This is a genomic window from Planctomycetota bacterium, from assembly GCA_021414025.1.
Taxonomy (GTDB): Bacteria; Planctomycetota; Phycisphaerae; order Phycisphaerales; family SM1A02; genus SYAC01.
The window spans coordinates 1-57,671 of the sequence record JAIOPG010000008.1; the positions used below are offsets into that span (position 1 = coordinate 1).

The 57,671-nt window shown below is 66.9% G+C and carries 47 protein-coding genes (1 of these 47 running past the window's edge); 18 read left to right on the top strand and 29 right to left on the bottom strand.

The window, feature by feature from the left end; genetic code table 11:
* Positions 1–149 precede the first annotated feature (149 nt).
* From icd to nusA, 8 genes are read right to left on the bottom strand one after another with little or no spacing between them, the layout of a single operon-like run.
* The gene (gene icd, locus K8R92_11080; GenBank protein ID MCE9620431.1) at positions 150–1,439 is read right to left on the bottom strand and encodes an NADP-dependent isocitrate dehydrogenase; all 1,290 of its coding nucleotides are present in this window, start codon (positions 1,437–1,439) and stop codon (positions 150–152) included.
* A gap of 55 nt (positions 1,440–1,494) precedes the next feature.
* A complete protein-coding gene (locus K8R92_11085; GenBank protein MCE9620432.1) occupies positions 1,495–2,886 on the bottom strand; it encodes a hypothetical protein in 1,392 nt (463 codons plus the stop codon).
* Positions 2,879–3,601 (bottom strand): YebC/PmpR family DNA-binding transcriptional regulator, encoded by a 723-nt coding sequence (locus tag K8R92_11090; GenBank protein ID MCE9620433.1) that lies wholly within the window; start codon positions 3,599–3,601, stop codon positions 2,879–2,881. Before K8R92_11090 ends, K8R92_11085 begins: the two co-directional genes overlap by 8 nt.
* Complete coding sequence (locus K8R92_11095; GenBank protein ID MCE9620434.1) at positions 3,601–7,104, bottom strand: hypothetical protein; 3,504 nt, start codon at positions 7,102–7,104, stop codon at positions 3,601–3,603. The genes K8R92_11090 and K8R92_11095 overlap by 1 nt, the downstream gene beginning before the upstream one ends.
* A gap of 8 nt (positions 7,105–7,112) precedes the next feature.
* Positions 7,113–7,793: a hypothetical protein gene (locus K8R92_11100; GenBank protein MCE9620435.1), complete on the bottom strand. Its 681-nt coding sequence runs from the start codon at positions 7,791–7,793 to the stop codon at positions 7,113–7,115.
* Positions 7,790–8,218 (bottom strand): ribosome-binding factor A, encoded by a 429-nt coding sequence (locus K8R92_11105; protein MCE9620436.1) that lies wholly within the window; start codon positions 8,216–8,218, stop codon positions 7,790–7,792. The genes K8R92_11100 and K8R92_11105 overlap by 4 nt, the downstream gene beginning before the upstream one ends.
* Positions 8,215–11,007: a translation initiation factor IF-2 gene (gene infB, locus K8R92_11110; protein MCE9620437.1), complete on the bottom strand. Its 2,793-nt coding sequence runs from the start codon at positions 11,005–11,007 to the stop codon at positions 8,215–8,217. The genes K8R92_11105 and infB overlap by 4 nt, the downstream gene beginning before the upstream one ends.
* A 56-nt stretch (positions 11,008–11,063) precedes the next feature.
* The gene (gene nusA / locus K8R92_11115) at positions 11,064–12,305 is read right to left on the bottom strand and encodes a transcription termination factor NusA (GenBank protein ID MCE9620438.1); all 1,242 of its coding nucleotides are present in this window, start codon (positions 12,303–12,305) and stop codon (positions 11,064–11,066) included.
* A 532-nt stretch (positions 12,306–12,837) separates the two neighbouring features.
* Here nusA and K8R92_11120 point away from each other — a divergent pair.
* Positions 12,838–14,787, top strand: a complete 1,950-nt coding sequence (locus K8R92_11120) for a thioredoxin family protein (GenBank protein ID MCE9620439.1) — start codon at positions 12,838–12,840, stop codon at positions 14,785–14,787.
* Here the strand turns inward: K8R92_11120 and K8R92_11125 are convergent.
* Both K8R92_11125 and K8R92_11130 read right to left on the bottom strand, forming a co-directional pair.
* Positions 14,768–16,930 (bottom strand): O-antigen ligase family protein, encoded by a 2,163-nt coding sequence (locus tag K8R92_11125; protein MCE9620440.1) that lies wholly within the window; start codon positions 16,928–16,930, stop codon positions 14,768–14,770. The two genes, K8R92_11120 and K8R92_11125, sit on opposite strands and share 20 nt — an antisense overlap.
* Entirely contained in the window at positions 16,927–18,057 is a 1,131-nt protein-coding gene (locus K8R92_11130) for an undecaprenyl/decaprenyl-phosphate alpha-N-acetylglucosaminyl 1-phosphate transferase (GenBank protein MCE9620441.1), read from the bottom strand. Before K8R92_11130 ends, K8R92_11125 begins: the two co-directional genes overlap by 4 nt.
* A 27-nt stretch (positions 18,058–18,084) precedes the next feature.
* Between K8R92_11130 and K8R92_11135 the strand changes: the two genes are divergently transcribed.
* The 7 genes from K8R92_11135 to K8R92_11165 all read left to right on the top strand — a co-directional run bounded on the left by K8R92_11135 (position 18,085) and on the right by K8R92_11165 (position 25,214).
* Positions 18,085–18,672, top strand: a complete 588-nt coding sequence (locus K8R92_11135) for a TIGR00730 family Rossman fold protein (protein ID MCE9620442.1) — start codon at positions 18,085–18,087, stop codon at positions 18,670–18,672.
* Positions 18,669–19,517, top strand: coding sequence for a UDP-2,3-diacylglucosamine diphosphatase LpxI (gene lpxI, locus K8R92_11140; GenBank protein MCE9620443.1), 849 nt, complete (start codon positions 18,669–18,671; stop codon positions 19,515–19,517). The genes K8R92_11135 and lpxI overlap by 4 nt, the downstream gene beginning before the upstream one ends.
* A gap of 13 nt (positions 19,518–19,530) precedes the next feature.
* Complete coding sequence (locus tag K8R92_11145) at positions 19,531–20,169, top strand: methyltransferase domain-containing protein (GenBank protein ID MCE9620444.1); 639 nt, start codon at positions 19,531–19,533, stop codon at positions 20,167–20,169.
* Positions 20,170–20,365: 196 nt separating this feature from the next.
* Positions 20,366–22,966 carry a DNA gyrase subunit A gene (gene gyrA / locus K8R92_11150; protein MCE9620445.1) on the top strand — a complete coding sequence of 867 codons (2,601 nt, stop codon included), beginning with the start codon at positions 20,366–20,368 and terminating at the stop codon, positions 22,964–22,966.
* A 41-nt stretch (positions 22,967–23,007) separates the two neighbouring features.
* Complete coding sequence (locus K8R92_11155) at positions 23,008–23,352, top strand: STAS domain-containing protein (protein ID MCE9620446.1); 345 nt, start codon at positions 23,008–23,010, stop codon at positions 23,350–23,352.
* Between the two features lie 3 nt (positions 23,353–23,355).
* Entirely contained in the window at positions 23,356–23,781 is a 426-nt protein-coding gene (locus tag K8R92_11160) for a biopolymer transporter ExbD (protein ID MCE9620447.1), read from the top strand.
* A complete protein-coding gene (locus K8R92_11165; protein ID MCE9620448.1) occupies positions 23,781–25,214 on the top strand; it encodes a hypothetical protein in 1,434 nt (477 codons plus the stop codon). Before K8R92_11160 ends, K8R92_11165 begins: the two co-directional genes overlap by 1 nt.
* A gap of 3 nt (positions 25,215–25,217) precedes the next feature.
* Here K8R92_11165 and surE read toward each other — a convergent pair whose 3' ends face one another.
* Both surE and K8R92_11175 read right to left on the bottom strand, forming a co-directional pair.
* Positions 25,218–26,015, bottom strand: coding sequence for a 5'/3'-nucleotidase SurE (surE, locus tag K8R92_11170; protein MCE9620449.1), 798 nt, complete (start codon positions 26,013–26,015; stop codon positions 25,218–25,220).
* The gene (locus K8R92_11175) at positions 26,012–27,235 is read right to left on the bottom strand and encodes a glycosyltransferase (GenBank protein MCE9620450.1); all 1,224 of its coding nucleotides are present in this window, start codon (positions 27,233–27,235) and stop codon (positions 26,012–26,014) included. The genes surE and K8R92_11175 overlap by 4 nt, the downstream gene beginning before the upstream one ends.
* A 59-nt stretch (positions 27,236–27,294) precedes the next feature.
* On the opposite strand from K8R92_11175, the gene K8R92_11180 reads away from it, so the two are divergent.
* The 3 genes from K8R92_11180 to K8R92_11190 are packed head-to-tail and all read left to right on the top strand — an operon-like array spanning position 27,295 to position 30,342.
* Complete coding sequence (locus K8R92_11180; GenBank protein ID MCE9620451.1) at positions 27,295–27,954, top strand: NAD(P)H-hydrate epimerase; 660 nt, start codon at positions 27,295–27,297, stop codon at positions 27,952–27,954.
* A 53-nt stretch (positions 27,955–28,007) separates the two neighbouring features.
* On the top strand, positions 28,008–29,654 hold the full coding sequence (locus K8R92_11185) for an FtsX-like permease family protein (protein ID MCE9620452.1): 1,647 nt from the start codon (positions 28,008–28,010) through the stop codon (positions 29,652–29,654).
* A complete protein-coding gene (locus tag K8R92_11190) occupies positions 29,647–30,342 on the top strand; it encodes an ABC transporter ATP-binding protein (GenBank protein MCE9620453.1) in 696 nt (231 codons plus the stop codon). Before K8R92_11185 ends, K8R92_11190 begins: the two co-directional genes overlap by 8 nt.
* A 10-nt stretch (positions 30,343–30,352) precedes the next feature.
* On the opposite strand, the gene K8R92_11195 is transcribed toward K8R92_11190, so the two are convergent.
* The gene (locus K8R92_11195; protein MCE9620454.1) at positions 30,353–31,645 is read right to left on the bottom strand and encodes a hypothetical protein; all 1,293 of its coding nucleotides are present in this window, start codon (positions 31,643–31,645) and stop codon (positions 30,353–30,355) included.
* A gap of 122 nt (positions 31,646–31,767) precedes the next feature.
* Here K8R92_11195 and K8R92_11200 point away from each other — a divergent pair, with 122 nt between their 5' ends.
* Positions 31,768–34,299 (top strand): ATP-dependent Clp protease ATP-binding subunit, encoded by a 2,532-nt coding sequence (locus K8R92_11200; protein MCE9620455.1) that lies wholly within the window; start codon positions 31,768–31,770, stop codon positions 34,297–34,299.
* Positions 34,300–34,373: 74 nt separating this feature from the next.
* Here the strand turns inward: K8R92_11200 and K8R92_11205 are convergent, their stop codons facing one another.
* The 3 genes from K8R92_11205 to K8R92_11215 are packed head-to-tail and all read right to left on the bottom strand — an operon-like array spanning position 34,374 to position 37,943.
* Positions 34,374–34,961 carry a hypothetical protein gene (locus K8R92_11205; GenBank protein MCE9620456.1) on the bottom strand — a complete coding sequence of 196 codons (588 nt, stop codon included), beginning with the start codon at positions 34,959–34,961 and terminating at the stop codon, positions 34,374–34,376.
* 52 nt (positions 34,962–35,013) lie between these two features.
* Positions 35,014–36,684: an L-aspartate oxidase gene (gene nadB, locus K8R92_11210; GenBank protein MCE9620457.1), complete on the bottom strand. Its 1,671-nt coding sequence runs from the start codon at positions 36,682–36,684 to the stop codon at positions 35,014–35,016.
* Complete coding sequence (locus K8R92_11215; GenBank protein ID MCE9620458.1) at positions 36,681–37,943, bottom strand: hypothetical protein; 1,263 nt, start codon at positions 37,941–37,943, stop codon at positions 36,681–36,683. The genes nadB and K8R92_11215 overlap by 4 nt, the downstream gene beginning before the upstream one ends.
* Positions 37,944–38,025: 82 nt before the next feature.
* Here K8R92_11215 and K8R92_11220 point away from each other — a divergent pair, with 82 nt between their 5' ends.
* Positions 38,026–38,697, top strand: coding sequence for an RluA family pseudouridine synthase (locus K8R92_11220; GenBank protein MCE9620459.1), 672 nt, complete (start codon positions 38,026–38,028; stop codon positions 38,695–38,697).
* 11 nt (positions 38,698–38,708) lie between these two features.
* Here the strand turns inward: K8R92_11220 and shc are convergent, their stop codons facing one another.
* Positions 38,709–40,760 (bottom strand): squalene--hopene cyclase, encoded by a 2,052-nt coding sequence (shc, locus tag K8R92_11225; protein ID MCE9620460.1) that lies wholly within the window; start codon positions 40,758–40,760, stop codon positions 38,709–38,711.
* A gap of 90 nt (positions 40,761–40,850) precedes the next feature.
* Between shc and K8R92_11230 the strand changes: the two genes are divergently transcribed.
* The gene (locus K8R92_11230) at positions 40,851–42,014 is read left to right on the top strand and encodes a hypothetical protein (GenBank protein MCE9620461.1); all 1,164 of its coding nucleotides are present in this window, start codon (positions 40,851–40,853) and stop codon (positions 42,012–42,014) included.
* A gap of 88 nt (positions 42,015–42,102) precedes the next feature.
* Here the strand turns inward: K8R92_11230 and K8R92_11235 are convergent, their stop codons facing one another.
* From K8R92_11235 to K8R92_11245, 3 genes are all read right to left on the bottom strand, one after another.
* On the bottom strand, positions 42,103–42,507 hold the full coding sequence (locus tag K8R92_11235) for a hypothetical protein (protein MCE9620462.1): 405 nt from the start codon (positions 42,505–42,507) through the stop codon (positions 42,103–42,105).
* Positions 42,508–42,517: 10 nt separating this feature from the next.
* Positions 42,518–43,114: an aminodeoxychorismate/anthranilate synthase component II gene (locus tag K8R92_11240; protein ID MCE9620463.1), complete on the bottom strand. Its 597-nt coding sequence runs from the start codon at positions 43,112–43,114 to the stop codon at positions 42,518–42,520.
* A gap of 79 nt (positions 43,115–43,193) precedes the next feature.
* Positions 43,194–43,991 (bottom strand): DUF1444 family protein, encoded by a 798-nt coding sequence (locus K8R92_11245; protein MCE9620464.1) that lies wholly within the window; start codon positions 43,989–43,991, stop codon positions 43,194–43,196.
* Between the two features lie 126 nt (positions 43,992–44,117).
* On the opposite strand from K8R92_11245, the gene kdsA reads away from it, so the two are divergent.
* The 3 genes from kdsA to K8R92_11260 all read left to right on the top strand — a co-directional run bounded on the left by kdsA (position 44,118) and on the right by K8R92_11260 (position 46,573).
* Complete coding sequence (gene kdsA, locus K8R92_11250) at positions 44,118–44,942, top strand: 3-deoxy-8-phosphooctulonate synthase (protein ID MCE9620465.1); 825 nt, start codon at positions 44,118–44,120, stop codon at positions 44,940–44,942.
* A gap of 66 nt (positions 44,943–45,008) precedes the next feature.
* Positions 45,009–45,527 carry a hypothetical protein gene (locus tag K8R92_11255; protein MCE9620466.1) on the top strand — a complete coding sequence of 173 codons (519 nt, stop codon included), beginning with the start codon at positions 45,009–45,011 and terminating at the stop codon, positions 45,525–45,527.
* Positions 45,524–46,573 carry a protein arginine kinase gene (locus tag K8R92_11260; GenBank protein MCE9620467.1) on the top strand — a complete coding sequence of 350 codons (1,050 nt, stop codon included), beginning with the start codon at positions 45,524–45,526 and terminating at the stop codon, positions 46,571–46,573. Before K8R92_11255 ends, K8R92_11260 begins: the two co-directional genes overlap by 4 nt.
* On the opposite strand, the gene K8R92_11265 is transcribed toward K8R92_11260, so the two are convergent.
* Positions 46,546–46,839, bottom strand: coding sequence for a 4a-hydroxytetrahydrobiopterin dehydratase (locus K8R92_11265; GenBank protein ID MCE9620468.1), 294 nt, complete (start codon positions 46,837–46,839; stop codon positions 46,546–46,548). The two genes, K8R92_11260 and K8R92_11265, sit on opposite strands and share 28 nt — an antisense overlap.
* Before the next feature lie 81 nt (positions 46,840–46,920).
* On the opposite strand from K8R92_11265, the gene K8R92_11270 reads away from it, so the two are divergent.
* Positions 46,921–48,162 carry a serine/threonine-protein phosphatase gene (locus K8R92_11270; protein MCE9620469.1) on the top strand — a complete coding sequence of 414 codons (1,242 nt, stop codon included), beginning with the start codon at positions 46,921–46,923 and terminating at the stop codon, positions 48,160–48,162.
* Here the strand turns inward: K8R92_11270 and K8R92_11275 are convergent.
* The 8 genes from K8R92_11275 to K8R92_11310 form a co-directional block, all read right to left on the bottom strand.
* Entirely contained in the window at positions 48,149–48,778 is a 630-nt protein-coding gene (locus tag K8R92_11275; protein ID MCE9620470.1) for a riboflavin synthase, read from the bottom strand. The two genes, K8R92_11270 and K8R92_11275, sit on opposite strands and share 14 nt — an antisense overlap.
* Positions 48,779–48,796: 18 nt before the next feature.
* Complete coding sequence (locus tag K8R92_11280; protein ID MCE9620471.1) at positions 48,797–50,299, bottom strand: SpoIID/LytB domain-containing protein; 1,503 nt, start codon at positions 50,297–50,299, stop codon at positions 48,797–48,799.
* Positions 50,300–50,336: 37 nt separating this feature from the next.
* Complete coding sequence (locus tag K8R92_11285; GenBank protein MCE9620472.1) at positions 50,337–51,260, bottom strand: hypothetical protein; 924 nt, start codon at positions 51,258–51,260, stop codon at positions 50,337–50,339.
* Between the two features lie 85 nt (positions 51,261–51,345).
* Positions 51,346–53,001, bottom strand: a complete 1,656-nt coding sequence (locus tag K8R92_11290) for a (2Fe-2S)-binding protein (GenBank protein MCE9620473.1) — start codon at positions 52,999–53,001, stop codon at positions 51,346–51,348.
* Positions 53,002–53,378: 377 nt separating this feature from the next.
* The gene (locus K8R92_11295) at positions 53,379–54,005 is read right to left on the bottom strand and encodes a hypothetical protein (GenBank protein ID MCE9620474.1); all 627 of its coding nucleotides are present in this window, start codon (positions 54,003–54,005) and stop codon (positions 53,379–53,381) included.
* Positions 54,006–54,039: 34 nt separating this feature from the next.
* The gene (locus K8R92_11300) at positions 54,040–55,365 is read right to left on the bottom strand and encodes a beta-ketoacyl-[acyl-carrier-protein] synthase family protein (protein ID MCE9620475.1); all 1,326 of its coding nucleotides are present in this window, start codon (positions 55,363–55,365) and stop codon (positions 54,040–54,042) included.
* On the bottom strand, positions 55,362–56,699 hold the full coding sequence (locus K8R92_11305) for a hypothetical protein (protein MCE9620476.1): 1,338 nt from the start codon (positions 56,697–56,699) through the stop codon (positions 55,362–55,364). The genes K8R92_11300 and K8R92_11305 overlap by 4 nt, the downstream gene beginning before the upstream one ends.
* A 67-nt stretch (positions 56,700–56,766) precedes the next feature.
* Positions 56,767–57,671, bottom strand: the 3' portion of a protein-coding gene (locus K8R92_11310) for a 3-deoxy-7-phosphoheptulonate synthase class II (GenBank protein ID MCE9620477.1). It continues 469 nt past the right edge of the window; the window shows 905 of its 1,374 coding nt (coding positions 470–1,374); the start codon falls outside the window, past its right edge; the stop codon is at positions 56,767–56,769.

The following is a 57,671-nucleotide window of genomic DNA, read 5'->3' on the forward strand; positions in this document are numbered from 1 at the left end:
GAGAACGGTCTGGAAAATCTCAAGGCACGTTATTCGGCGACGGAGACTCTTTTCAATCGCACATCGATTGCTGAGGGCGACAGAACCCTCACCCTACCCTCTCCCGGCGTACCGGGAGAGGGACAGAGGGACCATCGCGGCCGCGTTCGTTAGCCGAGATTCTTAATAATCTCATCCGCAAACTCGCTGCACTTGATCTTCTTGGCCCCTTCCATCTGCCGGGCGAAATCGTACGTCACGGTCTTGTTGGCGATGGATTTCTCCAGCCCCTTGATGATCGCGTCGGCCGCTTCCTGCCAGCCCATGTGCTCGAGCATCATTACGCCGGAGAGAATGACGCTGCCGGGGTTGACCACGTCCTGGTCGGCATACTTAGGCGCCGTGCCGTGGGTCGCTTCGAAGATGGCGTGGCCGGTGATGTAGTTGATGTTCGCGCCCGGGGCGATGCCGATCCCGCCGACCTGCGCGGCCAGCGCGTCGGAAAGGTAATCGCCGTTCAAATTGAGCGTCGCGATGACGTCAAAATCTTCCGGCCGAGTGAGCACCTGCTGCAGCGTGATGTCGGCGATGGCGTCCTTGATGACAATGCCCGCGCCCGGCTTGCCTTCCGGGATTTTGCACCACGGGCCGCCGTCGATTTCAACCGCGCCGAACTGGCTCTTGGCCAGGTCGTAGCCCCAGTCGCGGAAGCCACCTTCGGTGAACTTCATGATGTTGCCCTTGTGGACGAGCGTGACTGACTTGCGCTTGAACTTGATCGCGTATTCGATCGCCGATCGCACCAGTCGCTGCGTGCCGATCCTGCTCACCGGCTTAATGCCGAGGCCCACTTCGACCTTCGAAGCGTCGGCAAGTCCTGCGGACTTGGCGAACGCGCCGGTGGCATCGCTCGTGCCGAAGCGGATTTTCTTAAAATCCTTCGGGAATTCCTTGGCGATGAAGTCGAGCAGCTTCTGCGACTCCGGCGAGCCGGCCGCGTATTCAATGCCGGCGTAAATGTCTTCGGTGTTCTCGCGGAAGATCGTCATCGCGACTTTTTCCGGGTGCTTCACCGGGCTCGGCACGCCGGTGAAATATTGCACCGGCCGCAGGCAGACGTATAAATCCAGCATCTGCCGCAGCGCCACGTTGAGCGAGCGAATCCCGCCGCCGACCGGCGTGGTGAGCGGGCCTTTAATGCCGACAAGGTAATGTTTGAACGCCTCGACCGTTTCATCCGGCAGCCAGTTCTTGGTCTGATCGAACGCCTTCTGCCCGGCCAGCACTTCCTTCCACTTGATCTGCTTCTTCCCGCCGTAGACTTTTTTCACGGCCGCATCGAACACGCGGACACTGGCGCGCCAGATATCCCGGCCGGTGCCGTCGCCTTCGATGAAGGGGATCATGGGCTGGTCGGGAACTTGAAGTCCGCCTGCGGTCATTTGAATCTTGCTTGCCATGGGTTGCTCCTTTGAAAAAATGGTGCCCGTCGGGCTCCTCAAACTAACCGAAAATTCAGGGATCCGGCGGCGGCTCGAAGGGCGGCGGCGTGGAGGGATCCGGCGCGGGAGCGGGCACATCGATGGGCTCCGGATCGGAATTTGGCGTCGGATCCGGGGAAGGCATGGGCTCCGTTGGATGGGAGGGAGCCGGTGTGGGCATGGGCTCCGCGGCAGGCGCGGGGGCCGGCGTCGGCTCGGGAATGGGCGCGGGATTGGCAGCGGGCTCGGGAACCGGCGCCGGCGCAGGTTGCGGCGCGGGTTCGGGTGCGGGATTCGAAGCGGGTTCAGGTGACGGATTCGAAGCGGGTTCAGGTGACGGATTCGGCGCCGGTTCCGTTGTCGGCTGCGTCGCAGGCTCCGGTGCGGGTTCAGGTGCGGGAGTCGGCGCGGGTTCGGTGGCCGGCTGCGATTGTGGTTCCGTTGCGGGCGGCGTCGCGGGCTCGGCGGCGGGAGCGGGATCCGTTGCAGGCTGCACAGTGGTATCGGGTGCGGGTTCCGAGGCGGGCTCGGGTGAGGGCTCCTTTGTCGTTGCGGGCTCCATCGCCGGATCGGGCGTTGGTTGAGGCGCCGGCTCCGTGGCCGGCGGCGTCTCGGGCTTGGCTTTCGGAGCAGGCTCGCCGCTCCAGGGCAACACGGGCTTCGACGCCTGCGACGGCATCGGCACCTCTTCGGGTTGCGGCGATGCTTCCTCGCTTGGCGCCGCAGCCGGCTCCGCGATTTTTTCTGGCGCGGGCTCCGCGCTCTTGGCGATCGCAGGCTGCACCGTGGGTGCCGGCGGCGCCGCGACCGCAGGCTCGGCGATGTTCGAACTCTTGGCCGCCGTCGTCGGCTCCACATTGCGCGGCGCGGAAATTTCCGCCGGTGCCCGCCCGTCGATCTCCGACGTCGAAACCACAGGCAGCGGCTTGGATCGATCGGGCAGCGTGCTCGACTCCCCTCCGCCCGAGTAGGCCAGGATCTTGGCCTTGGTTTCCAGCGGCATCCCGGAAAGTCGCCGCTCCACTTCGTTGAGGAAGTGTTCCGCCTGCAGCCAGAAATGCGCCGGCACGGTGATCGTGCTCGTGGAGAACTCAACCGCCGGCGGATCGCCGTCGGTGACCTGCGCGGAGAATCGCCACTCGGTCTCCTCGCGGCGCACACCCGAGCCGGGAACCATCACGTCGCGGCGCAGGTCGCGCAGAATCTCGATGCGGCTTTCGGCGTCGTCGCGCCAGACCTGGTTCTCCACCACCACCCAGTCGGCGTAGCGCGGGTCCTCGGCGGACTGCACCATGGCCTTCCAGACTTGGTCGCGCGAGTGCCCGGGAAATTCGCGGTCCTTGGTGCCGCAGGCGCCCAGCAAGAGCGGCAGCAGCAGGAGCGGCAACGCTCTCCACCGCGCGGCGCTGCGGACGAAGTCAATCACGCGACAGGTTGGTGTGGACGCGCTGCACGTCGTCGTGATCCTCGAGAGCCTCGACCAATTTTTCAACTGTTTGAAGTGTTGGGGCATCGACGGAAACCGTATTCAGTGGAACATATTCGATTTGCGCGCTTTCCACAGCGATCCCCGCGGCCTCGACCGCCTCGCGCACGGCGCCGAAGCTGGCCGGCTCGGTCGTCACCTGCCAGCCCTCCTCCTCGCCGGCGACATCGTCGGCGCCCGCGGCCAGGGCGATCTCCAGCAGCGCGTCCTCGCCGGCGGCCTCCTTCGAAATCAGCAGGATTCCCTGCTGGACAAAGCCGAACATCACGCTGTTGGGCACGCCGATCTTGCCGCCGTTCTTGTCGAAGAGGGTCTTGATCTCGGGAGCGGTGCGGTTGGCGTTGGCCACCAGCGCCTCGACCACGATGGCGACGCCACCGGGGCCGAATCCCTCGTACCGGGTGGGCTCGAAGCGCTCGCTGTCCGCCCCCCCCGCGCCCTTCTTGACGGCCCGCTCGATGGTGTCGCGCGGCATGTTGCCGGCCTTCGCATCCAGGATGGCCAGGCGAAGCGCCGAATTGAACTTGGGGTCGGCTCCGCCCGCCCGCGCCGCCACCGTCACCGCCCGGCCGAGCTTGCTCCAGATCTTGCCGCGCTTGGCGTCCACGGCCGCCTTGCGATGCTTGATGTTTTTCCACGCGCTGTGGCCGGCCATCACTTGGCTCCTTCGGGCGCCGGTGCGGGGGGCACCGCGGGACGTGCCGCTGGCGCAGGGGCGAGATCCATCGGGGCCAGCTCGGGCATGCGATCCTCGGCGACGGCCTTCAATTTCCCTTTCGCGCGCTCGATGGCGGCGCCATCGTTGCGGTCGTAGAACTTCTCCGCGTCCAGCGCGCGGATGCCCCGCTCCTTCTGCTGGAGCAGCTGGAATGCGTTGACCACATTGGCACGCGAGGATTTGCCGGACGCCTGCTCGGCGATCAATCGCCACAATTTTTGCGCCTCCTCGGTTCTGCCCGAGCGGAAGAGCGCATCGGCGAAGTGGTCCATGGATTCGGGCGAGGCCCGCTCCCGGGCGAGCTCGAGCGAGCGGCGCAGCAGCGACACGCCGCCCGGCTCGCCGGACTCATCCTCAAGGCGCCCCTGCCGGTAGGCGAGCCATCCCGCGGTATCCAACGTGCTCGCGTCGGTCGGCGAAGCGGCGAGCGCCCGCTTCACCAGATCCAGCGTCGTGGAATCGATCAGACCTCGCTCCATGCGCAGCCACGCCAGGTTGTTCATCGCAGCCACCAGATCCGGCGACAATTCGAGGGCGGCTCGAAAGCATTCCTCCGCCGCGGCGGGCTGGCTCGCCAGAAGGAAGGCGTTGCCCAGCTCGGCGAGATCCTCGGCCTCGGTGGTGGAGGCCGGATCCTTGAATCGGAATTCGTGCTTTGTCCGCTCCTCCATCAGCCGGGCGCGGGCCCGACCTGCGTCCGCGGCAGCGAGCAGGGTCGCCAGCTCGGCGCGAAAGAGTTGCGAGCGATTTTTCCCCTGGCTCACGCGAACCGCCTCGCGGAGCAGGCATTCGGCCCGGTCCAGTTGCCGCTCGTCGACCAGCAGCTGAGCGGCCTCGATCACGCCGGCAACCTCCCACGCGCGGGCGGATTTTGCGGCCAGGGCGCAGGCCTCGGCGGAGCTTCCCTCCAGCATGACGCAGGCGAGAAAGAGCGGCGATCCCGAGGGATCTTCGAGCAGCGGCCGGGCGAGGGCGGCGATAAGTGCCGGCCGGTCGGCGACGTCGGGCGGCAGCTGTCGCGCCAGCGTCACGGCGGCCTGCCGCTGCACTTTTGAAAGCCGGCCGCCGCGGACCAACCCGCGGATTTCCTCGGCCGCCGAATCAGGCTCGCCCGAGAGCGCAAATTCGATCCGCTCCAGCTGCGACCGTCCGGCGGCCTTGCGCATGAACTCCGGGGCTCGTGACATCGCCCCCCACGCCTGCGATTTCTGCCCCGCGGCGGCGTGGCTGCGCACGCAGGCGCGGACGAAGGCGTCCGAGTCGGGATCGGCTGCGGACGCCTCGGTCAACAGGTCGATTGCCTCCAGCAGGCGCCCCTGCCGCGCCTTGGTCGAAAGGGCAGCCTCGCCCAGCTCTGCCGCCGCCGGATGCAGCACCTGCAGCGCGTCGAGGAATTTTTCCGTCTCGGGAAGGCGACCGGCATCCGCCGCTGCCGCCGTCAGCGCCTGCCCCACCGCGAGGTCCAGCGGATCCTCCATGAAGAGCAATCGCAAGGGCTCCAGGGCGGCCTCAGACTGACCCCGGCGCTGCTGCATGAGCGCCCTTTCGCGCCGGCTTTCGCGCTGCACCTGGGGAAATTTCGAGGTGGAAACGGTTTCCATGGCGTCGTCGTCGGGCGCCAGGCCGCGCTCGGGGGCCGCGATCTCCAGATATTTCCGCGCCGCCAGGCGATCGCCTGGCGCGGCGGTCATGGCCCGCTCGAGCGAGCCGCGGGCCTCGAGGGCGGACTCCTTGCGCTTCTCAAAGGTCCGCTCGGGGGATGGATCCAGCGTCAGCGCCGCGTCGATCGCCGCCCGCGCAACCCAAGCGTCGGCGCAGTTCTTGTCCAGCTCGATCGCGTGCTCCGCGTGACGGATGGCCGGGTCGATCTCCCCGCACTCAAGGAAGGCGTGGGAGAGCGCCGCGGACTCGGCGCAGGACGCGACGTCGCACTTCGAGGCGATCCGCTCGATCTTCTCGAGGTCCTGCTCGGTCGCGAGTGCCCGAAGCGCCGCGACGCGCGACGCGCTTCCCAGCGCGCCGGGCTCCGCGATGAAGGGCTCGATCGTGCGCAGCGCCAGCAGCGAGTCGAATCCCGCGAGGTCGACGTAGGCGGTCAGCAGCGCGCGGGTTCCCTCGCTCGCCGGGGCCTCGCGCAGCGCGCCGCGCAACTGGCGGGCGGAGATGGGCAGCGTGCGCAGCGCAAGCGCCCAGCGCCGTGCCGATTCCGGGTCCGTCTCCGCCGACGCGACCGCCCTGTGCACCACGGCTGCGACACCCTGTCGTGAGGCCAGAAATCCCGCGGCTTCCTGCAGCGCGATGGAGTCCTCGAGCACCCGGGGGGCTGACTCGAAGAGCATTTCCGCGGCATCCTCGTCTCCGGAGGCGAGCAGGCAGCGCGCCGCGATCTCGTCGTGCTTCGACGCCGCCGAACGCAGAAACTCTTGCAGGGGCTGGGCCCATCCATTCTGTGCCAGCCATGCGACTGCTGAGGGCGCCCCCGCCCGTCCCGGCCGGTCCGCTGGCTCCAGCGCGTCAAGGACTGCCTGCCGCGCCGCCGCGGTGCGCCCGGAGCAGGCCAGCGCCCAGACCAGCGGAGGCAGGCTCGTCGCGTCCGCGGCATCGGACTGCGCCAGCGCCGCGGAGAAGGAATTGGCAGCGGCTTCCCATCGCCCGGCGCTGGCCTCGAACTCCCCCGCGAAGCGGAGGAATTCCCGGCTCTGGCGACGCAGCGGCCGCTCCGTCGCGCCGATCTCCGCGATGGAGGCCTGCTCCAACGCGGCGGCCTCATGGAAGCACTCCGACGCCGCCAGCGGATAGCCGAGTTCGCCCAGCGCCAGCCCCAGCCCGGCCGAGGCGGCGATCCGCAATTTTTGATGGCCCGCCTTCGACGGCTCCGCGGCGAGCAGCCGGCGCCCCAGCAGCAGGCGCTCGGCGGCCGGAAGGAATTTTTTCGCCGCCAGAAAGTCCAGGCCGCTGGCCGCGGCCGCCTCGGCATCGTTCGGGGAAAGCGAAAGCAACTGATTCCAGGCGCTCAGCGCCGTGTCGCGCCGACCCGCTCCCTCAAAGAGCCGGGCCATTTCCCGCCAGGCGAGCGTATTTTGCGGATCGCTGCGGACTTGAGCCAGCAGCTGCTGCATCGCCTGGTCCAGTTCGCGCTGGCGGACATGGGTCCGGATCTTCGCCAGCCACTGCGGCTCCGCTTCTTCCTCAGCCGCCGGAGCGCCTTCGCCGGGGCGCGCGGGCGCCAGGATGCTTTCAGCCGCGGCCAGGGGCATCGTCGCCGTCGCGGGATCCTTCGCCGACTTGACCGACATGAACGTGGGAGGCGCCAGCGCTTGCGCCGGGCCGGCCTTCTCCTGCACTGCCTGCTGCCGGATTGCCTGGTCCGGAGTCGATCCCGCCGTCGCGCAGCCGGCGCCCAGCGCCAGAAAAATCACGGCCGCGATCGATCGCACCATGGGAGGCATCACTTCCGCGAAATGCGCTTCGTCCCGGCCGCCGCCGGCCGCCGCGCCGCGCGGCCCACCCGGGCGGGCCGTCCCGAGACCAGATAGCGGTCGACCGCCTTGCGGATGGCGACGTGGGTCGACACCGCGTCCTCGGCCCGCACGTGGCGCAGCATGAGTTGCGAGATGTCCGCCGCCGATCCCGCCGCGGTCAAAATGTCCGACTCCACCAGCAGGCGGATGGAGGTGCGGTCCATCGGCACCGCGTGGATGTTCAGCCCGAGCAGGCAAACCCGCGCCGCCACAAAGGGCGAGATGCCGTCAAGGCTCTCGATGTAGCTCTTGGCGTCGCGCTTGGGGATGGCGGTGAGGTGCTCCAGGCTCACCTTGTGCTGCCGCTTGAAGATGTCGTTGAGGGAGCGGCGCATCAGCACGCAGCGATCGTGGGCCTCGGGGTAGCGCACGCCGATGGTCTCGACCATCTCCTTTACCAGCGAGACGCGCAGGTCGTTGAAGTCGACCATGTCGTGCTGGATGCGCGACAGGGCGTGGGCGGTCTGGTCGCGCGAGGCGTCCATCAGCAGGAAGCTCTCGATCAGCAGTTCGATCAGGTCGGTCGAGGGGACCGGGTCCTTCTCCGCGTTGGTGCGGACAAACTGGGCGAACTTGGTGGTGTAGAGCTCTGGCTTCGCGGTCGTCATGGTTCCTCTGCTCGGTCATGGGGTGCGGAATCGTTCACTTCGGTTTGTCCGTTGGACGGCTTGGCGGCCTGCATGGCGGCGTCCAGGGCCGCCTGCCGCTTCAGCGAATCATCCAGCTCGAACTCCAGCCGCGGCATGCGGCGGATCTCGATCTTCTTGTACATGCCTTCCTTCAGGCGGCCGGCGGCATGCCGCAGCGCCGCGATCGCCAGCAGGCCGCGCTCCCCCGGCAGCACCGAGACCTTGAAGCGCACCGTCGAGCGGTCGGGGGCGACGGCGGCGTCGAGCACGCTGATCATGCAGCCCTCGACGCGCGGATCCGACAACCCATCCTCGGTGATGGCCGACTGCAGGGCGCGGCGGAGTGACGAGGCCAGCCGCCCCGCGCCGCGCTCATCCGAAGGCTCGTGGGCGTGGCGGTTCATCGCGTGGCGGGCATGGAGCGGGTCACGTTGGAGGTGCGGTAGCACTCGAGCACGTCGCCGGTCTTGATGTCGTTGTACCCGACGATCTTCATGCCGCATTCCATGCCGGCGCGGACTTCCTTGGCGTCATCCTTGAGCCGCTTGAGCTGCTCGAGCCGCCGGTCCTTCTCGACGACGATGCCGTCGCGGGTGACGCGGATCTGGGCATTGCGCTCCACCACGCCGTCGGTCACGTAGCAGCCGGCGATCATGCCGACCTTGGAGATCTTGAAGACCTCGCGGACCTCGGCGTGGCCCAGCACTTCCAGCTTGATCTCCGGCGTCAGCAGTCCGCTGGCGGCCTTGGTGACGTCGTCGACCAATTCATAGATGACTTCATAGAGCCGGATCTCGACGTTCTTGCGCTCCGCCAGGGCGCGGGCCTTGCCGCTGCTGGTGACGTTGAAGCCGAGAATGATCGAGCCGGTCGCCTCGGCCAGCGAGACGTCGCTCTCGTTGATGCCGCCGACCGCCGCGTGGCGGACGTTGACCGCGACTTCATCGGTCTTGATCTTGGAGAGCACCGCGCGGAGGGTCTCCATGCTGCCCTGCACGTCGGCCTTGACCAGCAAGCCGAGCTCCTTGACCTGCTCCTTGCCCATGTGCTCGAAGATGTTGTCGAGGGTGATCTTGGGCGCCGCCAACTCGCGCTCGCGCTCGATGCGCCGGCGGTCCTCGGCGGCCTCCTCGGCGTCCTTCAGGCTGGTCACGCAGAAGAACTTGTCCCCCGCGTCCGGCATCATGTCGATGCCGCTGATCGCCACCGGCGTGCTCGGGCCCGCCTCGTCGACGCGCTGCCCCTTGTCGTTCACAAGATCACGCACGCGCCCGAAGGCGCGGCCGATGACCACGAAGTCGCTGCGGCGCAGCGTTCCTTCCTGCACGATCAGCCGGGCGACGGCGCCGCGGCCCTCCTCGAGCTGGGCTTCGAGCACGGTGCCCTGGGCCAGGCCCTTGTAGTCCGCCTTCAGGCCGAGCAATTCCGCCTGGTAGTCGAGCACATCAAGCAACTCCTGGATGCCGGTGTTCTTGGCGGCGCTGGTCTTGATGACCTCGGTCTGCCCGCCCCACTCCACCGGATTGAGCCCGTGCTCGGCGAGCTGGCCGAAGATGCGCTGGATGTTCTTCTCGGTCGCCTCCGGCTTGTCGATCTTGTTGAGAGCCACGATGACCGGCACGCCCGCGCTCTTGGCGTGGTTGATGCTCTCGATGGTCTGCGGCATCACACCGTCGTCGGCGGCGACCACCAGGACCACCAGGTCGGTGACCTTGGCGCCGCGGGCGCGCATGTTGGTGAAGGCCTCGTGGCCCGGCGTGTCGATGAAGGTGATGACGCGCTCCTGGTCGCCGGCCTTCACCGGCGTCTGGAAGGCGCTGGTGGCCTGGGTGATGCCGCCCGCCTCGCCGGCGGCGACGTTGGCGTTGCGGATGCGGTCGAGCAGGCTGGTCTTGCCGTGGTCGACGTGTCCCATGATGGTGACCACGGGGCTGCGCGGGCGCTCGTCGCTGCGGACGCGCTCCTTGAAGCCCGCCTCGATGATGTCGGCGGCGCTGCGGGCCTCCTCGATCACCAGTTCGATGTCGAACTCAAGCATGGTTTCCAGGGCCTGGTCGGAGGAGATGATGCTGTTGATCGTGGCCGTCGTGCCCTTCATGAAGAGGCGCTTGAGGATGTCCGACGCCTTCACACCCGTCACCGAGGAGAGCTCCTTGATGTTGATGGGCTCGGAGATCTTGACGACGCCGGTCACCGGACCCATCTGCCGCACGGGCTGGGCCGAGGTCTTCTTGTCGGTGGTGCGCACGCGGTTCTTCTTGAAGAACCCGACGGAGGACATCCGCTCCTCGCGCTCCTTCAGATCCTGCTTGCGCCAAGGATCGGCGGGCGCCGCTTCGCCGGCGCGGCCGCGCCCGTCGTTGGCGATGACGCGGCGCTTGTTGCGGCCGCCGGCGCTCTTGTCGGGTCCGCGCGAGGGCGCGCCCGGGGCCGTTCCGGCTCCCGCGCCTCCGGTGGCGCCGCCGCCGCCGAATCGCGAGCCGGGTCGATAGTCGCCGGAGCCCATGCTTGGCCTGGGCCGTGGGGCGGGAAGCGTGTCGGCCTTCTCGACGCGGATCACCCGCGGGCCGGAGAGGCGGGTCTTGTCGGGCTGCTGCAGCATCGGGCCGGCGGCGCGCACGTCGGTCGGACGCGTCGGCACATTGGCCTTGGCCGGAGGTCCGGGCCGCAGGAATGTTTTGGGCGGAGCCGCGACCGGCTTGGGAGCCTCGGCGGCGACGCGCGGCGCCTCCGCGGTCTTGGCAGCGCCGCCATCGGCGCCTTGGTCATTGTCGGCGCTGGGCGCGGCGACTTCCTTTTTCTTTGCGTGCAGCGTCGAGGGATCGACGACGGGCGCCTCGGGAACCTCGGCGACCTTGGGCTCCGCCTTGGGAGCCGCCTTGCGAACCGGCGGCGCCGGCTTTTCCGCGGCCGGCCGGGCCGCCAGCTTCTTCGCGGTCACTTTCTTTTCGGGCTGATCACCGGCCTCAGTGGCCTTGGCCGTCTGGGCGGGAGCTTCCTGCACGGCCACCGACGCGCCGCCGCTGCCGCCAAACCATTCGCGGATGGTCTGGGCCAGTCCGATGGAGATGGTGGACTGGGGCTGCTTGACATCGGGAATGCCCTCGGATTCACAGCGTGAAACAATCTCCTTGGTGGGGACACCAAGTTCCTTCGCCAACTGCGAGACGCGGACTTTCGTGATCTTGGCCAATGGAATTCCTTTGTAGTTTCAGTTCAAAAATTTCAGGTTCACAACGCGCATGCAATTCAACTCTTTCCGCCCAGAATGTCGTCGGCCGTGTCTTCCGCGGCCTGGTCGGTCTGGACCGCGGGAGCGGCTCCCAGCAGCACATCCGCCGCGGCGCCCTCTTCGGCGGCCAGCCGCTCGGCGGCACTCTTCTCCTGCTCCTGCTGCTCGGCAACGATCTTTGCCTTGTCGATGCAGGTGGTCACGATCAGGTCGGCCAGCTCCGGAGCGATGCCGAGGTTGGTCTCCAGGATCTCCGGGCCGACTTCCTCCACGTCGAAAACGCTGATCAGGCCCAGCGCGCCGAGCTTGTCGAGCATTTCGTCGGTGATGCCTTCGATCGGGCGCACCGTTTCCTCCAGAATGGCCAGGCCCTTCTGGAATTCGGGCGGGGTGAGAATGTCGACGTCCCAGCCGGTCAGGCGGGCCGCCAGCCGGACGTTCTGTCCGCGCCGTCCGATGGCCAGACTCAGTTGATCCTCGCGCACGATGATGGTGGCGCGGCCGAGCTCGAAGCAGAGCGTGACTTCCTCGACTTCGGCGGGCTTGAGGGCGTTGGAGATCAGCACTTGGCTGGATTCGTTCCAGCGCACGATGTCGATCTTCTCGCCGCCCAGCTCGTCGACGATGTTGCGGATGCGGCTGCCGCGCACGCCGACGCAGGCGCCGACCGCATCGACCTTGCTGTCGATGCTGGAAACGGCCAGCTTGGTCCGGAAGCCCGCCTCGCGGGACATCGCCTTGATGTCGATCACGCGTTCGGCAACTTCGGGCACCTCGGCCTCGAAGAGTCGGCGGATGAAGTCGGGATGGGCGCGGCTGAGCACAATCTTGACCTGGTGCCCGGCGTCGCGGACATCCAGGATGAGGCAGCGCACCCGGTCGCCCGGCTGGAACTGCTCGCCCGGGATCTGCTCGCTGCGCGGCATGAAGCCCTCGGCGCGATCGATCTGCACCACCAGCGAGCCGCCCTCGTACATCTGCGCGGTGCCGGTGACCAGCTCGCCCTGGCGTTTGGAGAACTCCTCGAGCAGGCTGTTGCGCTCCTCCTCGCGGAATTTCTGGATCATGACCTGCTTGGCGGTCTGGGCGGGAATGCGGCCCAGCGAGGCCAGCGGGATCTCCTCCTGGGCGCCATCCTCCAGGTTCCTCCAGATGCGCAGCGCGCCATTGAGGCGGTCGATCTCGCAGCCGAACTCCTCGAGATTCTCGCTGTTGAAGTGCTTGCGGGCGGCGCTGACCATGGCCTGCTCGAGGTCCATGAGAAGGATCTCGCGGTCGATATTGCGGTCGCGGGCGATGGAGTCGAGGATTCGGAGGGTTTCACTGTTCATTGGGATGTCTCTTCTGTTTTTGAGTGACGAAAATTGAATTGTCCGCGGCCCGGCGCCGCCACAGGTTGTCGCCGCAAAACGAACGCGGGTCACGCTCGGTGCGGCACCGCGGCGTGACCCGTCCACTGACCGTCCGGAAGGGACAGTCAAGACTCCTGGAGGGCGTCTTCTACAAGACGGCCTCCATGCGCGAGCCTTCAGCCGCACTTGGCCCAAAGCCAAGACGACGCCCGACTCCAGGATGGACGCTCAAGCGCGTCATCGCGGGAGGTGGGCCGACGAAACCATGGTGCGAAAACTTTTGGTCATGGGATTCGATCGTGAAACGGACGGACCGGCTCCAACAAGGAACCGAGCGCGGAATTGTACTGGAAATCGGCCGGATTCTCAAGTGAAGGCATGAACCGGTCCGCGCCGTCGGCCGTCAAATTCGCCTTGCAAGGCTGCTAGGCTCGATCGAATGAGATTCTTCCGCTTCCTATTGCCCGCTCTCCTGTGGATCGGCCTGACCCAGGCCGCTTCGGCCGCCGTGGCCCCGCCACAGGCGCCCGCGGCGCTGCCGAGTTTCTCGCCGCCCTTCAAGGGCGCGGCCAAACCCGCCTTCGGCGATTCCCGCGACGCGGTCAGCGCCGTCGGCGAGGTTCCCAAGGGTGCCGTCCGTCCGGGCTCGCTGGTGCCGGTCGCAATCCGGGTTCAAGTGAAGAGCGGCTGGCACATGTGGCCGGTGGAGTCGCAGGCACGAGCACTACCCGGGGCGTCGGTTTTCGAGTCGGCGATCTTTTCGACGCTGACGCTCCAGGCCAAAGCGCCGGACGCCGGCGTCTTGAAGTTGCAAGGCGTGCAGTGGCCGGCGCCGGTGGGAGCCACCTTCGATTTCGGCGAGGGCAAGCAGACGCTCGCCGTGTACGAGGGCGATTTCGTGATCTTCGCCGCGGTGCAGGTCGCCGCCGACGCGGCCAACGGCACGCACAGCGCCACCGCCATCCTCGGATTCCAGGCCTGCACCTCCGTCTGCCTGGGGCCGGCCGATCTTGAGATTCCCTTCACACTCCAGGTGGATTCCGCCGCACCGGTCGCGGCGACGAGCGGAATCTTCGCGCCGTTCGATCCCAGGAAACTGGTCAGCGACGCTGCGGGGTTAGGCGACTCGAAAAGTGTCCTTTTTGATTTCTTCGGAGCTTCGTTCCATGTCGACCCCAGCGGCGCCGGCTTTCTCCTGCTGCTGCTGGTGGCTTTCCTGGGCGGCATGCTGCTGAACTTCACTCCCTGCGTTCTGCCGATCATTCCGCTGAAGATCATGTCGCTCAGTCAGTCGGCGGGCAACCGGCGCAAGTGCTTCGCGCTGGGATTCGTCATGAGCCTGGGCGTGGTGGGATTCTGGCTCGCCCTGGGCGCTCTGGTGAGCGGCGTCAGCGGATTCAGCGCCGCCAACCAGCTCTTCCAGTATCCGGCCTTCACCATCGCGCTGGGACTCTTCATCGCCCTGATGGCCGTCGGCATGGCGGGATTCTTCAGCGTCGGGCTGCCGGCCTGGGTCTACGCCATCGAGCCCAAGCATGATTCCTATCCGGGCACATTCGTGTTTGGAATCATGACCGCCGTGCTGTCGACCCCCTGCACCGCGCCGCTCATGGGCGCCGCCGCGGGGTGGGCCGCCGCCAGCGGCAGTGCGTCGACGGTGCTGGTGGTCTTTGGAACGATCGGCGCCGGCATGGCGACGCCCTATCTGATCCTGAGCGCGTATCCATCGCTGGTGTCGCGCATGCCTCGCACCGGACCGGCGAGCGAGCTGGTCAAGCAGGTCATGGGCATCCTGCTCCTGGCGGCGGCGATCTTCTTCATCGGCGCCGGCGTCAACGGACTGCTGTCGACCCCGACGCATCTGCACTGGTGGCTCATCGGCAGCATTGGATCGCTGGCCGGCCTCTGGTTGCTGTGGCGGACTTTTCACATCACCAAAAAGAAGCGTTTCCGACTGGTTTTTTCGATGGTTGCCCTGGCCATGGTGGCGCTGAGCGCCGGGATCAGCGCAGTGCTGGGAGGATCCAGCAAGACGAACTGGATCCCCTACTCGCCCGAGGCGGTCGCCGCGGCCAAGGCAAAGCACCAGACGATCGTCTTCGATTTCACCGCCGAGTGGTGTCTGAACTGCAAGGCGCTGGAGAGCGCGGTGCTGGATTCATCGGAGGTCGTCACGGCGCTGGCCCAGGCGGGCGTGGCACCGATCAAGGTGGACATCACCAGCCGCAAAAGTGACGGATGGAACCTGCTCCACGATTACGACCGCGTGAGCATTCCCCTGCTCGTGGTGCAGTCCGCCGACGGCCAGGTGGTGATGAAGAGCGATGCCTATTCGTCGGGCCAGGTCACCGAGGCGATCCAGTCCGCCCTCAAGGCTTCGACCAAGTAGCGCGCAGCTGCTCCGCTTCGAGCCGGTCGGCCGGGCGCAATTTCAGCAGCACGTCGAAATGCATCGAGTCGTCGGATTCGATGGCGCGCCGGGCGTACTCGCCCGCGACGGGCCGGGAGAGTTTCGCGGCCCAGCGGGCGGCACGGAGCCACGCCCCGGCGCAGCGCGGATCCATCTCCGTGACGGCAAGTGCGGCCTCCATCGCGGCGGTGGCATCGGCGTCGGTGTGCGTCTGCGCCGCGATGTGCTCGCGCAGCAGCGAGGCATTCTGCCGCTGAGTGAAAGTCCTTGAGCCCAGGCGGTCGCTGAGTTGCCGCGCTTCGTGGAGCATCTCCAGTGCCTGCGTCGGATTCTTCGCGAGCGTCGAGGCGCGGATCAACTGGTCGATGGCGGCTTGCATGGAGAGATCGGTCGGGGTGGCGGAGCCTTCGCAGAGGATCCTCGCGCTTTGGATCCGCGCGGCCGGGCCGGGCTCCCCCTTGGCTGCCTCCGCGGCGTCAAGCAGATGCTGCGCGGCGCGCTCGACGCGGGCTTCCTCCGCGTTGGCGCCTCGGGCCAGGTGGAGGCAACTCAGCGCGAAGAGCATCGCGGCGACCGCGGCGAACCAGCGCACCCCCTCGGCGAACCACTGCCGTCGCTCGCTCGGGAAGCGCGGAACGCTGACCGACAGCAGCGCGCAGGCCCACACCATGGATCCGGGATTCCAGATGGTGGTTTCAATCTGCCCATCGATCCATACGGTCAGGGCGGCCGCCGCCAGGAGGGGCGCGGGCGTGCTTCCCCAGCGCAGGATGATCGGGAAAATCCACCACGCCGCGACGCCGGAGAGCGCCGCGCCGGCCAGCCGGGCCGCCAGCGCCGGAAGGTCCAGCGCGTGGGCCTCGCATCGCAGGGCCAGCACCGCGGCGGCGGCAATGGCGAGCGTCGCGAGCAATCGCGGAAATCGCGATTCGGAAATCACCGCGGCAAGGACGCGGTCGCCGCTGGCGCGCGAGGACATCACCGTCAGGGCGAAAACCGCGGCGATCATCGGAATTCCCGCCGCGCCAATCTGGGCCAGCCAGTCGAAGAAGACGGCGTGCGAACTCTGCACCGCGTCCACTGCGTCGGCCGGCCGGAAGGAAAGGAAGGCGTCCTGAAAACCATCGATGCCGCTGCCGGGGCAGGGCCGATCCAGGAAGATGCGCCAGGCGCCGACGATGTAGTGGCTGCGAAAGAGCAGGCTTCGCTCCTGCCCGAATGCGTCCGGTGAAAAAAAGGCACGCAGCGGCGCGGCGAACATGGCCAGCAATAGCAGGGCGATCGCTCCTGCCGCCAACGCGTTGCGAGACTTGGTGGAATGCCTGGCGGCCGCCAGAAATCCCAGGCCAATCACCATCGCCACAATGGCGCCCTTGGAGCCATTGGCCAGCGGAACCGCGGCGCAGAGCACCGTCGCCACGATCGCGAGGACGCGGTCGCGGCCCGACAAACGGATTCCCAACGCAGCGAAGAGAACGGTCGCGGCCGCGAAGAGTCCGGCGAAAATGTTGGCGAGGCCGAACCAGCCCGACATTTCGCGCTGCGAGAGTCGGCGCACATAGGCGGCGGCCTGCGGCCCGTCGGCGTCCCAGCCATGTTCCGCGAAATAGGCGAGGTCACGCCCGTTGGAGCGGAAGAAGTCCACCACCGCAGGTTGCTCGACGAACCATTGCCAGGCACCGCGGGTCCACCACGCGGCGGCGACGCTGACCAGGCACGTCACCAGAACGGCCCAGCCCATTTTCGCGGAGTCCCGCGCGGAAGCGGCCAGCGAAACTCCCGCCGCGGCTGCGACAAATCCGGCCAGCCAGGTTGTTCCGCGCCACGGCGCTCCTGCGGCCGCGGTCGCATGCGTCCCCAGGATGGAGATCGAAGCCAGCCCCGCAACCACAAGCAATCCCAGCGCCCAGAGCGAGGCGCACTCGGCAAGAATGAACGCTGCACTCAGGGCGATGACCGCGTCGATCCAGAGGCTCGCGGAGGGGCCGAGCCCGGCGAAGGAGGCGGGATCGAAGACCGGATCCACGTCGAAGCGAAGCGTCGGCGCCCACGCCACCAGCGACCGCAGCGCGATCGCCGCCCCAAGGATCGCGGCGGAGACCGGGACCCCGGGTTTTCTCATCGACGGAAGATTCCTTCCATCGCCGCCAGCACCAGCAGCGCCGCGATGGTTTGCAATACGACCAGCACCGCGGGCAGCGGCGTGAGATTGCCGATGATGATGCCGCCGATGCCGATGATCGCCGCCAGCGCCCAGATGATCAGCACCGCGCCCCGGCTGGAGAATCCGCGCTGCACCAGCCGGTGCGAGAGATGCCGCTGGTCCCCCACCCACGGACTCCGCCCCTCGCGGATCCGGATCATGCTGGTGGCACCCATGTCGTAGAGCGGCACGGCCAGGATGATCAGCGGCGCCAGGATGCCCCACCAATGGGTTCCAAGTCCGTACTCCGGCTCCGCCGGATTCACGAAGGTGATGCGCATGGCCAGCACCGCCAGCAGGAATCCCAGCGGCTGGCTTCCGCCATCACCGAGAAAAATCTTGGCGCCACCCTTGGGAGCGAAGTTGAAGATGAGAAACCCCGCCAGCGATCCCGCCAGCAGCGCGAAGAGACCCGAGACGAACCATTGCTGCACGATCACGGTGGTCACAGCGAAGAGCAGCGCCGCGATCATGCCCACGCCGGAGGCCAGGCCATCCATGTTGTCCAGGAAGTTCATGGCATTGACCAGCGCGACGATCCAGAGGATGCCCACGAAGACACTCAGGGCATGGCCGGCCGGGCCGTAGTGGTCCAGAAGCGTGAGCGGGCGGACGTCGAAGCCCCAGACCAGCACCACCGCGGGGATGAATTGCAGCAGCAGTTTCGTCGACGCCCCCAGTGCCCGGCGGTCGTCCCACATGCCGGCCAGCAGCAGCCACACCGCTCCGCCCAGCATGGCGGTGGTCCCCGCGAGCTTGTCGTCGATGCGGCCGCGGAAAAGATGGAGCCCGAAGTGGTCGGCCGACTTCTCGATCAGGTTTTGATTGAGCAGGAAATAGGCCATGCCCAGCAGGGCCGGCCCCACGAACGCCGCGACCACGGCAATGCCGCCGATGTTGGGCACGGGCCGCAGCGTTTTTTCATGTCCGTCGCTGCCGGCGGAATCGAAGGCACGCAGCCTGGCGCCGACCCGGATCATCGCCGCGGTCAGGATCGCCGACAGCATCAATCCACCAAGAAAGAGAATGGGCGGAAGCAGCTCCATTGGGCGTACTCTAGTCTGGGACGACCCATGCGAAGCATCACCGTCTATTGCTCCAGCAGCGTCAGCTTGGACGCCAAGTTCATGGACGCCGCCCGCCTCCTCGGCGAGGAGATGGCCCGCCGCAAGATTTCCCTGGTGTATGGCGGCGGCAGCATCGGCCTGATGGGCGAGATCGCCCGCACCATGCGCAGTGCCGGCGGCCGGATCATCGGGGTCATCACCAAGAGACTGCTCGACCTGGAGCAGGGCTACACGCAGTGCGACGAGCTCATCGTGGTGGAGACCATGGCCGAGCGGAAGAAATTGATGGCCCTGCGCGGCGAGGCGTTCATCGCGTTGCCCGGCGGGCTGGGCACCTTCGAGGAACTTTTCGAGGTGCTGGTGCAGCGCCAGGTCGGCGAGCATCGCAAGCCCATCGGACTGGTGAATCTCGCCGGCTACTACAACCCGCTGGTGGGGCTCATCGACCATGGCATCGAGCACCGATTCATCAAGCCCGCGGTGCACCACCTGCTGCACGTGCACGAGGATCCCATCAGCGTGCTCGAAGGCGTTCTCAAAGTGGAGCCCTTCGAGATCGATCCGGACCGATTTCTTCCGATGGGGCGCGGATGAGTCCGGGACAATCCTCGGCGGAACCCCTGGGATTGATCGCCGGCAATGGCCATCTGCCCCTTTTGGTCGCGCGCGGAGCCCGTGCCGCTGGCCGGCGCGTGGTGGCCGTCGGTCTGCGCGACCAGTTCGACGCCGCGCTGCCCCCGCTCTGCGATCAATTCGCCACCGCTGGCTGGTTGCGGATCGGCCGCTGGATCCGCCTGCTTCGCAATGCCGGCGTGCGCGAGGCGGTGATGGTGGGCGGAGTCTCCAAGCGGCGGATGCATGATCCCTTCCGGGTGATCAAGCAGATTCCCGATTTCCGCGCGGCCCGGCTGTGGTACCGTCGCCTGCGCCACGACCGCAGAAACGCCGCGGTTCTCGCTGCCGTCGCCGATGAACTGGCCAGCTCCGGAGTCACGCTGATGGATTCAACGACCTACATCCAGGATCACCTCGCCACGGCGGGCGTCATGGGCTCGGTCGCGCCGAGCGAGGCGCAGCGCGCCGACATCGCCTTCGGCTGGCCGATCATCGCCCAGGTCTGCGAGCTCGACGTGGGACAGGCGATCGCGGTGCGCGACCGCGACACGATTGCGGTCGAGGCGGTCGAGGGGACCGACGCCATGATCGACCGCGCCAGCACCCTCTGTCGCTCGCGCGGATGGACGCTGCTGAAAACCTCCAGCCGCGCCCATGACCGCCGCGCCGATGTCCCCACCGTCGGCGTTGCCACCATCGAACGGCTGGCCCGCGCGGGTGGAACCTGCCTGGCCTTGGGCGCCGGACGCGTGATCCTGGTGGACAAGCCCGCGGTGATCGCCAGCGCCGACCGGCTCGGCGTGGCGCTGGTCGGCGTGCCCTGAGAAGGGAGTCCGCATGAGCGAAGAACCTGATGCCGCGCCGGGTGGCGACTCCCCGCCGCACCTTTCGCTCGCCTCCCGCGCCGGCTTGAAATTGCGGCACGCGCTGGAGGCTTTCCCGGTGGACGCCAAAGGGAAAATATGCGCGGATTTCGGCTGCAACATAGGGGGTTTCACCGATGTGCTCCTGCGGGCCGGCGCCGCCCGCGTGATCAGCGTCGACACCGGCTACGGTACGCTCGCCTGGCGCCTGCGCAACGATCCGCGGGTCGAAACCCGCGAGCGCACCAACGCCCTGCATGCCGATCCGCCCGAAGGGGGCGTGGACCTGGTGGTGATGGACCTGGCGTGGACGCAGCAGCGTCTCTCGGTTCCGGCGGCGCTGCGCTGGCTGCGGCCCGGCGGGAAAATCGTGACGCTGGTCAAGCCCCATTACGAAGTGGAGCCCAACGAGAAGAGCTGGCTCGACCATGGTTTTCTTCCCCACGACAAGGTGCCGATCATCGTCGGGCGGGTGCGCGACGCGATGCGGTCGCTGGGCGCCAGCGTCCTGGCCGACGCCGAGTCGCCGATCACGGGGGGCAAGAGCTCGCGCCGCGCCGGCTCGCCCGGCAACAAGGAGTGGCTCATGCTGCTCCAGGCGGCGCGAGTCTGACCGCCGGCCCGATGCGCCGCGCTCGCCGGAAAAATCCGGCTCTTTTTCCGGCGGAAAACCTCGGCAATTTTTCGCGAATTTCGGCCCGGAAATCATGGGTCAAAACGCGCGTCGGGGAGCGATTTCGACTAGAATGAACGCTCGATTTTGATCCCAGAATTTCCCTCGAAAAAGACGTCCACGAGATCCCTGAACCATGAGTGAAGTTGCCCCAACGACGCCGCCGCCGAACGACCATGTGGTCGAGATGCCGATCGAGCAGGAGCTGCACACCAGCTACCTGACCTATGCCATGAGCACGATCATGGATCGCGCCCTGCCGGACGTTCGCGACGGCCTGAAGCCGAGCCAGCGGCGCATTTTGGTGGCGATGCACGACCTCAACCTCACGCCGGGTCGCAAGCACATCAAGTGCGCCAAGATCTGCGGCGACACCAGCGGCAACTACCACCCCCACGGCGAGAGCGTGATCTATCCGACGCTGGTGAATCTGGGTCAGGCCTGGAAGACGCGCTACCTGCTCATCGACAAACAGGGCAACTTCGGCTCCATCGAGGGCGACCCCCCCGCCGCCATGCGCTACACCGAGGCCCGCATGACCGCCCCGGCGACCGCCATGCTGGAGGATCTGGACAAGGAGACCGTCGACTTCAAGGCGAACTACGACGAGCGATTGCAGGAGCCGACGGTCCTGCCGGCGCGATTCCCCAATCTGCTGGTCAACGGCAGTTCGGGCATCGCCGTGGGCATGGCCAGCAGCATGCCGCCGCACAACCTGAGCGAGGCGTGCGACGCCATCGTGAAGATGATCGACCAGCCCAACATCTCCCTTGAGGACTTGATGCGCGTGCTGCCGGGCCCGGACTTCCCGACCGGCGGCCTGATGATCGGCCGGCGCGGCATCGTCGAGGCCTACGCCACCGGCCGCGGCAAGGTGACGCTGCGCGGGCGCGTGCATGTGGCCAAGGAGGGCGGTCGCGACGCGATCATCATCGACGAGATCCCCTACCAGGTGGTGCAGTCCAACTTGATCGAGAAGATCGTCATCGCCAGCCGCGAGGGGCGCATTCCCGACATCGCCGATGTCCGCAACCACTCCGGCCGCGACGCGCAGACCCGCGTGGTGGTCGTGCTGCGCAAAGGCGCCGACCCGGCGATCGTGGAGAAGCAGCTCTACGAGTACACCCCGCTGCAGAGCACCTTCTCCATCATCAACATCGCGCTGGTCAACCACCAGCCGCGCACGCTGGGCGTGCGGCAGATCATCCAGTGCCACATCGACCACCGGAAGGATGTCATTCGCCGGCGAACCGGCTTCCTTCTGCGGCAGGCCAAGCAGCAAGCCCACCGCCTGGAAGGTCTGATCTACGCGGTCTGCGACATCGACGAAGTCATCCGCATCATCCGCGAGAGCCGCGAGCGCGAGGAGGCCATCCTGAGCCTGATGGAGCGCGCCTTCCGCATCGCCCCCGACCACAAATACGCCCCGCTCATCCCCGCCCGCGTCGTCCAGGCCTCGCGCCAGGGCGACGGCGCCACCCTCACCCGCGTGCAGGCGGAGGCCATCGGCGCCATGCGCCTCATCCAGCTGGTCGGCCTCGAGGTCGAGAAGCTCGCCGCTGAGTTCACCAAGGTTTTGGAGGACATCGACGGGCTCGAATCCATTCTTGCCGACGAGAAGCGCGTGCTCGACATCGTCCGCGAGGACGTGCTGGAGCTCAAGGAGAAGTTTGGCGACGAGCGCCGCACCGCCATCGAGCAGGGCGAGGCCGAGGACTTCGAGATGGCCGACCTGATCCCCGAGCACGAAGTGGTGGTCACCATCTCGCACGCCGGCTGGGTCAAGCGATTGCCGGTCGACGCCTACCGCACGCAGGGCCGCGGCGGCGTGGGCGTGAAGGGAAGCGATGCGAAGGACGGCGACTTCATCGAGCAGATCTTCACAGGTTCAAGCCACGACGACCTGCTCTGCTTCACCAACACCGGCCGCGTCTTCCGCATGAAGACCTGGCAGATTCCCGAGATGTCGCGCACCTCCAAGGGTCGCGCCATCCAGAACCTGATCGAGCTGCGCGAGGGGGAAACCGTGCAGTCCTTCCTTTCCGTCGCCGGCTTCGAAACCCGCGAGGACTTCCTCTTCTTCGTCACCCGAGAGGGCCGCGTCAAGCGCACCGCGCTGCAGGATTACCGCAACGTGAACAAGAGCGGCATCATCGCGCTCAAGCTCAACGAGGGCGACCAGCTGGTCAACGTGCTGCTGACCAGCGGCAAGGACGATGTCCTGCTGGCCACGGCGCAGGGGCTGGCGATCCGCTTCGACGAGAACGACGCCCGCGTCATGGGCCGCGCCGCCGCCGGCGTGAACGGCATGACCCTGAAGGACGAGGACTACGTCGTGGGGGCGGTCCGCTGCGACGCCAACACCGACCTGCTCACCGCGACCGCCAACGGCTACGGCAAGCGCACTCCGCTGACGGAATACCTGGTCCAGCAGGACGACGGCACCACGCGCTGCCAGAGCCGCGGCGGCAAGGGACGCTTCGACATCAAGACCGAGGGCCGCAACGGCCTGGTGGTCTCCGTCCGCTCCGTCACCGAGGCGGACCAGCTCATGCTGCTGTCGCGCGATGGCATGGTGGTTCGCATCGCCGCCACGGACATCAGCCAGATCGGCCGCAACACCATGGGCGTCCGGATCATGCGCCTCTCCGAGGGGGATTCCCTCATGGGCGTGGCCCTGGTCGCCGAAGTCGACGAGACGACCCCGCCCAACGCGCCGCCCCCCGCGGGCGCCTGATCGGCTTCGAACCCGCGGCGAACCTCGATACCATCTGAACCATGTCAATCACGGAATGGTCTGAAGGCGTGCTGCTGGTCGATCTCTCGCCCGAGCCCTCCATCTCCGAGGATCTGCAGCAGCTGCAGCGGACGATCGACGGCCCCGGCGTGGAGCCCAAGCACGTGGTGCTCAATTTCCAGGAGGTCAACGGCCTCACCTCGAGCAACATCGCGGCGCTGCTGCGCATCCGCAAGCGTGTGCTGCAGCTCAAGCGCCGGCTCTTCGTCTGCGCCGTCAGCGACAAGGTCTGGACCATCTTCATGACCGCGGGCCTGGACGACGTCTTCGAGACCTCCAGCGAAGTCTCCACCGCGCTGGCCAGCGTGCAAATGGGCATCGAGTAGTCCGTGCGCCGCATCCGACGCGATCCCCCGGAAGCCCGCATCGAGCTCAATCCGCTGATCGACCTCATGACCTTTCTGCTGACGTTTTTCATCTACGCGGTGGTGATGATGGTGCGCGTCGACCTGGTGCCGATGGACCTGAAGCAGTTCGCCAGCGGCAAGCCCGCCAAGCCCGCCCCCGCCGCCACCATCAGCGTGCTGCGCAGCGGGCAGATCTTCTACAACAAGGAGATCATCGACATCAAGGACGTCGCGGCCAAGGTCAGCGAGGCCAAGGCAGCCGAGCCGCGCACCGTGGTCTATCTGGCGATCGAGGATGGCCAGGGCGTCACCGACCGCGCCCCGATCCTGCAGGACCTGTGGGACCGGCTCAAGGACACGGGCGTGAACATCAACCTGGTCGGCCGCGCCCAGACCACCAAGCAGTGATGAGCCCCGCCGCCGCGAGCCCCGTGTCGCGCGAGTCGATTTATGCCGAGGTCCGCCTCAACCGTCAGTTGCGCCGCCTGGAGAACGAGGGAGGCATGGGCTGGCCGCTCATCATCGGGATCGCCGCCAGCATCGCGCTGCATGCCTCGCTGCTGATTCCGCAGGTGCGCGACCTGCTGCTGGCGGCCTCCAACGGCGCCTCCAGCGCCAGCAAGGCGCGGCAGGCCGCCTTCAGCGTGGAAAAGGAAATGGAGAAGCCGCCGGCCCTCACCGCGGAGGAGGAGGAGCAGTTGATCAAGCTCGGCATCGAGGATGGCACCACCAAGTCCACGATGACGTGGATCGGATACAAGGACTATCAGGAGCACCTTGCGAAACTGAGCCAGGTGGATCAGGCCGCCTTCCGCGAGAGCGAGACGGGCGGCCAGCCGATGGAGGCGCAGCCGGAGCAGGCGCCCGCGGCGATGGCGCAATCGGCGCCGCCCGCTCCCCCCGCGGAAAATCCGCCGGGGCCGCTCTCCGCCGCACAACCCGCCGTTCCACCCACAGCAACCGCGCCGGCGCCGACCACTCCCGAAGCCCAGGCCCAGGAAGCGCAGCAGGCGGTCCAGCCTCCGCCGCTGCCGGCGTCGCTGGCGCTGCCCGAGACTCCCAAGGTTCCCAACGCAGGCGAGAAGGTTCCGCTCGCCGATGAGCGCAAGATCGAGGAGCAGGTGCTGCCGGTGGAGCGCGTGGGCGATGCCAAGGATGCGAAGGTTCCTCCCGAGCCGTTGAAAACCGATCCACCGCCCCCTCCCGATGCCAAGCCCACCGATTTGAAGCCCAACGATCTCAAGCCCAACGAGGCGAAGAACCCGGAGGCCAAGCCTGCCGAAGACAAGTCGGCCGAGGCGAAACCTGTTGCGAAACCCGATCCGGCCAAGCCGGTGGAGCAGCCGCCCACGCCGCAGCAACCCGCCGCCGCGACGAGCCCGCCGACGCAGGCCTCGCCCGATTCGGCGCAGCCCGCGAATCAGCAGGCGAATCCCTCTCCGCAGCAGCCCGCGTCGCAGCCGGGATCGAAGCCCGGGCCGCCCTCCAACGGCGAAGTCTCCGACCGCGAGTCGGAAGCCTCGAGCACTGTCGACGTGCCCCCGGCCAAATGGCGAAACGGTCGTCCCCTCGCGGCGAAGGGACTGAATGTCCGCACGCAGCGGCCCATCTTCGACGAGCTCACCTCGGTCACCACCGCGCCGACGAATCCGATCATCGAAATCGAGTTCGACCGCGAGGGCGTGCCGAAGAAGTGCACCATTCTTCAGAGCTCCGGAACTCCGCTGGTCGACCAGCCCATTCTGGACTGCCTCTACCGGTGGCGCGCCTCCGGCAGCCAGCTGACCAAGCTGCCCGAGGGTCAGACCCTCAAGTTCCGCATTCGCATGCTGCTGCGCTGAGGCTCAGGCGCGGTCGACGCCGAGTTTGCGCAGCCGCTCCAGCAGCGGCCGGTCCGTCAAGTCGTAGAACAGCGGCGTGATGGTGACGCAGCGCTCGGCCAGCGCCTCCACGTCGCTGCCCTCGGCGGTGTGGAAGAATTCCATGCCGTTGCCTGAGGACCAGTAATAGATCTGACCATCCGGCGCGACGCGCTTCTCATAGCCGTCGATGCCCGCTGAGGTGTTCATCGGCACCAGCTTGATCGGCGGCATCGGCGCATTGGCGGACTCGGTGTGCGGAACATTGATGCTGATCACGCGGTGCGCGTCGGGCAGGCCGGACTTGAGGACGTGGTCGATCGCAAAGCGCGCGATGGCGGCGGCCCGCGGCAGGTGCGTCTTGGCGCGCTCCCCGATGTGCAGGCTCACGGCGATGGCGGGCACGCCCAGGAAGGCGGCCTCGACGGCGGCGGCGATCGTGCCCGAGTAGATCACGTTGATCCCCACGTTGGCCCCGTAGTTCATGCCGCTGATCACCAGGTCGGGCAGGGATTTCGGCCCGTATTTCTCCTTCCACAAGGCGCGCAGGCCGAGCTTCACGCAGTCCGCTGGGGTGCCCACCACGGCGATCCCGTTGGCACCGTTGTTCAGCGCCCGCACGCGGGTCAGCAGCGGCGTGTGAAAGGTGACGCCATGGCTCTCGGCGCTCTGACCATTCGCCGGCGCCACCACCATGACCTCGCCCAGCGACTCCACGGCGGTGTGCAGCGCGGAGATGCCCGGCGCCTCCAGGCCGTCGTCGTTGGTCAGAAGAATCTTCACGGGGCCACCTCGTGCACGCGCGGCTCGAGCACGTATTCGCGTCCGCCCCACCGGACCGGCTTGCGCAGGTCCAGGTCCTCGGCGGCGCCGAAGAAGCATCGCGCGATCAGGAAGCCGCCCAGCGGATGGAAGAACACCGCCAGCATCGGTGCCGCGCAGAGCCTGTGGATGGCCGCGGCGACGATCAGGAATGAAAGCGTCGAGAGCACACCGACGCCCAACGCGAAGGAGGCGAGCGGCTCGAGCGAACCGCCGCGCCAGCCGGCGCCGGCGGCGAGCGCGCCCAGGCTGGCCAGCGGCAGGAGCGTGGCCCCCACGCCGACGATCACGCCGCTGCGGCGCAATCGGGGCGGCTGGCGCTCGGAGCCCTCGATGTAGATCCGCTTCCAGCCCATCAGGAACTCGCTCAGTTTCTCGTACATCTCCACCATCAGCATGCCATCCGCCATGGCCAGGCCGCCCACGCCGCCGCTGTCGCGCATGCGCCGCGAGAAGGCGATGTCCTCCAGCAGGTCATCCTTGACGGCGGCGTGCCCGCCCATCTTGTCGTAGGCCCGGCGCTCGAAGAGCAGGAACTGCCCGTTGGCGAAGACCCGCGGACTCTTGGCCCGGTTCACCTGCGCGATCGGGTACATGCGCATGAGCTCCATGACCGCCACCGGCTGCACCACCGCCTCGAACCAGTGCCGGATGCGCGGCGTGCTCATGAGCGAAAGCAGCGTCAGGCCGCGCTGATTGAGCATGCCCAGCGAGGCGCGGACCAGCTGCGGCGAGAACTCGACGTCCGCGTCGGTGAAGAGCAGATGCGTTCCCCGGGCGTGCTCGGCGCCGATGCGCCCGGCGTTGCACTTGCCCGCCCAGTCCGCGGGGCAGGAATCGTTGTCGATCAGGCGCAGCCGCGCATCGCGCGCCGCGATCGGCTCGAGGATGGCGCGGGTTCCGTCGGTGCAGCGGTCGAGCACCACGATCACCTCCAGGTTCCGGTAGTCACTGGCCAGGATGCTTTCGATGCAACCGGGCGCGTGCTTTTCCTCGTTGTGTGCGGGAATGATCACGCTGACCAGGGGCTCGCCGGCGGGAGGCGCGAAGGCCAGGCCCTGGCGGATCCGCGGAATCCGCGGCAAATCGCGCAGAATCCGCACGCCCACCGTGATCCACCAGCCCGCGCAGCAGCCCGCGGGCACGATCAGCATCCACATCAGCAGCACTCGAACGTCCATTGCGCCAGATTAGCCGAACCCGGCCAGGGGTGACGCGCCCCGCGGTCTACACTCGCCCCATGCAGCCGATCTCCTTCGACCGCAGGGCGGCGCGGGCCTACGACCGCATGTGCATGGAGCGGCTGGGGATTCCCGGCATCGTCCTCATGGAGAACGCGGCGCGCGGCTGCGCCGACATCGCGCTGCGAATGCTGGGGACGGCCGGCTCGCGATCGCGCGTGGCCGTGCTGTGCGGGCCGGGCCAGAATGGCGGCGATGGGTACGCCATCACGCGGCACCTGGCCAACGCACAATGCGCCGTCGACCTCTTCGTCCACGGCGAGCCCGCGGCGGATTCCGACGCCAACGTCAATGCGTGCATCGCAGCGGCCATGAACATTCCTCGGCAGCCGCTCACGCCGAAATCGCACCTTGGCGGCTACGCGCTGCTGGTGGACGCGCTGTGGGGCACCGGCCTGGACCGGCCGCTGGCGCCGGCCGACCAGGCGCTGATCGAAATCGTCAACAGCGCCGGGCGCCCGGTGCTGAGCGTCGACCTTCCCAGCGGCATGGACGCCGACACCGGCGAGCCGCTTCCGGTCTGCGTCGGCGCGACCATCACCGTCACGATGGTCGCACCCAAGAAAGGCTTCGCCAACCCCGGGGCATCGCGGCTCATCGGCCGCCTGGAGATCGTCTCGATCGGCGGGCCCGCGCCCGGCGCTGCGGTCGGCGGATAGTCCCGCCTTTCCGCAGCCCGAGAGTGGAATAAAACCTCTACGATCTCGCTCCCGTGTATCCCGCGCAACTCGCCAATCGATATCTCACAAGCCGGATCATTCCGCTGATCGCGGTGGCGGCGGTGGCGCTCTGCGTGGCCCTGGTGGTGATCGTGGTCAGCGTCATGAGCGGATTCCTGGACCTGCTCCGCGCCAGCGGCCGCACGCTGATCGGCGATGTGATCATCACCTGCCCGGTGCGCGGCATCCCCTGGTACGGAGAGTTGATCGCGGACATCGAGGCGATGCCCGAGACCGCGGCCGCGACTCCGGTCATCGACACCTACGGGCTGGTGCGCATGCCCTACCCGGAAGGCAGCGAGAAGGACATCGTCACCGCGAACGTGTGGGGCATCGAGCCGCACAGCTTCAATCGCGTGACGGACTACGCCCGCGCCCTCTACTGGAAGCCGCCAGCCAGCCCCGAGGCCGCCGCCGCCATGCAGCCCGACGATCCGCGCCTGCAATTGAAGAAAACCATCGAGCAGGATGGGCTCGACCTGGTGCAGCACGACACCGGCGATCCGGGGCTCGTGCTGGGCATGCACGTCTCGATGGCCAACGACCGGCGCCGCGACGGCAGCTACAAGCCGCGCTTCCAATGGTTCATGCCCAGGTACACCGTCACGCTGACGCTGGTGCCGATCAGCGCCAAGGGCACGATCGCCGAGCCGCGCGAGCGCGCCTTTCCCATCGTCAACGAGTTCCGCAGCGGCGTCTACCAGATCGACAAGAACCGCGTCATGATTCCGCTCGCCGAGGCGCAGAAGCTGCTGCGCATGGACGAGGGCACCCTCTACGACATGAACGCGCCACCCCAGCCGGACGGCAGCCTGCCGATCCTGGGGGTCAGTCCCGCGAAAGTCTCCAAGGTCCTGGTCCGCGCCAAGCCGGGGGTGACGCCCGACCAGCTCCGCGACGCGGTGGCCGCGGTCTATGACAAGTTCTCCCGCGACATTGCCGTCGATCCCTCCAAGACGGTGAAGGCGCCGATGACGGGGTATGTGAGCATCCTGACCTGGGAGCAGCAGCTGCGCGACCTCATCGGTCCCGTGGAAAAAGAGCGGGAGATGATGCGGATCCTCTTCTCGATCGTCTACCTGGTCTGCGCCGGCCTGGTGCTGAGCATCTTCTGGGCCATCGTGCAGGAGAAGACCCGCGATGTCGGCATCCTGCGCTCGGTGGGTGCGAGCCGCCCCGGCATCCTGTGGATCTTCTTGCAGTATGGCCTGGTCATCGGCGCCGTCGGGGGATTGGCGGGCATCGGCGTGGGATGGCTCGTCATCCGCAACATCAACTCGATCCACGAGGCGATCGGGCAGGACGCGCCGCGCTGGAGCTGGATCGCCTGCTTCGCCATGGCGCTGGCGAGCTTCGTGCTGAGCGTGCGCGGCGCCTTGGCGGGAGTGCTGCTGCGCACGCTGCTCTGGACCGTGACCGGCTCCACGCTGGTGCTGGTCGGCGTGCTGCTGACGCTGCACCGCGGCACGCTCATCTGGGATCCCAGCGTCTACTACTTCGACCACATTCCCGACCAGGTGGATTGGTTCACCGCCATGATCACCTGGTGCGGCGCGGTCGTCTTCAGCGTGCTCGGCGCCAGCATTCCCGCCGCCAAGGCCGCCGACATCCATCCGGTGAGGGCCCTGCGCTATGAGTAGCCCCCTGCTGGAAGCCAAGAATCTGCGCAAGACCTACCAACTGGGTCGCGTCAAGGTGCCGGTGCTGCGCGGCGCCAGCTTCGCGCTGGCCCAGGGCGAGTGGGTCGCCATCCTGGGTTCCTCCGGCAGCGGCAAGAGCACGCTGCTGCACCTGCTCGGACTGCTCGATGAGAGCGACGCCGACTCGGGCGGCGTCTGGTTCGAGGGCAAGCCCGTGGCCGACCTCAAGTTCGCCGCGCGAAACGCCTACCGCAATCGCAGCGTCGGATTCGTCTTCCAGTTCTACCACCTGCTTCCGGAATTGACGGTGCTGGAGAACGCGCTGCTGCCCAGCATGGTGCAGGCGGGCCTCGCCTGGTGGTCGAAGCGCCGGCAGGCGGAAGGCCATGCGACGGAATTGCTCGGCGCCTTCGGGCTCTCGCACCGTCTGACGCACCGGCCCGCCGAGCTCTCCGGCGGCGAGCGCCAGCGCGTGGCGATCGCCCGGGCCCTTTCCAACAATCCCAAGGTGCTGCTGGCCGACGAGCCCACCGGCAATCTCGACACGCGAACCGGCGGCGAGATCCTTGACCTGATCGCCGCCAAGCACCGCCAGGGACTCTCGATCGCCATGGTCACGCACGACGCCGCGGTCGCCGCGCGGGCCGACCGGATCGTGCGCCTGGTCGACGGTTGCGTCGAGCACTAAAAGGTCGCGATCAATCGCGGGCCATGTAGCGCTGCTTCACGGCCTGGGCCAATTGCTGCGCGTTCCAGCCGAAGCGCTTCTGCATGGCCTCCTCCCAGGGAATCCCCGCCTTCACGTCCTTCACCCACGCGCCGAACTTGCGGCCGTCGGTGTGAATCAGGAAGTCCACCGTCATGTAGCCGATCGCGTAGCCGATCGCGTTGGCGCCCGGCCAGGAGCCATCCTCGTAGTTCAGCCGGAGGATCGATTGCACATCGTTGTTGCCGGCGCGGATCCATTCGAGACCCTGCGGCGTGCGATCCCCCTTGGTCGTGGATTGCGGAAAGCTCTCCGCGGCGACGTACTCCGCGTAGCCCTCGTCGGCCCAGGCGGGCAGGCGCATCGGCGAGCCGTAGCGGTGCATGAATCCGTGCGAGGCCTCGTGCACCAGCGTCGACATGAATCGGTTCGCGTCCTCGCTGCGGTAGGCGCTGACGACCACCTTGGGGCCGACCATGTGGCAGAGGCCGATCGCGCCGGGCGGCGGCTCCATGTCGAAGGCGGCCTTCTCGATGGCGCGGTAGTGCCCGTCGGTCGCGGAGACGATGACGACCGCCTTGCCGTGAAAGATGTTCAACCCGGCGGGAAGCCCGAACATCTCCGCGACGGTCTGGTACATGGCGTCCATGCGCCGGGCCAGTTCCCGGGTTTCACCCAGGGGCAGGTCGGCGTAGAGGACCCAGAAATCTCCCTCGACCATCGAGTAGCGCAGGTTCACCTGTTTCAGCCAGCGCTCCGCGTCAGCCTTCATCTCGGCCAGGGCTTCGGCTCGCTCCGCATCCGTCGCCACACTCCAGGGCTTGGCGTGCGTCGCGGCGTCCCCGGCCGCGGGCGCGCCGGCGCCGACCGTCTTGTCCTGAAAATCCTTTTCCTTGGCGATGCGGCGATCCTCGACGGCCTTGCGCCGGTTCTGTGCGACCTCCAACCGCAGGGCCTCCGCGTCATCCGCCAAGGCGCGATCGCGCTTGATGGCGTCGCGCAGCGCGGACTCGGCGAGCTTGTCGCCCCCCTCCAGAGCGAAGAGCATCCGCGCCAGCCCGAGATAGGAGCCCCCCTGCCGCCAGTCCATCAGCTTCCGGCAGAGACGGTTGGCGTCATCGGGCCGGAAATCCTTCCACGCGGCGCGGCCGAAGGTGCCCTCGATCCCCTCGAAATCCCACTTGGAAATCGAGCCTTTCACGGACGCACCGCTGACCAATTTGACCTTCCACGGAAGTGGCGGTTCCACCACGCCTTGGGCGTGCAGCGTGGAGCAGAGCACCATTGCAATAACTGTTCCCAGCAAGAATTGTGAAAATCCGCGCATCGGGCACCAAAGTACTCGGCTACCATCGTCGATGGAAGGTCAGTTCTTCTTTCACGGGACCAAATTTCAGGAGGATCGCGATGTTTGAACGTCTGACAGATCGTGCTCGCAAGGTGATGGCTCTCGCGAATCAGGAGGCCCAGCGGTTCAACCACGAGTACATCGGGACCGAGCACATCCTGCTTGGCCTGGTCAAGGAAGGGTCAGGCGTCGGCGCCAACGTGCTCAAGAACCTCGGCATCGACCTGCGAAAGGTCCGCCTGGAGGTCGAGAAGCTGGTCAAGAGCGGCCCCGAGATGGTCACCATGGGCAAGCTTCCGCAGACGCCGCGGGCCAAGAAGGTCATCGAGTACGCGATCGAGGAAGCCCGCAATCTGAATCACAACTATGTCGGCACCGAGCATCTTCTGCTGGGCCTGCTCCGCGAGCAGGACGGCGTGGCCGCCCAGGTGCTGCTGAACCTCGGCCTGAAGCTCGAGGAAGTCCGCGAGGAGGTGCTGAATCTGCTCGGCGCCGGCGGCGACAGCGAGCAGGAAAGCCCGCAGCAGGCGGAGGCCGCCGGGGAACCCGGAGCCCCCGAGGCGCCGGCCGCGCCGGGCCGCCGCGGCAAGAGCAAGACCCCCGCGCTCGATTCGTTCGGCCGCGATCTCACCGAGCTTGCCCGCAACGGCGAACTCGACCCGGTCATCGGGCGCTTCGCCGAGATCGAGCGCCTGGTCCAGGTGCTCTGCCGCCGCACCAAGAACAATCCCGTGCTCCTGGGCGAGGCGGGCGTCGGCAAGACGGCGATCGTCGAGGGCCTGGCGCAGCAGATCATCTCGCAGGAAGTCCCCGACCTGCTGCACGACAAGCGCTTGGTCGTGCTTGACCTGGCCATGATGGTCGCGGGCACCAAGTACCGCGGCCAGTTCGAGGAGCGCATCAAGGCGGTCATGAACGAGGTTCGCCGCGCCAAGAACATCATCCTCTTCATCGACGAGCTGCACACGCTGGTCGGAGCCGGCGGCGCCGAGGGCGCCATCGACGCCAGCAACGTGCTCAAGCCGGCGCTGTCCCGCGGCGAGATCCAGTGCATCGGCGCGACCACCTTCGACGAGTACCGCAAGTACATCGAGAAGGACGCGGCCCTGGAGCGGCGCTTCCAGTCGATCGTGGTGGAGCCGCCCGGACCGGAACAGGCCTACGAGATTCTCAAGGGATTGCAGGAGAAGTACGCGGCGCATCACCGCGTGGTCTACACCGACCAGGCCCTGCGCGCCGCGGTCGAGCTCTCGGGACGCTACATCCCGGGGCGCGTGCAGCCCGACAAGAGCATCGACGTGATCGACGAGGCCGGCGCCCGCCTGCGCCTCAAGACCATGGCCAAGCCGCCCGATCTCGCCGATCTCGAGACCCGCATCGAGCGCCTGAGCATCGACAAGGACGACGCGGTGAAGAACGCCGACTACGAGAAGGCCGCCGACCTGCGCGACCAGGCCGAGAAGCTGCGCAAGGAAAAGGAGAAGCTGCAGCAAGGCTGGCGCGACCGCATGAACGAGACCACCGGCACCGTCGACGAGGAGATGATCGCGGAGGTCGTCAGCAAGATGACCGGCGTGCCGCTCACCCGCCTCGCCAAGGAAGAAAGCAAGCGCTTGCTCCAGCTCGAGGCCGAGCTGCACAAGACCGTCGTCGGCCAGGAGGAAGCGGTCAAGACCGTCGCCCGCGCCATCCGCAAGAGCCGATCCGGCTTGAAGGATCCCAAGCGACCGATGGGTTCGTTCCTCTTCCTCGGACCGACCGGCGTCGGCAAGACGCTGCTGGCCAAGGCCATCGCCGACTTCATGTTCGGCGACCAGGACGCACTCTTTGCCCTGGACATGAGCGAGTATATGGAGAAGCACAATGTCTCCAGGCTCATCGGAGCGCCTCCCGGCTACGTGGGCTTCGAGGAGGGCGGACAGCTCACCGAGCGCATCCGCCGCCGCCCCTACGCCGTCGTTCTTCTGGACGAGGTGGAGAAGGCGCATCCCGATGTCTTCAACATGCTGCTGCAGATCATGGAGGAGGGACGCCTCACCGATTCCTTCGGCCGCCACGTCGACTTCCGCAACTGCATCATCATCATGACCAGCAATCTCGGCGCCGATGTCATCAAGGGCGGCTCGGCCTTCGGCTTCACCAAGCGCGCCGAGGTGCAGGACTACGAGAAGATCAAGAAGTCGCTCACCAGCGAGGTGGAGCGATTCTTCCGGCCGGAGTTCGTGAACCGACTGGACGACCTGATCGTCTTCCGGCCGCTGATCAAGGACGATTTGAACCAGATCATCGAGTTCGAGCTGGGCAAGCTCCGCAAGCGCCTCACCGAGAAGGGCATGGCCCTGGAGATCGATCAGAGGGCCAAGGACTTCCTGATCGACAAGGGCTACAACCCCGACTTCGGAGCCCGGCCGCTGCGCCGCGCGCTCTCGCAGTTTGTCGAGGATCCGCTGGCGGAGAACCTGCTCAGCGGCGAGTTCGTGGCCGGCGACGTGATCTGGGTGACCCGCGAGGATGAGAAGGAGCACCTGGCCTTCCGAGCCCAGAAGCCTGTGGCCCCGCCTCCACCCGCGACGCCAACCCCGGTGGTGTGAACGCCGCATTTCAAGTGCATGTCCAGCCGCGCCTCTTCATCGGGGCGCGGCTTTGTTTTTGAAATGGATTCCGCTCAGCGGATGCTGACCAGTTTCATGCCCGAGGGGGTCGACTCGAACTCCATCGCGGTGAATTTGTAGCTGCCTCGCAGGGTCGAATCCAATTCCGCGGAAAGGTGCGTGGCATCCCGGTTGCGGACGATGGCGTGGCCGTTGCGCAGATTGATCTGCATGCAGTTCAGGGTGGCCATCACTTCCTTCCGGTTGACGGTGAAGAAGGTCTTGAAGTACTCGAGGCCGCCGCGGTCGGCGAGATCCCGCTTCGCCTCCTCGGAGAGCAACTGGTTCCAGAGCAGCTCGTACTCCTCGTTGCGCACGCACTCCGAAACGTGGGCCACCACCTGCTCCGGAAACATGGCGCGGAGCACCACGTCGCCGTTGGCCTTGCGCTCGCGCAGCTCGATCTGCGGGGTTTCGGCCTCGGGCGCGCTGCCCGGGGTCTTCGCGGCCGCGTCCTTGCGCTCGGGTCGCTTGGAGGTGTAGATGACCCGGGTGCCGTCCGGCTTCACGAAGGTCTCGTCGGCGGCGCGGCCCGTGGCGTCCACTTCGAACTGCGGCCGGTAGCGATACTCGATCTTTTCCTGGGCACACCCGCAGATCACGGCGCCCGCCGCGAGCGCGACCGCGATCCCGCGGAACCGGCTCGGGCTCGATCTACGCCCCATCGGCCTGCGACGACGCCAGCAAGCCGAGCGCGCTCCATTGAAATTCCTCGCTGCCTTTGGCCCAGACGAAGTGCCCCGCGAGCTCGGGATCGAGCGCGGGCCGGTCGAGACGGTTGTGCGTGCCGCGGCTCTCGTGGCGAGCCAGCGCCGCCAGCACCATGAGCCGCGCGGCGGTGAGCATGTTCTGCGTCTCCCAGCCCACGGGCTCCTCGAAGACCGAGTCGAAGGCGTAGCGCCCCCAGAAGGCGAACATCTCCAGCATGTCGCTCAGCTTGGCGGAGCTCCGCTCGATGCCCACGTTGCGCCACATGGCGCTGCGCAGGCTGCTGCGGACATCCGCCAGGTCCAACTCGCCGCGCTCGGGCCGCTCCACTTCGTGCATCAGGGGGACCGGCTGCGCGGGGGAAAGGTCATCCTGCTGCAGGGCCTGGGCAACGCGCCGGCCGAAGACGAGGCCCTCGAGCAGACTGTTGCTCGCCAGGCGGTTGGCGCCATGCACGCCGGTTGCGGCGCACTCGCCGCAGGCGTAGAGCCCGGGCACATTGGTGCGACCGTGGAGGTCGGTGCGCGCGCCGCCAATGCTGTAGTGGGCTGCGGGATGCACCGGGATGCAGTCGCGCCCCGCGTCCAGGCCGAACCCCGCCAGCATCCGGGCCAGGCCCGGGAAGCGCCGGGCAAATCCGGCGGAGCCCATGCATCGGGCGTCGAGCCAGACGTGCGACTCGCCCGACTTGGCCAGGTGCCGCACGATCGCGCGGCTCACCACGTCGCGCGGCGCGAGGTCGCCCAGCTCGTGCAGGCCGGGCATGATCGAGGCGCCGTCGCGGTCGACCAGCTTCGCCCCCTCGCCGCGCACCGCCTCGCTGATCAGGTGCCGCGGCGCGCCGGCGACGTAGAGCGTGGTGGGATGGAACTGCATGAACTCCAGGTCGGTCACGGCGGCGCCGGCACGCCACGCCATGGCCACGCCGTCGCCGGTGGCAACCTTGGGATTGGTGGTCTCGCGGAAAATCTGTCCCGAGCCGCCCGTGGCCAGCACAGTGGCGCGGGCCCAGATGATCTGCAGGCCGTGGCGCGGATGCCAGGTCAGCAGGCCCGCGGCGCGGCGCCGACCCTTGCGCTGGTCCACCAGGATGTCGATGGCGAAGCAGCGGTCGAAGACGCGCACGCGCCTTTGCAAGCGCACCCGCTCGACCAGGCAGCGGGCCAATTCGACCCCGGTCGCGTCGCCATCCGTGTGCATGATGCGATTGAAGTGGTGCCCGCCTTCCAGTCCCAGCTCCGGCTCGCCGCCGGGTCCGCGATCCACCCGCATCCCCCACTTCAAGAGTTGGCGGATTTCCCCGGGGCCTTCTTCGACCAGAGCTCGCACGGCCTCCGGCTCGCAGAGCCCGGCCCCCGCTTCAAGGGTGTCCTGGATGTGGCTGCGCAGGCTGTCCGCGGCCGCCATCACCGCCGCGATGCCCCCCTGCGCCCAGGAGGTGTTCGAGAGGTCGACCGACTCCTTCGCCAACAGGATCACATCCTGATGCTCGGAGGCCTCGATCGCGGCCCGCAGTCCGGCCACGCCCGTGCCCACCACCACGACGTCGGTGAAGATCTGCGGGAGCAGCGCCGAACGAAATGGAATCAGCAGCTCTCGTTCGTGGTAGGAGTTCATTTGGACTGCGTGGACGCCGGCGCCGAGGGCTCCGCGGCCGGAGGCGCCACGGTTTCGCCGGCGAGCAATCCGTTCTCCGAGATCCGGGCCAGCCAGAGCTGACTCGTGCGGCCGGTGCCGCGCTGGCTGGTCCACATCAGGAATTTTCCATCGCGAGTGATGGCGGGCAGCAGATCCGCGCCATCGGCGCAGGTGACCCGGTGCGGCTGCGCCGGCGGCGCCGAGCGATCCGTCGGCACGGGCAGGGCCAGCAGTTCGTAGTTGTCATGCCCGACGCGGCTCGACGCGTAGACCAGGGTGGATCCATCGGGGGTGAAGTACGGGGCCCAGTTCACGGCGCCATCGTTGGTGACGGCGAGGGGCTCGCCGATCCCGGTCACCGCGCCCGCGCCGTCAAAGGCCACGTCGGCGACGTAGATCTGCAGGAGATTGTCACCCTTGCGGTCGGCGCGCCAGACGATCTTCTTGCCGTCGGGACTGAAGAAGGCGCCGCCGTCGTAGCCGGGCAGCGAGACGATTCGGGTGATTTTCTTGGTGGGCAGGTCCATCACGAAGATGTCACCCTCGCCGCTTTCCAGCGAGGTGTAGAGCAGCGTGCGGCCGTCGGGACTGGTGGAGCACTCGGCGGTGTAGGCCTTGCCGTCGCCGACCAGCGTCTTGAGACCCTCGGGATCGTTCTGCGACGCGCCCAGGTCCACCTCCACCACGCGCATCTCCGGCGGAAAACTCCAGCGGTAGTTGCGCGTGCCGCGCTGGTAGCCCGGCGTCTCCTGCTTGGCCGGCGGCGTGATCGTGCTGGCGAAGATCAGGTGGTTGGGGATGGTCGGATGGAACCAGCCGCAGGTGTTGGCGCTGCCGGGCGGACTGACTTGGCGGATGTTGCGCAGGCGGAACTCGCGCTCATGCGGGCCGAAGCTCTGACCCTGCCCCTCGTCGCGCAGGTTCGCCACGTACATGCTGTAGTACTCGCTCGCGGGGTTGCCCTCGGCATCGCGCTCGATCGCCTGAAAAACCACCTGCGTCCCATCCACATTGAAGTAGGCCTCTCCCGCCTTCACGAATCGCTCCGGCAGCGTGAGCTGCACCTGGCCACCCAGCACGGCCTCCGATTTGCGCCAGTCGATCGTGTCCTTCTTCGCCGCGGCTTCGCCACCCTTCGCGGCGGGCGCTGCAGTCGGCGGCGCGCTCGTGCCTGCGGCGCTGCTGGGTGCGGGCGAAGATTGCGCCAGGGCGCACAGGAGAAGGATCAACGATGTCATAATCCATGAGTGTACGCATCCCCGCCTCCCAATTGCATGCCTCGATCGACTTCATTTCGAGGCGTTTGGCAGGGGTTTCCCCATGGATGAACCCACCCTTTCGCACGACGGTTTCCGCGTGGTTCATGCGGCGAGCGATTTCGTCGTCCTGGAGAAGGCGTCGGGATTGCTCTCAGTTCCGGGGATTGGCCCGGCCAATGCGGATTGCCTGGCCACGCGCGTCGCGGCTGTTTTCCCGGGCGCCCGCAACGTGCACCGCCTGGACCAGCACACCAGCGGGCTCATCGTGATGGCCCTGAATGCCCAGAGCCATCGAGCGCTGAGCATGGCCTTCGAGGCGCGGCGGGTGACGAAGGCCTACCACGCGATTGCCCTCGGGCACGCGCAGACCGACGAGGGCGAGATCGATCTTCCGCTTCGCAAGGAGGCGCTGGGCTCGGCTCGACAGATCGTCTGCCACGAACAGGGCAAGGCGAGCCGGACCCGCTGGCATGCCGAAGCACGGCTGGAGTTCGTTCCATCGTCGGTTGCTTCTTCGAAGGCCCCCTGCCGGTGCACGCGCTTTCGCCTTGAGCCCATGACGGGCCGCAGCCATCAGCTTCGGGTTCATCTCGCCTCCATCGGCCACCCCATTCTCGCCGACGAGTTGTACGCGACGGAAGTGGTGAAACGTGCCGCGACACGGCTCTGCCTTCACGCCACCGAGCTCGCATGGGGCGAATTCAAGTTCACGGCGCCGCATCCTTTTCACTGACTTGAAAAGCGTCAGGCGTCCGAAATCGAATCCGCGGCGGAGGTCGAAAATCCTGCGCCATGCGCCCGCAGATAGCGGCCCAGCGCCATCAGCGGGAAATAGAGCCGGTAGAGGTGGTAGCGCAGGTAGAAGACACGGGGGAATCCCGTGCCGGTGAATTCCGTCTCGCGCCAGGAGCCCGCTGGATCGCGATCAGGGTTTTTCTCAGGATTTGTCGCGTCCCTTTCGCTCAACTGCGTCTTCGCAAGCCACACCAGCGCCTTCACAAGATCCGGATCGTCATGGCCGAAGATCTCCTGCAGGATCATGGCTCCCCACGCGGTCTGGCTGGCGGTGCTGACGCCTTGCCCCTTGAGCGTGGGGTCGATGTAGCTGTTGGCACTCTCGCCGAAGCTGCCGTCGGGCTTCTGCACGGACTTGATCCAGGCCCCCGCTCGCGCGATCCACTCCTCGTTCGGCGACACGCCGCAGCGGATCGGGCCGATCACGGCCTGCCATGTGCCATAGATGTAGTTCACTCCCCAGCGGCCGAAGAAGCAACCCTCGGGCTCCTGACGGCTCTTGATGTACTTCACCGCGCGGCGCACCGCGGGATGGTCGACCGTGATGCCGTGCCAGCTCAGACATTCCAGCACGCGCCCCGTGATGTCGGGGCAGCTCGGATCCTGGATCGCGTTGTGGTCGGCGAAGGGAACGTACTCGTAGACCTTGCGGTCGCGGGTCCGGTCGAAGGCCGCCCACCCGCCATCGTCGTTCTGCATCGCCAGAGTCCACGCCACGCCGCGCGCTGCCGCCGATTGATTGGCCGGTCCGCCGATCCGCATCAGCGCCATGCTGACCATCGCCGTGTCGTCCACGTCCGGGTACCAGGCGTTGGCGTATTCGAAATACCAGCCGGCCGGCGCCGTCGAGGGGGCGGTGTTTGCCGCCCAATCCCCGAGAAATCGGCACTCCTTGCTGCGGAGCCAGTCGCCGGCACTCGCTGCGGAGGCATCCTCCACGGTGCATCCGCAGTCGGCCAGCGCGTAGAGCGCAATACCCGTGTCCCAGACCGGGCTGAAACAGGGCTGGATGCGGATGCGCTCGCCCTCCTCGATGAAGAACTCGTCGAGCTCGCGCTCGGCGCGAACCACCATGGCGTCGCTGCGCCGAATCCCCAGGGCGTGGAAAACAATCTGGATGTAAACCATGGGCGGAAAGATCGCTCCGAGTCCGCGGGTCGGCGCCGGCTGATCCTGCCCGCAGCGAGTGGCGCTCCACCGAAACGCAGCGGCGATGGCACGGCGGCGCAACGAGGTTCCGAAGATGCGGTGAGCCACTTTCATCGCGCGGTCGGCGCCTAGAAAGAACGTCCGCCAGCCCCAGGGCACGTCCGAGCGCATCTTCAGCCGGTGTCGCGCCCTCCCGTCCACGAACAATTCGTCGATGCCCTGCTCGGGAGCCAGCGCCCGCGTCGGGCGAAGCGTCGCCACGATCGCCAGGGGCAGCAGCATGGTCCGGCTCCAGGCGCTCATCTTGCTCATGTGGAAGTAGAACCACTTCGGCAGCCAGACGATCTCCGGCGGGATCGCGGGCACCGCGCTCCAGGAGATCTGCCCCAGGCAGGCCAGGTAGAAGTTGGAGAAGCTGTTGCAGTGCTCGGCGCCGCCCATGGCCCGCACCACATCGCGGGCTTTGCGCATGTGGGGCGCCTCGGGGGAATCCCCGAACAATTTCAGGCAAAAATAGCCCTTCACCGTGGCGCTCAGATCGACGTCGGAGCCCGGGTACTGCCCCCATCCGCCATCCTCGCGCTGCTGGCTCCGAAGTTGCCGGACGATCTTCTGGAGCGTCTGCGCCGACCGGCCGTCGACCATCGGCGCGGCCTCCTGGCCCAGGATCCATTTCATCAGCAGGTATTCGCTCTGCAGGATGGAATCCCCCTCCAGCTCGGCGCACCAGTGGCCATCCGGCTTCTGCAGCGAGCGCAGCGCGGCCAGCGCCGCCTCGGCGCAGGTCCTGAGCGAGCGCATCGAACCGCTTTCGATCGTCGCGGGCTCGGCAGTCGCAGGGTGCGTGGACATGAGGATCGAAAAGTATACCACCCGCCTCCATGCGCTTCGCGGCGCGGACTTTCAAATGGCGTATGCTGGCGCTCAACGCAAGGAGATTCCATGTCCAACATCGAAACCCGTCTGGAGCAGCTCGAACTTCAACTTCACCTCGTCCGGAAGCAGCGTCGCCTTGAGCGCCGCATCGGAGCCGCGGTCGCCGCGATCCTGGGCGCCGCCACGCTCGCCGGTTTCGCGCGGCCCATGACGCCCGAAGTCATTCAGGCGAGCCGCCTCGAAATCCTGGATGCCGAAGGCAAGATCTCCTGCCTGCTTTCCAGCTCGCCCTCCGGCGGCCAGTTGGATGTATGGGCCAAGGGCGGCGCCAATGTCGCGAGGCTTTCCTCCAGCGAATCCGGGGGCGATCTGGCCCTGTGGAACACTGCGGGGAAACCCGTGGCCGGTCTCTTCGCCAACAGCACCGGAGGACGCGTAGAAGTCACCCGCGGCGATGGGCAGATCGCCGCCTTCCTGGAGGCGACCAAGGATGGTTCGAATTTCACGCTGACCCGCAGCGGCTCCGAGGACTCCGCGCTGCAGTTGATGGTCGCCGCCGATCGCTCCGAAGGCCTGCTCAACCGTCCCAACGGAAAGCCGGCGCTGCGCTTCGGCGTGAATGAGAAGGGCGCGGCCTTCAGCGTGGTCGGCGACTCCAGCAAGGAGGTCGCCTACCTCGGCTCCGACACGAAGCAGGCCGGGCTGCTGCGCCTCGCCGGCGCCGATGGCGCCACCGCGATGGAAGGCGGAGTGGGCGATGGAGGCGGCGAACTCGCCATCCGCGAAAACAACGGCGCCGGCGGATGTGTGCTGGGCAATGTCGCCGGACATGGCGGCTTCGCCGAAATCCGCAATCACGACGGCAAGGCCGCGGTCTCGCTGGAAGTGCAGGAGAACCTCGGCGGACGCGCCACCGTGCGGACCGCCGTCGGGCAGATCGCCGCACTCATGGATCAGGGCAAGGATGAGAGCGGCACGGTGCAGATCTACGCCGGCGCCACCCGCGTCGCGGCCCTGGGCGGCGGCTCCACGGGCGGGCTGCTGAATCTCTTCAACATGAAGGGCAAGGCGGTGGTCGTGGCCGGCGCCGCATCGGACGCCGATGGCGGCCTGATCAGCCTGCGCAACGCCAGCGGTCAGCAGACCATTCGCGCCGCCGCCGAGCCGAGCGGTGAAGTGGCCAGCTATTCCAGCGACGGCACCCGCAAGCGCGTGCTCTCCGCTCCGTGATCCAGCGCGTCCGAACGATGACCGCACAGGAATCGCGCGTCAATCTGCGCTAAATCGGCCGCGCATCAATTGCGCTTGAATTGAAAGCTCACGCCACCGGCGTGAAAGTCGCCCCGGATTGGACGTAGAAATTGACCATGTCGCCGGCGTTGAAATCAGCGGCGCTCTGTCCATCGAAGGGCTCGACCCACACCGGTACAACCACGTCGCAGAGCAGGCGGTTCTTCCCGAGATCAATGCTCAGCACCCGGCCCTGGACGATGCGCGGATGGCCGTAAATCGGCTCGATGAAGGAGCCTCCCGCCGATGCCTTGTGCATGCGCAGGGCCTTGAGCTCGATCACGCCCTGGATCCGCTTGCCCGGGTGCACATTGGTTTTCCCGTTGCAGGTGAGGTGGAGTTGATACTCCGTCGATGGAATCGAAAGAATGATCTTGTCACCGTCATGCTGCTGAACGACGGCGCGGGCAATGTCGCTTGCGGTGCTTGGCATGGCCGCGAGTCTAGCGGCCCGCACCGCGCATCGCCAAGAAGTTCGAGAGCAGCCTCGGCCCGTCCGGGGTGAGGAAACTTTCCGGATGGAACTGGACTCCCTCCAGCGGAGCCTCCCCGGCGCCAGCCTTGCGGCGGATACCCATGATCACGCCATCCTCCGTCTTGGCGCTTACCTCAAACTCGTCCGACAGGGTCGCGGGATCGATGACCAGCGAGTGGTAACGGGTGGCTGGAAAGGGATCAGGCAGGCCCTGAAAAACCCCGCGGCCATCGTGGTGGATCAGGCTGGTCTTGCCATGCATCGGCGCGTCGGCGCGGCGCACCGTCATGCCGTGGCAGGCGCCGATGGTCTGATGCCCAAGGCAGACGCCCAGGATCGGAATCCGGCCGCGGAAATGGCGCACGAGCTCGGCGCTGGCGCCCGCTTCCTTGGGCGTGCAGGGTCCCGGCGAGATCACCAGATGAGTCGGCTTCATGGCCTCCGCTTTCGCGGCGTCGATTTCGTCGTTGCGCACCACTTCGACCCGCAGCCCCGGGCTGGCCTCCTGCATGCGGTGCACCAGGTTCCAGGTGAACGAGTCGTAGTTGTCGATCAAAAGAACCACGTCACGATGCTAGCGAGGCCCCGCACTGCGGTCACCACCGTCGCACGCCATCCTCGGCGCATCGCACTCGTTCACTTCGTCAGGCGGCTTCTTCGGCCGTGCCCGCCACGCCGTCGCGCGTCACCAGAAAGAGAGCGCTGGTGATCGGGTACGGGAGCCGCTGGTAATCGCGGCCGATGCGCTTGGAGATGCGCTGGACGAATTTGGGCGGATTGCAGGTCATGGCCACGAACATGTCGCGGGCCGGCGTGGCGACGAAGAAGTCGCCGCCCAGTTGCGGCGCCAGCTTGACGTGCAGCGTGTCCAACAGCAAGCGCGCCGCGTCGTAGCCATCCTGCAGGGCGACGATCGCCGCCTTGCCGCCATCCTCGGTCTCAACGACGCGCACCTTCAGCTCCGGCGCGTAGCGGGCCAGATTCTCGCGGGCGAGCCGCTCCAGGTCGTCCACCTGAACCCCCCAGCGCACCATCTGCTCCACGGTCACGCTCACGGTGACGTGGGGCATGTCGATCACGAAGACGATCACGGTGTCGTTGACGAAGGGAATGTGGGCCACCTGCTCGCGGTCCAAATGCTTGAAGATGCTCTCAGGTTGGATGCGCGGCATGATGCGCTTGCGCACCAGGGAGAAGGGCATCGACATGCCGCCGACGGAATCCCCCTCCATCAACTTGTCGATGTAGCTCTCCACGATCTGATCAGCCCGCGCCGGGTCCTGCCGGGCGATGCGCCAGAGATTTTCCAGGCCGAGGTGGCGACCGTCGATGACCAGGTCCATCGGACCGGCGATCTCGAACTTGCGCTCCGGCCACTTGCGAAGGAACAACCGCTTCACAAAGCCTCCAAAGTCCTCTGGATTCTTGGGAAATGCTTCCATGTCTCTGCCTCCTCGATTGGTCCACCTCATTCGGGTCCGACTCGGTCGGCCCTCACGATGCCTACGGTGCATTACAGTTTTTGTACTGTCGGGTGAATTATCGAAAAATCCCTAAAATTGGTGGTCATGCCACACCGAATAAACGTGCTGGATTCGTTTTTCGCCCACCCCCACCGGCGCCTGCTGCTGATCGGGGGGCCATGCGTTCTGGAATCCGACGCGATCAACCGGCAGATCGGCGAGACCCTCCGCGACGCCTGCCGGGAGCTGGACATGGGATTCGTCTTCAAGGCGAGCTTCGACAAGGCCAACCGGTCGAGCGTGAAGAGTCCGCGCGGCCCGGGGATTGCATCGGGGCTTGAGCGGCTGTCAAAATTGCGCGATGCACTGGACGTGCCCGTGACCACCGACATCCACGACGCGAGCCAGTGCGAGCTGGCCGCCAAGAGCGTCGACATGCTGCAGATCCCCGCCTTCCTCTGCCGCCAGACGGACCTGCTGCTGGCCGCCGCGGGAACCGGCAAGGCGGTGAACATCAAGAAGGGCCAGTTCATGAGCCCCGCCGAGATGGGCCATGTGCTGGCCAAGGTGCGGGCGGGCGGATGCCGCATGGCCATGCTCACCGAACGCGGCACGACCTTCGGCTACAACCGGCTGGTGAACGACTTCATGGGCATCGGCGACCTGATGGATTTCGAGGTGCCCATTTGCTTCGACGCGACCCACAGCACGCAGCTTCCCGGCGGCGAGGGGGAGCGCACCGGAGGTCGACCGGAGCGGGCGCCGCTGCTGGCCAAGGCGGCCGTGGCCGCGGGCGTGTCCGCGATTTTCCTTGAGTGCCATCCCGAACCGGCCAAGGCCCTCAGCGACGCGAGCACCATGCTGCCGCTGTCGAGCGTGCCCGCGCTGCTCAAGACGCTCGACGCCATCCGGCGGGCTGCCAATGGATAGTCCGCTGCGAAAAGTCTTCCACGCCTCGCTGAGTTTTGGCCCGCTCTGGTCTACACTGGGGACATCATGAAGTGCGATCTCTGCGACAAGCCCGCGCTGGTGCACGAGGTGGTCATTCAAAATGGGAAACGGGTGGAGATGCACCTCTGCACAGAGCACGCGGCCGCCAAGGGTTATGTGCTGCCCACGGTGCCGGTGATGCAGATGCTGCAGCAGTTCGCCTCGACGGGAAAGGCCATCAAGGCCCAGAAGTCCGCGGCGCGGCGCTGCGAGGCATGCGGGCTGACCTTCGCCGAGTTCCGCCAGACCGGCCGTTTCGGTTGCGCCGCCTGCTACGACGCCTTCATGCCCTCGGTGGCGGCGATCATCGAACGCGCCCAGTCCGGCGCCGTGAGCCATCGCGGGCGCACACCGAAGAGGATCGAGGGCCAGGCCGACCGCGCCGCCATACGCCGCCAGTTGGTCAAGGAGATCGAGGCCGCAGTCGCTGCTGAACAGTACGAACGCGCCGCCACGCTGCAGGGCCGGCTGCACCAGCTTGGCATGAAGACGAATCCCGCAGCGGATCCGCCCACCGAATCATGAGCGACGCCGCAGTCAAAACTCTCTCCGACTCCGACGTCGTGGTGAGCGTGCGGATTCGCGTGGCGCGAAACCTTGCAGGCTTCCCCTTCACCGGCCGCGCCAGCGACGCGCAGCGCCAGGAGGTGCTGCAGATGGTGACGCATGCGCCGCTGGGCGGTGCTTTCCCCAACGGGCTGGCGTGGGTCAACATGAACCAGGCCTCGGCCCAGGAGCGCCAGCTTTTGGTGGAGCGCCATCTGGTCTCCAAGCACTTCGCCGAGAGCACGCTGCCGCGGGCGCTGGGCCTGGGCCACTCCGAAGAGCTCGGCGTCATGGTCAACGAGGAGGACCATCTGCGCATCCAGAGCATTCTGCCCGGCTCGCGCCTCAACGACGCCTTCGAGCTGGCGCGCTCCTTCGACCAGGCGCTGGAGGAGACCGTTGATTTCGCCTTCCATCCGCGCTGGGGCTACCTGACGGCATGTCCGACCAACGTCGGCTGCGGCATCCGCCTGGGCGCCATGCTGCACCTGCCGGCGCTGCGCTACTCCGGCGAGATCGAGCGCGTCAAGCGCGCCGCCAAGGACTTGCACCTGGCGGTGCGCGGCTACTACGGCGAGGGCACCGATGCGATCGGCAATTTCTACCAGGTGAGCAACCAGGTGACGCTGGGCGCCTCCGAGGAGGAGCTGCTGCAGCACTTCCGCGACGAGGTGATCCCCAAGCTGGTGGACTACGAGCGCACCGCGCGGCAGATGCTGCTGGAGAAGAACCGCCCGCTCATCGAGGACAAGGTCTACCGTGCCCGCGCCACGCTGAAGGTGGCGCGGCTGCTGGGGGCCGAGGAGGCCACGAAATTGCTTTCCACGCTGCGGTTCGGCATCTCCACCGGACTTCTGCACAATCTCACCATCGAGCGCGTCGAGCAGCTTCTGCTGCAGGTGCAGCCGGCCCACCTGGCCCAGATCCATCCCTTCGCTGCGGAGGAGGAGAATGGCCGGCTGAGCCGCGCCCTGCTGGTGCGGCGGGCCCTGGGCGATTACGTCGAGGGCAGCCCGGAGAGTTGATCGGCGCTGGCCGCAAAGGCGATGTCCTTCTCGGTGATGCCGCCCGCGTCATGGGTGGAGAGCGTAAGCGTGACCTTGTTCCAGCGCACCAGGATGTCGGGATGGTGCTGCACGCGCTCCGCGGCCTCCGCAACGCTGTTGAGGAAGTGCATGCTCCCCACGAAATTCTCGAATTGGAAGGTGCGCTGGATGGCGTCGCCGTTCTGGCTCCACTGCGGAAGCTTGGCCAGACGGGTGTCCACCTGGCGCTGGGAAAGTTTCTTCATGCCGCCGGCATTTTACTCGTTCCCGGGAATGGGATGTGGCTGGAAACAAGCCCAAAAGTTTCGCCGCTAGACTCGCGTGACATGCTGGTCGACGACGACGCCCCCTCCGCCCGGCCCCCCCAGCGGATTCTTTTCGCCGCGTCGGAGTCGAGCCGGACACGGGCCGAAGCCCTTGCCGCGGAGTTCCCCGGGCTCCTCGGCTTTCGGGCAGAGATCGAGCGCGGAACGATCCCCGAGGCTGCGGGCCGATTGAGTCCACGGACGCAGGCGGTGGTGCTTCTGATCCAGCGGCACGAGGAGATCACCGGCCTTCCGGCCCTCTTTGACGGCGTTGAAAAACTCGGCGTTCCCCTGCTGATTTTGACCGATGACCCGCTGGCGTCGACCTTCCGTCTCACCTCGTGGAACACGCTGCCGATGTCGAAGTCCCCCGAGGTGATCGCAGCCATGCTCCGCGGGCAGCTCTCCCGGCAGACGGAGATCGCCGCCCTGCGGCAGAACCAGCGCGGCGCCGAGGAGCAGGCCGAGGAGCTGCAGGGAGAAGTCTCCCGGATGCGCGACGAACTGCATCTGGCCGGACAGGTGCAACGGGAATTCATGCCGCGCAACCTGGCCGCCTTCTCCGGCGGCGCAGTGGCGGCGCTGTGGAGACCGATGGCCTATGTGGGCGGGGACATCTACGACGTGCGGCGGCTCGACGAGCACCACGTCGGGCTCTTCGTCGCCGATGCGGTCGGGCATGGCGTGCCGGCGGCGCTGTTGACCATGGTGATCGCCCGCGGGCTTCCCTCGAAGGAGATCATCGGGAAGACCTACCGGATCATTCCTCCGGGCGAGGCGCTGGCCTGCGTCAACCGGGAGCTGCTCGCCCGCGAGGGTCGCGTCTCGAAGTTCGCCACCGCGATCTACGCCATCATCGATCTGCGCACGCGCGCCATGCGCCTGGCCGTGGCGGGCCATCCCCCCGCCGTCCTGCTGCGCGGCGACCGCGCCATCGAGCTCGCGGGCACCACCGGCAAGGCGCTGGGCGTGTTCGACGGCGTGGAGTGGCCGGAGATCGAATTGCAGCTCGAGCCCGGAGACCGCGTGCTGCTGCACTCGGATGGATTCGAAGCGGCCTTCCCGGATCCGCCTGAAAAACCCGTGCATTCCCAGGACGTCGCCCCCGCGTTCCTGGAGGAATTCCGCGCGTTGCTGGGAGTGCCTGAACCCGCCGCGCTGGTCGAGCGCATCGAGCGCCGGCTCGATCAACGGGCGATGAACTCCGGCGCCGGCGGCTCCTTCGCCGACGACCTGACCCTGGTGGCCTTCAAGGTTTCGTAGCCGCGCTCGGCACGCCGAGCTGCTGCATCTGACGCTTCACTTCGTCGGCGACCATTCGCGCCATCGGGTCCGCCTCCAGATTCACCCTCGCGCCGCGCAGCTTTCGCGCCAAGGTGGTCTTGGCCAGCGTCTCCGGAATCAGGGCAACCTCGAACCAGCCCTCGCCTTTGACCGCGATGGTCAGGCTCACGCCATCCACGGCGATGCTGCCGCGCTCGTGCAGCAGATGGTCAATGGATTGCGGCGACTCGATGCGCGTGCGCCACTGGCCATTCGAGCGGTCGACTTCCACGACTTTGGCGCTGGCGTCGACATGCCCCTGCACGACATGGCCGCCCATCAGGGAATCGGCGCGCAGCGCCCGCTCCACATTCACCGGGTCGCCAGCACGCAGATGGCCGATCGTGGTGAGCTGCAACGTCTGCGGCACGACGTCGAAGGCCAGCGCGCCGCGATCGATCCGCACCACGGTCAGGCAGCAGCCGTCCACGCAGATGCTCTCGCCAACCGTCGGATTCGGCGGCCAGGCGCCGCACTCGAGCGTCAGGGTTTTGCCGTGCGGCGCCGCCTCGATGGACTTGACCGGCACCACATGTTGAACGAGACCTGTGAACACTTTGGAAGGCTCCGGGCTTCAGGGTTGGCGCACATTGGCCTGCGCCGCGGGAGCGTCGCTGGTTCCTTCCGACATCGTGACGATGGTCGAGCCCGGGTAGTAGCGGGCCAGGATAGCCTGCGGGGACTTGCCCGCCTTGGCCATGGTCTCGGCGCCATACTGGCACATGCCGGCGCCATGGCCATGACCACGGCCATCCAGCAGGAGCCGGCCACTCTCGACGCGCGGCTCCAGCGCCGAAGATTTCAACGAGTCGCGCGAGCCATCGGCGCCGCTGTTGACCGCGATGCGGAAGTCCTCGGCATCCCACGCGAAACGCTTGCCGCTCTTGTCGACGACCAGGAAGGACATGGGCCGGTTGGCGGGATTGCGCTGGGCCACGGTGAAGCTCTTGATGCCGTTGATGGGACCCAGATCCTTGCGGCCCGCCTGCCGCGACCAGGCGTTCATGCGGTCCGCGGTCTCCGAGGCGGAGAAGGAAGCCTGCCACTTGGAGGTCGGCGATTTCTCGCAGCACTGGGTGCGCATGCCGCGCGCCGAAGCGCCGATTGTGAGCGGCGCGATCTTGGTCCAGGTGCCGTCGCGAATGGAATCGACCGCAGACGAAGGCTCGCCGCCGCAGCAGCTCGAGTAGTAGGCGGGCACGACGCGCCCGTCGAAGACCAGGTACTGCCCGCGCGTGGTGCGGACCGCGTCAAGGCTCTTGGCGTCGGTGGTGGCCCCCACCCACGCCTGACTCGCCTGCCCGGCCACCACGTCGAAGTGACGGCGATTTCGCCACCACTCCATCTCGCACGCGGCAAAGCTGCGGGCCGCGATCGCCTGCGCCTCGTAGGCGCCCTGATGCCAGCCCTTGTAGAGCTCCTTGGCCAGCACGCCGGGCAGGTACGTTTCCAGCGGCACCGTGAAGACCAGATCGGCCGCGCCGCTGTCGGCTTCGGTGCGACGCGCGATCGTCGCGTCACCCGGATAGGAGGCGCCGCCGTATTGGATCCCTCCCGGCGCATTCTGCGGCGCCTTGACCTGGAGCGATCCGCCCTCCTTCAGTCGAAAGGTGGATGCCTGCGCGGTCCCGTTGGCCTCGACGATGCGCCAGCCACCATCCGCGGGAGAGGCTGCGATCGGCGTTCGAAAAGTTCGTCCCTGCTCCGCGCTCTCGCCCTTGAGCCAGAGCCACCCCGAGGGATGAGAAAGCACCACGGGTTCGCTGCGCAGCGACGCCACCCGGACGCGGATGTTCGGCTCGGCGGTCGGCGGCAGCGGACGCTCCTGCGGCGGCGGCAGCTTCGGCTTGCCCGGATCCTCGATGACGCGAAGATCCCCGGTCGAGGCCGTCGTCGCAGTGCCGTCGACATTTTTTTCAAGCGGGCTGCCGGGCAGCGCCGTGCGCGATCGCGACGGCGCGGGAGTTTCGCAGCCGCTGGGAAGCGTGACGTAGCCCCACGCGACGATGACCACCGCCGCGATCGCGGCGAGGAAGCGGACCGCATGCGCGGGAGGCTGCCATCCGGGGTTCACCATCGAGAAGGCTCCTTGGCCGCCCCGCGGCGGCTCGACCTCACTCCAGCGTGCGCAACGACAGTCCGTGCTCGGCGAGCCGCTCGTGGATCTCCACCAGGCTGGTGGCGCCGAAGTTCTTCACGCCCATCAGCTCGGCCTCGGTGCGGGCGGCGAGATCGCCGACCGTCTGAATGCCCAGCAATTGCAGGGCCTTGCGGCTGCGGATGCCCAGGTTGAGCGCGCCGACCGAGAGGTTCAGCACGCCGTCGGCGACGGTGCCCTTCATCTTCTCCAGGACCTCGCCGCGGACCTTGTCGTAGTGGCCGCGATCGAGCTGCTGGCCCAGGCGCAGGCCGCGGGCGGTGAGCATCTGCTTGATCTCGACCAGGCTGGTCTCGCCGAAGTTCTTGTAGGAAAGCAGCTCCGCCTCGCCGATGCGCAGCAGGTCGCCCAGCGTGCGGATGTTCATCTTCTTCAGGCAGTTGCGGGCGCGGATGGAGAGCTCGAATTCGGCGACCGGCAGGTCGTACATCGCCTCCTCGCGCCCCTTGAGGCGGGCCAGCTCCTCGTCGTAGAGCATGTTCTTGCTGGCCTGCACGTCGCGCAGGAAGAGCCGCGCCCGCGGATGGTTCGGGTTGGCCTCGATGACCTTCTGGATCAGCTTGCTGGCGCGGGTGAACTGCGCCGCGTCCTCGAGGAGGACGGCGAGATTCAGGAAGGCATTGATCGGCGGATTGGGCAGCCGCGTGCACTCCTCGTAGGTGCGCATCGCGTCGTCGTCGTACCCCAGGTGGTCCTGCATGCGGGCGACGTTGAAGAGTGTGGTGGCCGTCCGGTTGGACTGGGCGGCGCTCTTGTAGGCCTCGAGGGCCTCGAAGAACTTGCCCTCGGTTTCGAAGCTCTTCCCCTGCTTGAGGAAGGCGGCGGAGGCGGCGGGATCGGAATTGGCGGTGATGAGAGTGTCGAGACCGTTGTTTGGCATGGGGCTCCAGAGGAAAATGGGTGGCCGGGCAGTCTAACCGTGAACCGGGTTTGATTCCAAGAGGCGGGATCGGGGCCGCGGGCGGCTAGATCTCGACCAGGACCATGTCGCCCGCCACCTTGGAAGGCGTCGGGGGAGCATGCAATTCGGTGGCGAACTTCTCCAGGCCGCCGACGCGGGCCATTTCGCTGCGGACGGCGGTCGCGTTGTAGGGCCGGCTGGCGGCTCCGGCCCGCGCGGCTCGGAGATCCAGCGCGATCTGTCCCTCGCCCTTGGCGAAATCCAGGGTCACGATCGCCTTCTCGAATCCCTGCAAGCGCCCCTTGGCGTTCTCGAAGCTGCCGGCCTTCTCGGTCCAGGTGGCGCCGGGCAGCGTGACCTCGGCACTGGCGCCCAGCGGTCCGGGCAGCGTGTCGATCAGAATCACGTTCACGCCGGCGAGCGCGGATTGCAGCGCGGGGGTCGCCCACTCGCTGGGATAGTTCCCGGTGACCACGGCCGCGGCGATGCTCCTGGATGCCGCCACTCTCTCGAAGCCCGCGGCGTCGAGCACCGAACGCCCCTTGGCCAGCGCCTCCAGAACGCGGCGCACGCCGCGCGCGTTGGGGGCCTTCTCGGCGCACATCGTGAAGCCGCCGGGAAAAGTCTTGTCCTGCCCGAGGACGGGGATCGGCCCGACGGCGAGCTCCGCCTTGGAATCGATCGAGAGCATGAAGGAGGCCAGGAGGTAGGCGTCCTCGCAGGTGAGCATCGGACTGACCATGAGGCCGAGGCGTCCGCCGCTCTTGGCCGCGCCCTCCAGATGCTCCACAGTCTTTGCCAAGGCGTCGTCCCAGGCCTGGCCGGCGTCATCCGTGGCGTAAGCCTTGCGCCCCTTGATGGAGGGAATCCGCAAGCGATCCTCGCGGTGCACGAACTTCCAGCCGTAGCGCACCTCGTCGGTGATCCACCACTTGTTGACCTCTGGGTTGTCGCGCGGCTTCACCCGGTAGATGCGTCCGTTGTTGTGCTCGATGCTGATGTTGTCGCCGCTGGCGGTGATGCCGTCGATTCCCGGGGTCTTGGTGAGGAACCAGACGCGCTGCTGGAAGAGGAAGTCCTTGTCGAGGAGGGCCCCGACCGGGCAGATGTCGACCACGTTGCCGCTGAGTTCGTTGTCCAGCGCCACGCCCGGGAAGACATCGATTTCCTCCACGCTGCCGCGGCCTTCCACCAGCAGCTCGGCCGTGCCGGTGACCTCGCGCGTGAAGCGGACGCAGCGCGTGCACATGATGCAGCGGTCGCTGTAGAGCAGCACGTGCGGTCCGACATCCTTCTTGGGCCGCTTGTTCTTGGATTCCTTGAAGCGGCTCTCGCCGCGGCCATACTGGTAGCTGTAGTCCTGCAGATGGCACTCGCCCGCCTGGTCGCACACGGCGCAGTCCACCGGGTGGTTGATCAGCAGGAACTCCATGACCGCCTTCTGGTTGCCGACCGCCTTGGGCGAGTCGGTGTAGACCACCTGCCCCTCCATCGCGGGGGTCTGGCAGGTCGGGAAAAGTTTGTTGCCCGCGCGGAGTGCGCCGGTCTTGGGATCGGGGCTCCACACTTCGGCGAGGCAGATGCGGCAGTTGGCCACGATCGAGAGCCCGGGGTGGTAGCAGTAGTGCGGAATCTCCTCCTGATGGCGGAGCGCCGCCTGCAGAATGGTCTCGCCCTTTTCGAAAGAGCACGTCTTGCCGTTGATGGTGAGCTGAGGCATGTGTGGAATGGCTCGGAATTCTGGAAGCGGGAGTCTAGTCAACAAAAATAAACGCGTCCGCGGCTTTGGGCCACGGACGCGTCAACGGGGGAGTGTCCGATTGCCGGGGTTTGAATTCATTTCCATCAAAACCCTGCGATATTTATTTCAAACTTCCCTCGTCCGGCGCGCTCGGTACAGAGCGATCGCCCTCTCTTTTCCCTCACCTACATGCCGGATTCACTTGATGGTGCATCCTGCGGGGTATCCGCACCGGCGCCGCCCAGGGTTGCAGCGGCCCTTGGGAAATGCTGATCTTTCAGGGCTTTTTTGCCTGCGCACACGGAAGCGCGGCGAGGATTCCCCGTGAATTTACTGAGATGTTTTGGAACCGCCCGTCAATTCCTGGTGGGAGAGGTCTCAAGTTGCAGGCGGATCTCGCCGGGCAGCACCTCGATGTCCCTCACCTTGACGCGCCGCCCGTCGGCCAGGCGGAACTCCGAGTCGCGCAGCGAATCAAAGAGATCGGTGGGCCGAAAGGTCGAGACCAGAAAGGCCGGAATCGGCAGCCGTCCGATGGCCGCCGAAGCGGTTTCCAGGTTCACCTTGCCCCCGGCGGAATCGACGTGCATCTTCGGCGCGATGGCGACGCTGCCCACGCCCCAGGAATTCTCCGCGGCAATCTCCATGTGGTCATCGAGACAGCGCACCTGAACCTTGCCCACTTTTTTCGCCAGGTCGGGATGTTCAAACTCGAGCCATTTCGGCAGGCGCGAGGCCAGCCATTCGTTCATGTCGTTCTCCGAAATGCGGATCGCCCAGACCCGATCCTCTCCGCGCACCTTGGTGAACTGCGCCGCGAGGGCCTGCTCGAAAAACGCCGAGCGTTGCTCCATGGCGGCGTCGGGAACCAGCGCCGCCCGGAGCCAGCCGGGCGGAAGGGTCGAGAGCCAATAGAGGATCGCCCCGATCATCGCCATCGCCCCGGCGCAGATCATGACCGGCAGCCGTCGACGCTTCTTCATCGCATGGACCCGCGGAAGGAGCGAAGTCGCGTCATCACGGCGCGCCGTATCGGGTGACCACGAGCGTGTCGTTCTGCCCGCCGAAGCCGAAGGAATTGCTGATGCAGGTGTCGACGAGGCAGGGACGGGCGGTGTTGGGGACGTAGTCCAGGTCGAGGGCGGGATCCGCGTCGTGCAGATTGCGCGTCGGCGGCAGCATGCGCCGCTGAATCGCCAGGATGCAGGTCATGAACTCCACCGCCCCCGCCGCCGCGATGAGATGCCCCATCATGCTTTTGATGCTGCTCATGGGAATCTTGCGGGCGAGCTCGCCGAAGACCACCTTGACCGCGCGGGTTTCGATCGAATCGTTCTCCTTCGTGCCCGTGCCGTGGGCGCTGATGTAATGAATCAGCGGCCGGCCATCCGCACCGATGGCGGCGGGGTTGATGCCCGCTTGCTTCAACGCCAGATTGATGGCGGCGGCGGCGCCTCGCCCCTCGGGCTGGATGTCGGTGATGCGAAACGCGTCGGCGCTGGAGCCGTAGCCGATCACCTCGGCCAGCGGTGTCGCTCCGCGGGCCAGGGCGTGTTCGAGCTTTTCAAGAATCACCATGCCGCTGCCTTCGCCCATGACGAACCCGTCGCGGCTGAAGCAGAAGGGTCGGCTCGCCATGGTGGGATCGCCCTTGAATGTGCTCAGCGCCGTCAAGCGGTTGAAACCCATGACGCCCAGCGGATGGATCATGGTGTGCGTGCCGCCGGACATCATGATGTCCGCGTCGCCGTGGCGAATCATGCTGAAGGCTTCGCCGATGGCCTGCGTGCTGGCGGCGCAGGCGGTGAGGCAGTTCGACGCCGGGCCGCGAATGCCGAACTCGCGGGCCAGATGGGCCAGCGGCATGTTGGCCTCCTGCTCGATCTCGCGCAGACGGTCGAGGCGCTGCAATCCCGCCTTCGCCCAGCGCACACCATCGACTTTCTGCTTGGCGGCGTCCCACGCGGCGAGCATCGTGCCGGCGTAGTTGTCAAAATCAAGCACGCCTTCTCCGGCTCCCAGGTAGAGCCCGATGCGACGGGGATCCTTCGGAGGCTCGCGGTCAAAACCCGCCTGGTGCCAGGCCTGGCGCGCCGCGCCAAGGGCGAATTGCGAATTCAATCCGGCGGTGGCGTGCACCTTGGGATCAAGGACGAATTTGCGATAGTCATAGTCCGGCTTCACTTCCGCGGCGAAGGTCGTGGGGAAAGTCTCCGCCTTGAAATGCGTGATCGGCGCCATGCCGCTCTCCGACTTCATCAGCCGGTTCCAGACCGTGTCGACCGAGTGGCCGAGGCTGGTCACCCATCCCATGCCGGTCACCACCACGCGCGTGCCGCTCATGAGATCCTCCGTAGAACGACGGCGGCATTCTGTCCGCCCAAACTTGACGTGGTCACGACGATGGTCTTCAGTTTCGCATCGCGGGCGGCAATGGAGCCGGCGTCGACGCCCCCCTGCCTGCCGCCGTTAATCCGCGCCGGCAGCTTCTGCGACCGCAGGCACATCACCGCCACGCTGGCGGCGAGCGCGCCGAATCCCGCCCCGCAATTGCCCGTCGCCGGGGAGATGGTGACCAGGGGAATCTTCGCCAGGCTCGCGCCGAAGGCACGCGTCAAGCCGGCGGCCTCGCCCGCGTCGATGCCGGGCACGCCGCAACCAAAGGGAACGATGGCGTCGATCTCGCCCGGTTTCACGCCGGCCTCGTCCATCGCGGCCTCGATGGCCTGCGCAATGCCGGCGCCATCCGCCTCGGCGACGACTCCGATGGTGTCCTCGCACCAGCTCTGGCTCGCGCCGAAGCCGGCCATTTCCACCTCGATCTTGGCTCCGCGGGCGCGGGCGCTTTCAAGCTCCTCCAGCACCAGGATGCCGCCGCCCTCGCCGGCGATGCCGCCCGTGGCGTCGGCATCGAAGGGTCGGACGACCTTCGAGGGGTCGTCGTTGAGTGACGCCGTCGCCAGGCGCCCGGCGTAAAACTGGCGCAGCACGCCCATCATGTTCACCTTGCTTTCCGCGCCGCCGGAAAGGCAGCAGATGGCGGAGTCGCGGCCGATCACGCGCATGCTCTCGCCGAGGGAGAGCAGCGAGCTCGCCTCGCCGCAGGTGATCGTGTTGGAGGGGCCCTGGCAATCATGAATGATGGAGACATGGCTCGCCAGCATGTTGGGCAGATATTTCAGCATCCACAGCGGCGTGATGTTCTGGATGCCGCTCTCGCCCCACTTCACGATGTCGATCTCGCCATCGGCGGTCTGGCTGGTGGCCAGGGCCATGGTCAATTCGTTTTCCTCGGCGGCGATCAAACCGGCACCGACATGGCAGCCCATCCGATCCGGCGGCAGCGTGACCTTGCCGTCGGCGGGCTCATGCGACTTGGTGATCAATCCCGCGTCCTTGACCGCTTCAAAGGCGGCCGCCACCGCGAGCTCGATGTCCCGCGCCATCACCTTGGTGGCCTTGCGGTGGCCCTTGGGCACGTATTGCTTGATGTCCATCTGCTCTGCCGGCAGCTGCGCCACGAAGGGGCAGCAGAACCCGCTCATGTCGAAGGTGTCGCACAATCGCGCCCCGGAACGCCCTTCCATCAGGGCTTTCCAGAGTGATTCCATCCCCAGCCCGACCGCGGATGCGGTCCCGATTCCGGTGATGACGACTCGGCGATCCTTGCGGGACATGAAAGGGAGAATGTACCCAAGTTGGGCGGGCTCTGCGGCGATGAAGCGCTGGCGGGCGCCGCGTCGCTCAGCCGCCGAGGTGCTTCGCCACCAGCATGGCCATCTCCAGCGACTGCTCGTAGTTGAGGCGCGGATCCACTCGGCTGCGGTAGGCGCCGGAGAGCTGTCCATCCTCAAGGCCGCGCGCACCGCCGGTGCACTCGGTCACGTTCTCGCCGGTGAGCTCGAAGTGCACGCCGCCCAGCCGGCTCGATTGCTTCTTGTGGATCTCGAAAGCCTGCTCGATCTCCGCGAGGATGTGGGCGAACTTGCGGGTCTTCACCTTGGTGCCCGCCTGCGGCCCGCCGGTCAGCGCCACGCTTTGCGTGTTGCCGTGCATGGGATCGCAGACCCAGAGCACGCGCGACTTGCTCTTGGCGACGGCATCGATCAGCGGCGGCAGGCTCTTGGCGATCTCGTGCGTGCCGAAGCGATGGATCAGCGTCAGGCGCCCCGGCTCGTTGGTCGGATTCAGCACGCGGATGATCTCCAGCAGCGTGGCTTCCTTGGTGCCCGGGCCCACCTTCACGGCGACGGGATTCTGGATGCCGCGGAAAAACTCGATGTGCGCGTTGCCCGGTTCCGCGGTGCGGTATCCGATCCAGGGCATGTGCGTCGAGAGGTCCCACCACCCCGCTCGATGCGGCACGGTGCGGGTCTGGGCCTGCTCGTAGGCCAGCACCAGTCCCTCATGGCTGGTGAAGAAATCCGTGCGGCGCATCTCGTGCACCGGGGCGCCGGCCAGCGTCTCCATGAAGCGCAGGCTCTGGCCGATCTCGCGGGTGATCTTCTGGTAGTCGTCACGCAGCGGGCTGTGTTGAACAAAATCCAGATCCCAATACTCCGGATGGTGCAGATCGGCGAAGCCGCCATCCACCAGCGAACGGATGAAGTTCAGCGTGAGGGCCGATCGGCTGTAGGCCTCGATCAGCC

Bases quoted from the DNA above. Each gene is read 5' to 3' on its own strand.
- icd (MCE9620431.1), bottom strand. From the start codon at position 1,439: ATGGCAAGCAAGATTCAAATGACCGCAGGCGGACTTCAAGTTCCCGAC.
- K8R92_11090 (MCE9620433.1), bottom strand. From the start codon at position 3,601: ATGGCCGGCCACAGCGCGTGGAAAAACATCAAGCATCGCAAGGCGGCC.
- K8R92_11095 (MCE9620434.1), bottom strand. From the start codon at position 7,104: ATGGTGCGATCGATCGCGGCCGTGATTTTTCTGGCGCTGGGCGCCGGC.
- K8R92_11100 (MCE9620435.1), bottom strand. From the start codon at position 7,793: ATGACGACCGCGAAGCCAGAGCTCTACACCACCAAGTTCGCCCAGTTT.
- K8R92_11105 (MCE9620436.1), bottom strand. From the start codon at position 8,218: ATGAACCGCCACGCCCACGAGCCTTCGGATGAGCGCGGCGCGGGGCGG.
- nusA (MCE9620438.1), bottom strand. From the start codon at position 12,305: ATGGACCTCGAGCAGGCCATGGTCAGCGCCGCCCGCAAGCACTTCAAC.
- K8R92_11120 (MCE9620439.1), top strand. From the start codon at position 12,838: ATGAGATTCTTCCGCTTCCTATTGCCCGCTCTCCTGTGGATCGGCCTG.
- K8R92_11125 (MCE9620440.1), bottom strand. From the start codon at position 16,930: ATGAGAAAACCCGGGGTCCCGGTCTCCGCCGCGATCCTTGGGGCGGCG.
- K8R92_11130 (MCE9620441.1), bottom strand. From the start codon at position 18,057: ATGGAGCTGCTTCCGCCCATTCTCTTTCTTGGTGGATTGATGCTGTCG.
- K8R92_11135 (MCE9620442.1), top strand. From the start codon at position 18,085: ATGCGAAGCATCACCGTCTATTGCTCCAGCAGCGTCAGCTTGGACGCC.
- lpxI (MCE9620443.1), top strand. From the start codon at position 18,669: ATGAGTCCGGGACAATCCTCGGCGGAACCCCTGGGATTGATCGCCGGC.
- K8R92_11145 (MCE9620444.1), top strand. From the start codon at position 19,531: ATGAGCGAAGAACCTGATGCCGCGCCGGGTGGCGACTCCCCGCCGCAC.
- gyrA (MCE9620445.1), top strand. From the start codon at position 20,366: ATGAGTGAAGTTGCCCCAACGACGCCGCCGCCGAACGACCATGTGGTC.
- K8R92_11155 (MCE9620446.1), top strand. From the start codon at position 23,008: ATGTCAATCACGGAATGGTCTGAAGGCGTGCTGCTGGTCGATCTCTCG.
- K8R92_11165 (MCE9620448.1), top strand. From the start codon at position 23,781: ATGAGCCCCGCCGCCGCGAGCCCCGTGTCGCGCGAGTCGATTTATGCC.
- K8R92_11175 (MCE9620450.1), bottom strand. From the start codon at position 27,235: ATGGACGTTCGAGTGCTGCTGATGTGGATGCTGATCGTGCCCGCGGGC.
- K8R92_11180 (MCE9620451.1), top strand. From the start codon at position 27,295: ATGCAGCCGATCTCCTTCGACCGCAGGGCGGCGCGGGCCTACGACCGC.
- K8R92_11190 (MCE9620453.1), top strand. From the start codon at position 29,647: ATGAGTAGCCCCCTGCTGGAAGCCAAGAATCTGCGCAAGACCTACCAA.
- K8R92_11195 (MCE9620454.1), bottom strand. From the start codon at position 31,645: ATGGTGCTCTGCTCCACGCTGCACGCCCAAGGCGTGGTGGAACCGCCA.
- K8R92_11200 (MCE9620455.1), top strand. From the start codon at position 31,768: ATGTTTGAACGTCTGACAGATCGTGCTCGCAAGGTGATGGCTCTCGCG.
- nadB (MCE9620457.1), bottom strand. From the start codon at position 36,684: ATGAACTCCTACCACGAACGAGAGCTGCTGATTCCATTTCGTTCGGCG.
- K8R92_11215 (MCE9620458.1), bottom strand. From the start codon at position 37,943: ATGACATCGTTGATCCTTCTCCTGTGCGCCCTGGCGCAATCTTCGCCC.
- K8R92_11220 (MCE9620459.1), top strand. From the start codon at position 38,026: ATGGATGAACCCACCCTTTCGCACGACGGTTTCCGCGTGGTTCATGCG.
- shc (MCE9620460.1), bottom strand. From the start codon at position 40,760: ATGTCCACGCACCCTGCGACTGCCGAGCCCGCGACGATCGAAAGCGGT.
- K8R92_11230 (MCE9620461.1), top strand. From the start codon at position 40,851: ATGTCCAACATCGAAACCCGTCTGGAGCAGCTCGAACTTCAACTTCAC.
- K8R92_11235 (MCE9620462.1), bottom strand. From the start codon at position 42,507: ATGCCAAGCACCGCAAGCGACATTGCCCGCGCCGTCGTTCAGCAGCAT.
- K8R92_11245 (MCE9620464.1), bottom strand. From the start codon at position 43,991: ATGGAAGCATTTCCCAAGAATCCAGAGGACTTTGGAGGCTTTGTGAAG.
- kdsA (MCE9620465.1), top strand. From the start codon at position 44,118: ATGCCACACCGAATAAACGTGCTGGATTCGTTTTTCGCCCACCCCCAC.
- K8R92_11255 (MCE9620466.1), top strand. From the start codon at position 45,009: ATGAAGTGCGATCTCTGCGACAAGCCCGCGCTGGTGCACGAGGTGGTC.
- K8R92_11260 (MCE9620467.1), top strand. From the start codon at position 45,524: ATGAGCGACGCCGCAGTCAAAACTCTCTCCGACTCCGACGTCGTGGTG.
- K8R92_11265 (MCE9620468.1), bottom strand. From the start codon at position 46,839: ATGAAGAAACTTTCCCAGCGCCAGGTGGACACCCGTCTGGCCAAGCTT.
- K8R92_11270 (MCE9620469.1), top strand. From the start codon at position 46,921: ATGCTGGTCGACGACGACGCCCCCTCCGCCCGGCCCCCCCAGCGGATT.
- K8R92_11280 (MCE9620471.1), bottom strand. From the start codon at position 50,299: ATGGTGAACCCCGGATGGCAGCCTCCCGCGCATGCGGTCCGCTTCCTC.
- K8R92_11285 (MCE9620472.1), bottom strand. From the start codon at position 51,260: ATGCCAAACAACGGTCTCGACACTCTCATCACCGCCAATTCCGATCCC.
- K8R92_11290 (MCE9620473.1), bottom strand. From the start codon at position 53,001: ATGCCTCAGCTCACCATCAACGGCAAGACGTGCTCTTTCGAAAAGGGC.
- K8R92_11295 (MCE9620474.1), bottom strand. From the start codon at position 54,005: ATGAAGAAGCGTCGACGGCTGCCGGTCATGATCTGCGCCGGGGCGATG.
- K8R92_11300 (MCE9620475.1), bottom strand. From the start codon at position 55,365: ATGAGCGGCACGCGCGTGGTGGTGACCGGCATGGGATGGGTGACCAGC.
- K8R92_11305 (MCE9620476.1), bottom strand. From the start codon at position 56,699: ATGTCCCGCAAGGATCGCCGAGTCGTCATCACCGGAATCGGGACCGCA.